General features: G+C 66.3%; 57 protein-coding genes. 19 read left to right on the forward strand and 38 right to left on the reverse strand.

Annotated elements, in window-relative coordinates:
- From Q9Q95_RS19785 to Q9Q95_RS19795, 3 genes are all read left to right on the forward strand, one after another.
- Positions 1-472: flagellin (locus Q9Q95_RS19785; protein ID WP_306098883.1), on the forward strand; the 472-nt coding region annotated here is incomplete at its 5' end.
- A gap of 165 nt (positions 473-637) precedes the next feature.
- Positions 638-1,039, forward strand: coding sequence for a hypothetical protein (locus tag Q9Q95_RS19790; RefSeq protein WP_306098884.1), 402 nt, complete (start codon positions 638-640; stop codon positions 1,037-1,039).
- Between the two features lie 115 nt (positions 1,040-1,154).
- A complete protein-coding gene (locus Q9Q95_RS19795) occupies positions 1,155-1,484 on the forward strand; it encodes a hypothetical protein (RefSeq protein WP_306098885.1) in 330 nt (109 codons plus the stop codon).
- 337 nt (positions 1,485-1,821) lie between these two features.
- On the opposite strand, the gene Q9Q95_RS19800 is transcribed toward Q9Q95_RS19795, so the two are convergent.
- The 8 genes from Q9Q95_RS19800 to Q9Q95_RS19835 form a co-directional block, all read right to left on the reverse strand.
- Entirely contained in the window at positions 1,822-2,475 is a 654-nt protein-coding gene (locus tag Q9Q95_RS19800) for a flagellar hook assembly protein FlgD (RefSeq protein WP_306098886.1), read from the reverse strand.
- Positions 2,476-2,484: 9 nt separating this feature from the next.
- Positions 2,485-4,113 carry a flagellar hook-length control protein FliK gene (locus tag Q9Q95_RS19805; protein WP_306098887.1) on the reverse strand — a complete coding sequence of 543 codons (1,629 nt, stop codon included), beginning with the start codon at positions 4,111-4,113 and terminating at the stop codon, positions 2,485-2,487.
- Positions 4,114-4,181: 68 nt separating this feature from the next.
- Entirely contained in the window at positions 4,182-6,263 is a 2,082-nt protein-coding gene (gene flhA, locus Q9Q95_RS19810) for a flagellar biosynthesis protein FlhA (protein WP_306098888.1), read from the reverse strand.
- Positions 6,264-6,339: 76 nt separating this feature from the next.
- On the reverse strand, positions 6,340-7,674 hold the full coding sequence (locus tag Q9Q95_RS19815; RefSeq protein ID WP_306098889.1) for a sigma-54 dependent transcriptional regulator: 1,335 nt from the start codon (positions 7,672-7,674) through the stop codon (positions 6,340-6,342).
- Positions 7,674-8,024: a flagellar motor switch protein FliN gene (gene fliN, locus Q9Q95_RS19820; protein WP_306098890.1), complete on the reverse strand. Its 351-nt coding sequence runs from the start codon at positions 8,022-8,024 to the stop codon at positions 7,674-7,676. The genes Q9Q95_RS19815 and fliN overlap by 1 nt, the downstream gene beginning before the upstream one ends.
- 10 nt (positions 8,025-8,034) lie before the next feature.
- On the reverse strand, positions 8,035-9,654 hold the full coding sequence (gene fliF, locus Q9Q95_RS19825; RefSeq protein WP_371876816.1) for a flagellar basal-body MS-ring/collar protein FliF: 1,620 nt from the start codon (positions 9,652-9,654) through the stop codon (positions 8,035-8,037).
- A 251-nt stretch (positions 9,655-9,905) separates the two neighbouring features.
- Positions 9,906-10,574: a FliH/SctL family protein gene (locus tag Q9Q95_RS19830; protein ID WP_306098891.1), complete on the reverse strand. Its 669-nt coding sequence runs from the start codon at positions 10,572-10,574 to the stop codon at positions 9,906-9,908.
- Positions 10,575-10,581: 7 nt separating this feature from the next.
- Positions 10,582-11,616, reverse strand: coding sequence for a flagellar motor switch protein FliG (locus Q9Q95_RS19835; RefSeq protein ID WP_306098892.1), 1,035 nt, complete (start codon positions 11,614-11,616; stop codon positions 10,582-10,584).
- Positions 11,617-11,747: 131 nt separating this feature from the next.
- On the opposite strand from Q9Q95_RS19835, the gene Q9Q95_RS19840 reads away from it, so the two are divergent.
- From Q9Q95_RS19840 to Q9Q95_RS19850, 3 genes are all read left to right on the forward strand, one after another.
- On the forward strand, positions 11,748-14,483 hold the full coding sequence (locus tag Q9Q95_RS19840; RefSeq protein WP_371876817.1) for a hypothetical protein: 2,736 nt from the start codon (positions 11,748-11,750) through the stop codon (positions 14,481-14,483).
- Positions 14,484-14,488: 5 nt separating this feature from the next.
- A complete protein-coding gene (locus tag Q9Q95_RS19845) occupies positions 14,489-14,893 on the forward strand; it encodes a flagellar basal body protein (protein ID WP_306098894.1) in 405 nt (134 codons plus the stop codon).
- 259 nt (positions 14,894-15,152) lie between these two features.
- Positions 15,153-15,602: a hypothetical protein gene (locus Q9Q95_RS19850; protein ID WP_306098895.1), complete on the forward strand. Its 450-nt coding sequence runs from the start codon at positions 15,153-15,155 to the stop codon at positions 15,600-15,602.
- A gap of 586 nt (positions 15,603-16,188) precedes the next feature.
- Here Q9Q95_RS19850 and Q9Q95_RS19855 read toward each other — a convergent pair.
- The 4 genes from Q9Q95_RS19855 to Q9Q95_RS19870 all read right to left on the reverse strand — a co-directional run bounded on the left by Q9Q95_RS19855 (position 16,189) and on the right by Q9Q95_RS19870 (position 18,292).
- Complete coding sequence (locus Q9Q95_RS19855; RefSeq protein WP_306098896.1) at positions 16,189-16,371, reverse strand: hypothetical protein; 183 nt, start codon at positions 16,369-16,371, stop codon at positions 16,189-16,191.
- A 111-nt stretch (positions 16,372-16,482) separates the two neighbouring features.
- On the reverse strand, positions 16,483-16,905 hold the full coding sequence (locus tag Q9Q95_RS19860) for a flagellar protein FlgN (RefSeq protein ID WP_306098897.1): 423 nt from the start codon (positions 16,903-16,905) through the stop codon (positions 16,483-16,485).
- Positions 16,905-17,189: a rod-binding protein gene (locus Q9Q95_RS19865; protein WP_306098898.1), complete on the reverse strand. Its 285-nt coding sequence runs from the start codon at positions 17,187-17,189 to the stop codon at positions 16,905-16,907. The genes Q9Q95_RS19860 and Q9Q95_RS19865 overlap by 1 nt, the downstream gene beginning before the upstream one ends.
- Entirely contained in the window at positions 17,189-18,292 is a 1,104-nt protein-coding gene (locus tag Q9Q95_RS19870) for a flagellar basal body P-ring protein FlgI (protein WP_306098899.1), read from the reverse strand. Before Q9Q95_RS19870 ends, Q9Q95_RS19865 begins: the two co-directional genes overlap by 1 nt.
- An 83-nt stretch (positions 18,293-18,375) precedes the next feature.
- Between Q9Q95_RS19870 and Q9Q95_RS19875 the strand changes: the two genes are divergently transcribed.
- A complete protein-coding gene (locus Q9Q95_RS19875; RefSeq protein ID WP_306098900.1) occupies positions 18,376-18,795 on the forward strand; it encodes a flagellar assembly protein FliX in 420 nt (139 codons plus the stop codon).
- Between the two features lie 147 nt (positions 18,796-18,942).
- Here Q9Q95_RS19875 and katG read toward each other — a convergent pair whose 3' ends face one another.
- The 6 genes from katG to flgC form a co-directional block, all read right to left on the reverse strand.
- On the reverse strand, positions 18,943-21,153 hold the full coding sequence (gene katG / locus Q9Q95_RS19880) for a catalase/peroxidase HPI (RefSeq protein ID WP_306098901.1): 2,211 nt from the start codon (positions 21,151-21,153) through the stop codon (positions 18,943-18,945).
- A 261-nt stretch (positions 21,154-21,414) separates the two neighbouring features.
- On the reverse strand, positions 21,415-22,485 hold the full coding sequence (gene flhB / locus Q9Q95_RS19885; RefSeq protein WP_306098902.1) for a flagellar biosynthesis protein FlhB: 1,071 nt from the start codon (positions 22,483-22,485) through the stop codon (positions 21,415-21,417).
- A complete protein-coding gene (fliR, locus tag Q9Q95_RS19890; protein WP_306098903.1) occupies positions 22,485-23,243 on the reverse strand; it encodes a flagellar biosynthetic protein FliR in 759 nt (252 codons plus the stop codon). The genes flhB and fliR overlap by 1 nt, the downstream gene beginning before the upstream one ends.
- Complete coding sequence (locus Q9Q95_RS19895; protein ID WP_306098904.1) at positions 23,240-23,503, reverse strand: flagellar biosynthetic protein FliQ; 264 nt, start codon at positions 23,501-23,503, stop codon at positions 23,240-23,242. Before Q9Q95_RS19895 ends, fliR begins: the two co-directional genes overlap by 4 nt.
- A gap of 3 nt (positions 23,504-23,506) precedes the next feature.
- A complete protein-coding gene (locus Q9Q95_RS19900) occupies positions 23,507-23,821 on the reverse strand; it encodes a flagellar hook-basal body complex protein FliE (protein ID WP_306098905.1) in 315 nt (104 codons plus the stop codon).
- Positions 23,822-23,833: 12 nt separating this feature from the next.
- Positions 23,834-24,241 carry a flagellar basal body rod protein FlgC gene (gene flgC, locus Q9Q95_RS19905; protein ID WP_306098906.1) on the reverse strand — a complete coding sequence of 136 codons (408 nt, stop codon included), beginning with the start codon at positions 24,239-24,241 and terminating at the stop codon, positions 23,834-23,836.
- Between the two features lie 172 nt (positions 24,242-24,413).
- On the opposite strand from flgC, the gene Q9Q95_RS19910 reads away from it, so the two are divergent.
- Genes Q9Q95_RS19910 through fliP form a run of 3 tightly spaced genes read left to right on the forward strand, consistent with a single transcriptional unit; the run spans position 24,414 to position 25,955 of the window.
- On the forward strand, positions 24,414-24,650 hold the full coding sequence (locus tag Q9Q95_RS19910; protein WP_306098907.1) for a FliM/FliN family flagellar motor switch protein: 237 nt from the start codon (positions 24,414-24,416) through the stop codon (positions 24,648-24,650).
- Positions 24,650-25,219, forward strand: coding sequence for a flagellar biosynthetic protein FliO (locus tag Q9Q95_RS19915; RefSeq protein WP_306098908.1), 570 nt, complete (start codon positions 24,650-24,652; stop codon positions 25,217-25,219). The genes Q9Q95_RS19910 and Q9Q95_RS19915 overlap by 1 nt, the downstream gene beginning before the upstream one ends.
- Positions 25,212-25,955, forward strand: a complete 744-nt coding sequence (fliP, locus tag Q9Q95_RS19920) for a flagellar type III secretion system pore protein FliP (RefSeq protein WP_306098909.1) — start codon at positions 25,212-25,214, stop codon at positions 25,953-25,955. Before Q9Q95_RS19915 ends, fliP begins: the two co-directional genes overlap by 8 nt.
- Positions 25,956-26,027: 72 nt before the next feature.
- Here fliP and Q9Q95_RS19925 read toward each other — a convergent pair whose 3' ends face one another.
- The 15 genes from Q9Q95_RS19925 to Q9Q95_RS19995 form a co-directional block, all read right to left on the reverse strand.
- Entirely contained in the window at positions 26,028-26,474 is a 447-nt protein-coding gene (locus Q9Q95_RS19925) for an endonuclease domain-containing protein (RefSeq protein ID WP_306098910.1), read from the reverse strand.
- Between the two features lie 55 nt (positions 26,475-26,529).
- Positions 26,530-27,150, reverse strand: a complete 621-nt coding sequence (locus Q9Q95_RS19930; protein WP_306098911.1) for a PilZ domain-containing protein — start codon at positions 27,148-27,150, stop codon at positions 26,530-26,532.
- A gap of 91 nt (positions 27,151-27,241) precedes the next feature.
- Positions 27,242-27,685, reverse strand: a complete 444-nt coding sequence (locus Q9Q95_RS19935) for a hypothetical protein (protein WP_306098912.1) — start codon at positions 27,683-27,685, stop codon at positions 27,242-27,244.
- Positions 27,686-27,696: 11 nt separating this feature from the next.
- Positions 27,697-28,539, reverse strand: coding sequence for a flagellar motor protein MotB (locus tag Q9Q95_RS19940; RefSeq protein ID WP_306098913.1), 843 nt, complete (start codon positions 28,537-28,539; stop codon positions 27,697-27,699).
- On the reverse strand, positions 28,529-28,888 hold the full coding sequence (locus Q9Q95_RS19945; RefSeq protein WP_306098914.1) for a hypothetical protein: 360 nt from the start codon (positions 28,886-28,888) through the stop codon (positions 28,529-28,531). The genes Q9Q95_RS19940 and Q9Q95_RS19945 overlap by 11 nt, the downstream gene beginning before the upstream one ends.
- On the reverse strand, positions 28,888-29,412 hold the full coding sequence (locus Q9Q95_RS19950; protein ID WP_306098915.1) for a chemotaxis protein CheD: 525 nt from the start codon (positions 29,410-29,412) through the stop codon (positions 28,888-28,890). Before Q9Q95_RS19950 ends, Q9Q95_RS19945 begins: the two co-directional genes overlap by 1 nt.
- A gap of 1 nt (position 29,413) precedes the next feature.
- Complete coding sequence (locus tag Q9Q95_RS19955) at positions 29,414-29,803, reverse strand: response regulator (RefSeq protein WP_306098916.1); 390 nt, start codon at positions 29,801-29,803, stop codon at positions 29,414-29,416.
- On the reverse strand, positions 29,803-30,837 hold the full coding sequence (locus tag Q9Q95_RS19960) for a chemotaxis response regulator protein-glutamate methylesterase (RefSeq protein WP_306098917.1): 1,035 nt from the start codon (positions 30,835-30,837) through the stop codon (positions 29,803-29,805). Before Q9Q95_RS19960 ends, Q9Q95_RS19955 begins: the two co-directional genes overlap by 1 nt.
- Positions 30,834-31,712 (reverse strand): protein-glutamate O-methyltransferase CheR, encoded by an 879-nt coding sequence (locus tag Q9Q95_RS19965; RefSeq protein WP_306098918.1) that lies wholly within the window; start codon positions 31,710-31,712, stop codon positions 30,834-30,836. Before Q9Q95_RS19965 ends, Q9Q95_RS19960 begins: the two co-directional genes overlap by 4 nt.
- Positions 31,709-32,203: a chemotaxis protein CheW gene (locus Q9Q95_RS19970; protein WP_306098919.1), complete on the reverse strand. Its 495-nt coding sequence runs from the start codon at positions 32,201-32,203 to the stop codon at positions 31,709-31,711. Before Q9Q95_RS19970 ends, Q9Q95_RS19965 begins: the two co-directional genes overlap by 4 nt.
- Complete coding sequence (locus Q9Q95_RS19975; RefSeq protein WP_306098920.1) at positions 32,200-34,410, reverse strand: chemotaxis protein CheA; 2,211 nt, start codon at positions 34,408-34,410, stop codon at positions 32,200-32,202. Before Q9Q95_RS19975 ends, Q9Q95_RS19970 begins: the two co-directional genes overlap by 4 nt.
- Positions 34,407-34,772 carry a response regulator gene (locus Q9Q95_RS19980; protein WP_306098921.1) on the reverse strand — a complete coding sequence of 122 codons (366 nt, stop codon included), beginning with the start codon at positions 34,770-34,772 and terminating at the stop codon, positions 34,407-34,409. The genes Q9Q95_RS19975 and Q9Q95_RS19980 overlap by 4 nt, the downstream gene beginning before the upstream one ends.
- Positions 34,769-35,086, reverse strand: coding sequence for an STAS domain-containing protein (locus Q9Q95_RS19985; RefSeq protein WP_306098922.1), 318 nt, complete (start codon positions 35,084-35,086; stop codon positions 34,769-34,771). Before Q9Q95_RS19985 ends, Q9Q95_RS19980 begins: the two co-directional genes overlap by 4 nt.
- Positions 35,061-35,945, reverse strand: coding sequence for a flagellar motor stator protein MotA (motA, locus tag Q9Q95_RS19990; RefSeq protein ID WP_306098923.1), 885 nt, complete (start codon positions 35,943-35,945; stop codon positions 35,061-35,063). Before motA ends, Q9Q95_RS19985 begins: the two co-directional genes overlap by 26 nt.
- 83 nt (positions 35,946-36,028) lie before the next feature.
- On the reverse strand, positions 36,029-38,443 hold the full coding sequence (locus tag Q9Q95_RS19995; RefSeq protein WP_306098924.1) for an HAD family hydrolase: 2,415 nt from the start codon (positions 38,441-38,443) through the stop codon (positions 36,029-36,031).
- A 115-nt stretch (positions 38,444-38,558) separates the two neighbouring features.
- Between Q9Q95_RS19995 and flaF the strand changes: the two genes are divergently transcribed.
- Complete coding sequence (gene flaF, locus Q9Q95_RS20000) at positions 38,559-38,918, forward strand: flagellar biosynthesis regulator FlaF (protein WP_306098925.1); 360 nt, start codon at positions 38,559-38,561, stop codon at positions 38,916-38,918.
- Between the two features lie 237 nt (positions 38,919-39,155).
- Here the strand turns inward: flaF and Q9Q95_RS20005 are convergent, their stop codons facing one another.
- A complete protein-coding gene (locus Q9Q95_RS20005) occupies positions 39,156-40,547 on the reverse strand; it encodes a methyl-accepting chemotaxis protein (protein ID WP_306098926.1) in 1,392 nt (463 codons plus the stop codon).
- Positions 40,548-40,781: 234 nt separating this feature from the next.
- Positions 40,782-42,662 (reverse strand): methyl-accepting chemotaxis protein, encoded by a 1,881-nt coding sequence (locus Q9Q95_RS20010; RefSeq protein WP_306098927.1) that lies wholly within the window; start codon positions 42,660-42,662, stop codon positions 40,782-40,784.
- A 289-nt stretch (positions 42,663-42,951) separates the two neighbouring features.
- On the opposite strand from Q9Q95_RS20010, the gene Q9Q95_RS20015 reads away from it, so the two are divergent.
- Positions 42,952-43,305, forward strand: coding sequence for a hypothetical protein (locus Q9Q95_RS20015; RefSeq protein ID WP_306098928.1), 354 nt, complete (start codon positions 42,952-42,954; stop codon positions 43,303-43,305).
- A 5-nt stretch (positions 43,306-43,310) separates the two neighbouring features.
- Here the strand turns inward: Q9Q95_RS20015 and Q9Q95_RS20020 are convergent, their stop codons facing one another.
- The gene (locus Q9Q95_RS20020; RefSeq protein ID WP_306098929.1) at positions 43,311-43,925 is read right to left on the reverse strand and encodes a response regulator transcription factor; all 615 of its coding nucleotides are present in this window, start codon (positions 43,923-43,925) and stop codon (positions 43,311-43,313) included.
- 1 nt (position 43,926) lies between these two features.
- A complete protein-coding gene (locus Q9Q95_RS20025) occupies positions 43,927-46,590 on the reverse strand; it encodes a PAS domain S-box protein (RefSeq protein ID WP_306098930.1) in 2,664 nt (887 codons plus the stop codon).
- 262 nt (positions 46,591-46,852) lie between these two features.
- On the opposite strand from Q9Q95_RS20025, the gene Q9Q95_RS20030 reads away from it, so the two are divergent.
- The 3 genes from Q9Q95_RS20030 (at position 46,853) to Q9Q95_RS20040 (ending at position 50,034) form a co-directional block, all read left to right on the forward strand.
- Entirely contained in the window at positions 46,853-48,271 is a 1,419-nt protein-coding gene (locus tag Q9Q95_RS20030) for an amidohydrolase (protein WP_371876818.1), read from the forward strand.
- Positions 48,271-49,581, forward strand: a complete 1,311-nt coding sequence (locus Q9Q95_RS20035; protein ID WP_306098989.1) for an amidohydrolase family protein — start codon at positions 48,271-48,273, stop codon at positions 49,579-49,581. Before Q9Q95_RS20030 ends, Q9Q95_RS20035 begins: the two co-directional genes overlap by 1 nt.
- Positions 49,582-49,662: 81 nt before the next feature.
- The gene (locus Q9Q95_RS20040) at positions 49,663-50,034 is read left to right on the forward strand and encodes a hypothetical protein (protein ID WP_306098931.1); all 372 of its coding nucleotides are present in this window, start codon (positions 49,663-49,665) and stop codon (positions 50,032-50,034) included.
- A gap of 76 nt (positions 50,035-50,110) precedes the next feature.
- Here Q9Q95_RS20040 and Q9Q95_RS20045 read toward each other — a convergent pair whose 3' ends face one another.
- Complete coding sequence (locus tag Q9Q95_RS20045; protein ID WP_306098932.1) at positions 50,111-52,558, reverse strand: PhoX family phosphatase; 2,448 nt, start codon at positions 52,556-52,558, stop codon at positions 50,111-50,113.
- Between the two features lie 271 nt (positions 52,559-52,829).
- Here Q9Q95_RS20045 and Q9Q95_RS20050 point away from each other — a divergent pair, with 271 nt between their 5' ends.
- From Q9Q95_RS20050 to Q9Q95_RS20065, 4 genes are all read left to right on the forward strand, one after another.
- Positions 52,830-53,270 (forward strand): hypothetical protein, encoded by a 441-nt coding sequence (locus Q9Q95_RS20050; protein ID WP_306098933.1) that lies wholly within the window; start codon positions 52,830-52,832, stop codon positions 53,268-53,270.
- Positions 53,267-53,725: a hypothetical protein gene (locus Q9Q95_RS20055; RefSeq protein ID WP_306098934.1), complete on the forward strand. Its 459-nt coding sequence runs from the start codon at positions 53,267-53,269 to the stop codon at positions 53,723-53,725. Before Q9Q95_RS20050 ends, Q9Q95_RS20055 begins: the two co-directional genes overlap by 4 nt.
- Positions 53,722-54,138 carry a hypothetical protein gene (locus tag Q9Q95_RS20060; RefSeq protein WP_306098935.1) on the forward strand — a complete coding sequence of 139 codons (417 nt, stop codon included), beginning with the start codon at positions 53,722-53,724 and terminating at the stop codon, positions 54,136-54,138. Before Q9Q95_RS20055 ends, Q9Q95_RS20060 begins: the two co-directional genes overlap by 4 nt.
- Before the next feature lie 238 nt (positions 54,139-54,376).
- Positions 54,377-54,892, forward strand: coding sequence for a hypothetical protein (locus Q9Q95_RS20065; protein ID WP_306098936.1), 516 nt, complete (start codon positions 54,377-54,379; stop codon positions 54,890-54,892).
- Positions 54,893-55,023: the final 131 nt, after the last annotated feature.

Below are 55,023 nucleotides of genomic sequence, written 5' to 3' on the forward strand. Positions count from 1 at the left end.
GTCGGACTTCAACGGCACCAACCTGTTGAAGGCCTCGGGCGGCACCGTGACTGCTCTGCAGTCGCTGAAGGACTCGGACACCAGCTCGGCAACGACCTGGCAGCCCGATTCGCTCAGCGTCGCGAACCAGGGCCTCCAGCTCGGTGGTTCGGTCGTGACGGTTGCGGCCAGCGGCAACATCAGCAGCCAGGCTTCGGCCCAGACGATGATCGACACGCTGACCACGACCCAGGCGAACCTGAAGACCAGCCTGAGCACGCTCGGCGCGGCATCGCGCAAGATCGACGCTCAGTCGACCTTCACCAGCAAGCTCTCCGACACCATCGAGAGCGGCATCGGCAACCTCGTCGACGCCGATCTCGCCAAGGAATCGGCCCGCTTGCAGGCGCTGCAGGTCAAGCAGCAGCTCGGTGTGCAGGCTCTGTCGATCGCCAACCAGGCGCCGCAGACCATCACGTCGCTGTTCCGTTAAGGCTAGCTTTTTCCCTGGAAGCTACCTGACGACAGAGAGAGGCCGGGACGGCAACGTCCCGGCCTCTTTTTCGTGCGCGCCGCTTGCGCCGCACGCAACGAAATCCCTGCAACTCCGCCGCCGCAATGGTTGACCCATCTATAATGATGGCAAGGAGATAGTCGCTTGTTCCCACGTATCCGTGAAATCACCGACGCATTCGGCGGCAAGCTGCGCGTGAGCGTCGAGGAGCATCCCTCGGGCGCACTCGTCGTGCTGGAGCGGCCCGACATGAGCGGCCAGCCGCGCATCCTGCTCGACGGATACGGCACCGACGTGCTCGCGGGCTATATCATGTCGGCGCGGCTCGCGGTGCCGCACGGGCTTCCCGAGGAACATATCGACGGCCTGTTCGGCACCCGCTTCGAACTGGGGCTGGAGCCGCGTGCGGCGCTCGAGCTGAGCCAGCAAGGCAATGCCCGGCTCGAGATTCCCGCGCCCTTCTGGGACCGGCTCTACGCCGAATTGTGTCTCGTTGCGGCACATGCGCGCGAACTCGCGCGTCGCGCCGAGGCACGCGTGCACTAAGAGATCATCGGGATGTCACCGATACCGGTAACTATACGTATCGGGCATCCCCGGACTACGGCCCGGCGCTTTGCTGATGCATTGGGCGGGGCACAGAGAATAAAGGGTCTTACGCATGAACCTTCACGACATCGGCCACGTTTCCGAGACCGCCGGCAAGGCCTTCACGGTGACGCTGACGTTGAACGTGGAGGATGCGCGTGCGCTGTGGAGCGCCGCCGCGGACAAGGCGCTGCAGGCCGGCATGACCCTGTCGGACGTGCTCGACACGATCGGGCCGCGCGAAGATCCCGCGATCGCCGATTGCCTCGCGATGCTGACCGCGCCAAGCGCGATCGCGGGCTGCGTGCTCGATGATTTCGATGTGTCCGCCGCCGCGTCGGCCGAGCCGGTCCAGCTCCCCCGGGGCGCCGGTCGGCCGGTACTGATGTCCGTCGCCGGCTGAGCCTCGGCTCGCCATTCCGATCCAGTTTCGGTTTCAGCGCGTGGGGCGCAAACGGAAGAGCCAGGCGGGTCGCTGACCAGCCTGGCTCTTGTCGTTTCGGGCCACGGAGGAAGGGCGGCCCTCAAAGGGAGAGAAGAGACGAGCGGGTCGCAGAGGGGATCGGAACGCCCACCCGTCTCTCTACATTCATTATAGGCCGGACGAGGGCCGGGAGTCGCCGCGCAAGGCCGGGAGATTCCCGCTAGGTATTTGTGCGGAAGCAATAATTCGTGGGGGCAAAAAGAAAGCGCCGGAGCGAGAGATCGCTCCGGCGCCGAAATTGCCGGGATGCGCCGGCTCAGCCGATGCGCAGCAGATCCGCGGTCGAGACCTTGTGCCCGTTGATGGTGAGCTGGACGACACCGTTCGACAGCTCGACGTCGCTGACCTTGCCGAAGGAATGCGCGGTCGCGGCGACCTTGGTGCCCGAGGCGTCCTTGCCTTCGAGCTCGAGCGTGTAGAGGCCCGGATCGACCTTCTTGCCGTTGCTGGTCGTGCCGTCCCAGGTGAAGGCACCCGCGGCGCCCGTGGCATCGATCGGCAACGTGTCGATGATCTTGCCCTTCTCGTCCTTGATCGTCGCGGTCATCGAGGCGACGTCGCGGCTCGACGACCAGGTCCATTGCGCCGGCGTGGTGGCGCTGAGACCCGAAACGGCCGAATTGGTCTCGACCTGTGCGCCGATCATCGCCGAAGCCTGCATCAGGTTCTGGGTGCCGAACGCCGCGAGCAGCGACTTGAGTGTCGAGGTCTGCTCGATCGACTGCTCGACCTGCGAATATTGCACCAGCTGCTGGGTATATTGCGCGGTGTCCATCGGATCGAGCGGGTCCTGATTTTGCATCTGCGTGGTCAGCAGCTTCAGGAACATGTCGAAATCGGCGTTGAGCTTGGACGATGCCGCGGTGGTCTTCGCGTCGGTCGTCGCATTGGTGGTGTTGACGGTGGTCATGGCGTTTCCTCAGGCGAGAAGGTCGACCTGCCCGTCGCTGCGGATCGGGCGGTAAATGGGTTCGGCGGTGCCGGCATCGTCGTCGGACGAGGCGAACTGGCCGCGGTTCGAGTGCGGATTCTGCTGCTGGGCCTGCTGGCCGCCGCCGTCACCGCCGCGATTCTCGAAACGGAAGCTCTGCGCATCGGTGCGGACGCCGGCCTGATCGAGCGTGCGGGCGAGATCGGGTGTGTCCTGGCGGAGCAGCTCCATCGCCTGCGCGCTTTCGGTGCGCACGGTCGCCTGCAGGCTGCCCTTGTCGTCGAACGCCAGCGTCACTTCGATCCGGCCCAGTTCGATCGGATTGAGGCGGATGCGCAGCGTTTCCTCACCAAGCTCGACCTTTCGCGCGATCTCGACGCCGAGCGAATGGCCGAGATGGCCGGCACGGGCTTCGACCACCGGCTCGGCCGGGGCGGCGGGAGCGGCAGGGGCCGTAACGCGCGCGGTGTCGACTGCGTTCGGATTGTGCGCGTGCTGCGGCAGGATCGGCGCAGCGGCGTTCGTACTCGCGGCGGTCGCGAGAATGGCTTCGGGCTGCGGCTGGCCATCGGGATTTGACTCCGATCCGGCGGACTCGGCCCTGGCCGCGACGGCGCGCGCGAAATCGGCAGTGCCGGTGCCGGGCGCGGATTGCGCCGCATCCTGCGCCGACGCGGGCTGCGCGGCGGCCTTGCCGACCTTCGACCCCACGGATCCGCCGGGCGCATTCGCGGTTTCACGCGGCGCGGACTGCTGCAGCGAAGCCTGCTGCGGTACGGGTTGCTGCGTGACGATCGGCTGCGGCATCGGGTTGATCGCGAGCATTTCGGCCGGGATCGCAGGCGGCGCATCGTTGGACGGCACAGGATCCGTCTTGGCCGCTACGGCTGTGGCGCGCGGACCCTTTTGCGGCTTCGACGGCGCATTCCCCGCGGGCTCTGCAAGTTCTGCGGTCTCAGCCGGCGCGGCGGTCGTCGGCGCGTCGGGCATGGCATCGCCCGCAGGTTGCGGAACCGCGCCGGCCTGTGGCGGAACGGTGGAAGCCGCCGGAGCCGCAGCAACCGCTGCTGCAGTTTCGGGCTTCGCGGCGGGCCGAGCCACGGCGGGAGCGGCGGGGGCGGCGGCTTCGACCGCCGGCACGACCGGAGCTGCGGCAGGCGCGATTTCGGGCTCGATCGCGAGCGGCGGCGCAGCGGGGGTGGGGATTTCGGGCGCTGCCGCCGGAGCGGCATCAACCGCGACCCCGACCGGGAGAGGTTGTTCGTTCGTCGCTATGGGCTTGGCAGCCACCGGCATCGGATCGGTGCCGGGCAGCTTCGCTGCGGTCGCCATCAGCTCGGAGAGCGAGGTCGGCTGCTGGAGACCGGGCAATATGCCCGGTGGCGCCTTGGCGATGGCCGGCGCCGCGAGCTGGGCCTGTTCGAGCAGCGTCCGGGCCAACTTCGGGTCAACATGCGCGGGCAGGGTGGGCGAGGCCTTGAGGGGCATCAATTGCGGTGCGGCGGCGCCTTCGATGGCGATCCCGAGCGCGTCGGCAAAGCCGAGGCCGGTGCCGCCGATTGCCGACGCGGATTGCATCCCCGCGCCAAGCGGAAAGCCGAAGGGGTTGATCTGCATCCGGTCGCCTCTTGCCCGGCCTCAAAGGGCCGCTTTGTCATTATAGGATGATTGTTGCGCGAACGGTCTCAACCGATCGTGCCGAGCGCCCGAATGCGCGCGCGCGCGTGGATCTCGTTCTGCGAGAGCACCACCGTCGCCGGACGCACGCGCTCGATGATCGAGCGGACGAACGGACGGATCGACGGGCTGCAGAGCAAACAGGGGATCTCGCCGTCCTGCGCCAGCCGGTCATAGGTCTCGCGCACCGAGTGGATGAACTTCTGCAGCGACGACGGCGCCATCGCCAGCTGGCGATCGTCGCCCTGGCCGAGGATCGATTCGGCGAACGCCTGGTCCCATTCGGACGAGAGCGTCACCACCGGGATCGCCTCGCCGCGGACCTGCGACGCACTGATCTGGCGCGCGAGACGGCCGCGGACATGCTCGGTCATCTGGGTGAGGTTGGCGGTCAGCGGCGCGGCCTCGGCGATGCCTTCGAGGATCGTCGGGATGTCGCGGATCGAGATGCCCTCCGACAGCAAATTCTGCAGGATGCGCTGGACGCTCGAGATCGAGACCTTCGAGGGGACGATGTCGGCGACGAGCTTCTCGGCATCCTTGTGGACTTCGGTGAGCAGCTTCTGCGTCTCGGTGTACGACAGCAGATCGGCGATGTTGTCCTTGACCAATTCGGTCAGATGGGTGGTGATGATCGTGCCGCAATCGACCACGGTCAGCCCGCGGAAGCCGGCTTCGTCGCGCAGTTCGCGATCGATCCACAGCGCGGGGAGGCCGAACACCGGCTCCTTGGTCACTTCGCCGGGCATGCCGACCGGACCGCCGCCCGGATTGATCAGCAACAGCTTTTCGAGCTTGATCTCGCCGCGCGCCGCTTCGGTCTCCTTGATCGTGATGACATATTCATTGGCCTTGAGGCCCATATTGTCGATGATGCGGACCGAGGGGAGGACGAAGCCGAAATCGGTCGCCATCTGGCGGCGCAGCGCGCGGACCTGATCGTCGAGGCGCGGCTCGCGCTGATCGTCGTTGATCATCGGCAGCAGCGCATAGCCGATCTCGATGCGCACGGCGTCGAGCGCGAGCGTCTGCGAGATGGGCTGCTCGATTACGGCCTCCCGCGCCTGTTCCTGCGCCGCCACGGCACGTTCGAGTGCCGATTTGGCCTGGGCAGTCTTGCTCATCTTCCACGCGGCATAGCCGGCGGCGGCGGCGAAGCAGGCGAAGGGCAGGAAGGGCAGGCCCGGCATCAGCGCCAGCGCGCCCATCAGGAACGCGACCATGCCGAACGCCTTGGGATAGCGGCCGAGCTGTTCGCCCAGCGTGGCGCCGGTCTTGCCCTTGATGCCGCCCTTCGAGACGAGCAGGCCTGCGGCGATCGAGATGATCAGCGCCGGGATCTGGCTGACCAGACCCTCGCCGGCGGTGAGCACGGTATAGGTGTGGAACGCTTCGCCGATCGGCACGCCGTGCGAGACGACGCCGATGGTGAGACCGACGATGATGTTGACCGCGGTGATCAGCAAAGCGGCGATCGCGTCGCCCTTCACGAACTTCGAGGCACCGTCCATCGAGCCGTAGAAGCCGCTCTCGGCCTCGATCTCGGCGCGACGCTCGCGTGCCTGCTCTTCGGTGATCATGCCGGCCGAGAGATCGGCGTCGATCGCCATCTGCTTGCCGGGCATCGCGTCGAGGCTGAAGCGCGCCGCGACTTCGGCGATGCGGCCCGCGCCCTTGGTGATCACCACGAAGTTGATGACGATCAGGATCATGAAGATCGTGAGGCCGATGATGACCTCGCCGCCCATCAGGAACTCGCCGAACGCGCCGATCACCCCGCCGGCGGCGTGCGCGCCTTCATGGCCGTGAGTGAGGATCAGGCGGGTCGAGGCGAGGTTGAGGCCTAGCCGCAGCATCGTCGCTACCAGCAGGATCGTCGGGAAGGCGCTCAGTTCCAGCGGCTTCTCGATGAACAAGGCGGTCATCAGGATCATCACGGCGATCGTGATCGACAGCGCCAGCCCGAGATCGAGCAGCCAGCCCGGAACCGGCAGGATGAGCATGCCGATGATCGCGATGACCGCGCCCGCGAGGGCGAGATCGCGATTCAAGCCGATGCGATTCAGGAGATTGACGACTGCGGGAGGCATTTGACGGACCCTGTAATTGGCGGCAGCTGACGCCCCTCCCTGCGGTCAGAGGAGGGGATCGGTAAATGCCGGGAAGTTACGGCGCGGGAGCGACCGCGATGCCGGCTTCGATGAACGTGCGCAGCTTGTTGCGCATCGTGCGGACCGAGATGCCGAGGATGCCCGACGCCGAGGTCCGGTTGCCGTGGCAGCGGGTCAGCGTTTGCAGGATCAGCTCGCGCTCGACTTCTTCCACCGTGCGGCCGACGAGGCTCTCGATCTGCAGCCCACCGGGCTCGGCGAGCTCGAGGTCCAGCAGACGGGTGCCGTCGGAACGGACGAGGTCGTCTGGTTCGATCTCCGGACCCTGTGCGAGCAGGACGGCGCGGTGGATGCAGTCCTCCAGCTCGCGAATGTTGCCAGGCCACGCGTAACGCGAGAGCAGCACCAGAGTCGCCTCGCTGAACGGGCGAGCGGGAACGCCGTCGGCTTCGGCGAGGCGTTCGGCGAAGTGCAAGGCGAGCTGGGCCAGATCGCCGCCGCGGGCGCGGAGCGGCGGAACCTCGACGCGGACGAGGCCGAGGCGGACGAGCAGATCGGCGCGGAAGCTGCCGGCATGGACCGCGGCTTCGAGATCCATGCCGGTCGAGGCGATCAGCCGTGCGCGGAAGGGCACCACTTCGTCGCCGCCGATGCGGGTGAAGCGCTGTTCCTGGAGCGCCGAGAGCAAGCGCGCCTGGGTGGCGGGGGCGAGGCTGCCGACTTCGCGCAGGAAGATCGTGCCATTGCCGGCCTTTTCGAGCCGACCGATGCGGCGGGCGACTGCGCCCGGGAACGCGCCGGCTTCATGCCCGAACAGTTCGGATTCGAGGACGTCGGCGCCGACGCCGGCGCATTCGACGACGTGGAGCGGGTTGATACGGCCCGATGCCTCGTGAATCGCACGCGCCATGACTTCCTTGCCGCTACCCTTCTCGCCGGTGACGAGAACCGGAGCGGCAGTGGGCGCCACGGCAGTCGCAAGCGAGAATGCGCGGGCGAGGGCAGGGTGATCGCCGATACGGACCGGGGCCTTGCGCTCGATCACCGAGGCGATCGCCGCGGCGATCAGCTCGCGCTGCGGGGGCAGCGGAACATAGTCGCGGGCACCGGCGCGGATCGCCGCCACGGCGCGCTCGGCCGAAGCCTGGATGCCGCAGGCGAGCACTGGGATGGTGAAGCGTTCGGCACGGATGCTCGCCATGAAGCCGGCAATGTCGGCGTCGACGTCGATCATCACCATGTCGCCGCCGCCTTCGCGGAGCAGATCGAGAGCCTGGTCCGGCGTGTCGGCCATCGCCACTGCGGCGCCGGCGTCGCGGGCCAGTTCGGCTGCGCGCCGGAACTCGCCGCCGGGCGCTCCGACCAGAATCATGCGGATGGAGTTCGGCATCAACGGTCCTGACGAACGATTTCGGTGAGCGTCACGCCGAGCGCATTGTCGATCAGCACGACTTCGCCGCGCGCGATCAGGCGATCGTTGACGAAGATGTCGACCGGCTCGCCGACGCGGCGGTCGAGTTCGACCACGGTGCCCGAAGTCAGATGGAGCAACTCGCCGACCGGCATGCGGGCGCGGCCAAGCACGGCCTGGACCTTGACCGGTACGTCATGGACGGCCTCGAGGCCTTCGGAGCCGGCGACGGCATGGTCGCCGGTGGGGAACGGTTCGAAGTCTTCGAACACGGGGCCGCTCGCTTCGTCGGTGTCGGCGGGGATGATGTCGTGGGGTTCGGTAGCCATCATGATTTCCTTACGAGTTCATCCACTGGCGGATCACCGAGGCCGCTTCGGGCGGGCTCGCATGGATCGCATCGCCAATGCGCTTGAGGGCGGAGAGCTTGATGCGCCCGTCGACCTGGGCGAGCGCGATCTCCTGATCGAGCAGCGGCTGGTCGCTGTTCAGTGCCTCGAGCTTCTGCATTGCTTCTTCGTCGCCGTCGGCGGCGCGCTCGGCGAGCGCGAGCATCTCGGGCGACTGGGGGGTGAGCGCGGTCTCGCCGGCAGGGCCTTCGAGCGCAGCCATTGCGGGCTGCGGCATGATTCTGGGCTTGATCATCCGGAGCGCGATCAGGCCGACCACGCCGATGATCACGATCTGCAGCAGGCCCCAGATCCGGTCCATCGGCAGGCTGGAGAGGATGCCGGCTTCCTTGTCGGCGAGGCTGTCGTCGTTGGCGAAGCGCATGCTCTCGACGACCACGCTGTCTCCGCGCTCCGAGTCCATGCCCACCGCGTTCTCGACGAGGCGCTGGATGCGCTGCATCTGCGGCTGGGGCAGGCCTTTCTCGCCGCCATCGACCATCACCGCGACGGTGAGGCGCGTAACCTTGCCGGGACCGCGCAGCGTGACCGTCTTGGTCGAGCTGTTGTCATAGGTGGTGTCTTCGGAATTCTGGTTGCTGCGCGACTGGCGGCCGCTGCCCGGGGCGCCCGGGGCCTGACCCTGCGCTTCGGGAAGCTGATTGCCGACCGTCGCGGTCTGCGGACCGGCGTCCTGTTCGCTGTTCTGCTCGCCATTCTCGACGCTGACCTGACGCGAGATCACCTGCTTGTCGGGATCGAAGACATTGGCTTCCTCGCGGGTCTGATCGCGATCGATCTGCGCGGAAACCTCGGCGCGGACCTTGCCCTGGCCGACGATCGGCTCGAGCAGCGCCTCGACTTCCTCGCGAAGCTTGGCCTCGACTGCCTGCTGGCGCTCGTCGGCGTCGGCGCCGCCGACCGAACCGGCTTCTCCGGCGCGGGCGAGCAGGGCGCCGGTCTGGTCGACCACCGAGACCGCCTCGGGCGAGAGCTCGGGGACCGAAGAGGAGACGAGATAGCGGATCGAGGCGATCTGCTCGGACGAGAGGCGGCCCTTGGTCTTGACGGTCACCGCCGCGGTGGCCTTGCGGCTCTCGGCGGCGAACATCGCGCGCTCGGGCATGACGATGTGGACGCGCGCGGCGCTGACGTTCTGGATGGTCTGGATCGACTTGGAGAGCTCGCCTTCGACGGCGCGATTCTCGTTCATCTTGGCGCGCGAAGCGGAGACGCCGAAGGGCTGCTCCTCGTCGAGCACTTCATAGCCGATCTTGCCGCCGAGCTTCTCGCCGGCCATCGACATGCGCAGCTCGGCGAGCTTGTCTTGCGGCGCCATGATCGAGCTGCCGTCGGCCGAGAGCGTGTACTCGACATTGGCTGCCTTGAGCTTCTCGGTGATCGTCGCCGCGGCGGACGGATCGAGATCGGTGTACAGATAGCCCATCTGGGGATCGGAGCCGCGCGTCGCGACGAAGGCGAGGGCGGCGAGCAGCGCGAGCGCCACTCCTCCCATCAGCATCAGTCGCTTCGGGCCAAGCTGCCCGGCAAAATTCTTGATCGCTTCCAAGACCGCCCCGTGATGTGGCCAGGGGCAGGAGCGCCCCTCTCCTTGCTTTATAGGAGGGTGGCGGGCGGCAGATTGTGCCGGGTGGGAATTTTTTGCCTAGTGGCGCGTGCGGGAGCGCCGGAATCAAATTCCCCTCCCGCTCGCGGGAGGGGTCAGGGGAGGGTGTGTGCTGGCCGCACGCACTTCCTTCGCAATTTCTGACCCTCCCCCGGCCCCTCCCGCAAGCGGGAGCGCAGAGGGAGAGGAATTGGTCAGTTCGCGCCGGCGGGCGAGGGGAGCAACGTCTCGAGTTCTTCGATCACTGCCTGCCGCCGTGCGCTGGCGTCCAGCGCGAGGCCGCCTTGCTCCCAGCCGATCAGCGCGTCGCCGATCGCGACGGTCACGTCGCCGATCACGTTGAGGTTGAGCTTGCGGCGGTCCTTCGACTGGCGCTCGGCGATGCGCGCCTCGATCGCCTCGATCAGATCGGGGTTGACCCGGATCTCGAGCTCGGTGCCACGGGCGACCTGGCTCAGCGCGCGGCCGATCGCGGCGTCGATCGTCTCGGCCGGCGCGGTCTCGATCGCGCGGCCGGCGATCATGTCGGCCGCGGCAAGGGCGATCTCGGCGGCTTCGCCGGTGACGCGCTTCGACACGTCCTCGAAACGATCGTCGAGCGCCTCGATCCCCGCATGAAGCGCGTCGACCGCGCTCAGCAACGCAACGTCGCGTTCGGCGCGGGCCTGGACCAATCCGGCCTCGAAGCCCTCGGCGCGGGCAAGGTTCAATTGCGCGTCCACGTCAGAGCGCAGCAAGGCGAGTTCGGCGCGGAGCGCCGAGATCTCGAGCAGCATGTCGCCGGTCGGGATGGTCGCGCTCTCGCTCGCCGGGGTCGAGAAGATGCGGTCGAAGGCGAAGCGTTCGACGTTCTGAAAGCCCATATTCACCTCAGATGATCATCGCATCGTCGGACTTGGGATCGACGAGCAGGATCTCGCCGCGATCGGCGAGGTTCTTGGCCAGCCGGACGAGCGAGGACTGTGCCTCTTCGCAATCGCGTGCGCGGATCGGGCCCATCGCCGCCATGTCCTCGCGCATCAACTTGGCCGCGCGCTCGGTCATCGCGCCGAAGAACAGCTGCTTGAGCTGATCCGGGGCGCCCTTGAGCGCCAGCGCCATCTCGCGCTTGTCGGCGTTGCGGACGATTACCGCGATCGCTGCCGGCAGCAGGTTGGCTAGATCCTCGAAGGTGAACATGAGCGCGCGGATGCGCTCGGCGCTTTCGGGCGCCTTGTTGTCGAGCGCGGTGAGCATCGCTTCCTCGGTCGAGCGATCGAGCGAGTTGAACAATTCGGCCATCGCCTCGTGCGGGTCGCGCTTCTGCGAGCGCGACAGGTTGGTCATGAACTCGCTCTTCAGCGTCAGCTCGACCTGGTTGATCACGTCCTTCTGGACGGTTTCCATGCGCAGCATGCGCATCACCACGTCGACCGAGAATTCGCGCGGCAGCTCGGCGATCACGCGTGCGGCGTGATCGGGGCGCAGCTTGGACAGGATGACCGCCACGGTCTGCGGATATTCGTGCTTAAGCGCGCCGGCGAGCACGGTCTCGCTGACGTTGGAGAGCTTGTCCCACATTGTGCGGCCCGAAGGACCACGAATGTCCTCCATGATCTCCTTGACCTTGTCGCCGGGCAGGATGTCGCCGAGCAGCCGCTCGGTGGTCTCGTAGCTGCCGTGGAGCGAGGCCATCGAGGCGACTTCGCCGGTGAACTGGATCAGCAGATGCTCGACGACCTGCGAGGGCACGCGGCCCAGACCGGCGATCGTCGAGGAAAGCTCCTTGATCTCGTCGGTGGTGAGCTGCTCCCAGATCGGGCCGCCATGCTGCTTGCCCAGCGCCAGCATCAACGCGGCCGCGCGCTGCGGCCCGCTGTACTTCTTCAGTTCGACCGGCTCGGCAATCGGCGCCATCAAGCTCATTCTGGACCCCTCGCAGAAAATTCGGATGCGGACGCAAGGAAGCGTTCACTCTTCCTATTATAGGAGCATGGGGGAAAGGTTCGGTTCCGATGACGGTTAATTTATCTGGTAGTCTGATGGGGTTGGGCCTGTTGACCGGAGACTCCTCGGTCTTCTCGACGGCCTTCGCTGCGATCCCGTTCGACAGCAAGGCCGTCCGCGTCGCCAAGGCGCAGTTCACTCTCGCGGAGACCACGCCGCCGTGGAAGGAAGCCGCCAGCACCGCCTCCGCCTCGGCCCAGCTCATTTCGATCCTCGCCTCGAAGACCGTCGTCGACAAGACGAGCAGCAGCATCGCGCTGCTGCCCGACGACATCAAGACGAGCTTCACGGCGTACAAGGCGCTGGACAAGCTCCGCGTCCTCGCCGAGGCCGCCACCGTCAAGACCGCGACCAGCGCCCAGCGCGCGCAATATGAAAAGGCCTTCGCCAAGGGGCTGACCGACCTGCAGACCTATCTAACCACCGCGCCGTCGGACAAGGTCAACCTCGCTTTCGGCAAGCCGAGCTCGACCGCGCAATCGAGCGCGCTCGCTGCCACCCACACCTACGAGACCAAGGGCGACGGGCTGGTCAAGCTCCGCTCGGATCCGGTTCCCAACCTCACCGGCCAGGAACAGTTCAGCATCCAGGTCAGCCGTGGCGGGCTCAACGAGACCTTCACCGTCGATCTGTCGCAAGGCACCCAGCCGCCGACGCTCGACTCGCTGGTGTCGCAGTTCAACAGCGCGATCAGCGCGACGCCCGCGCTCAAGACCGACGGCACCCCGGTGACCGATGCCGACGGCAATGCCGTCTCGCGCTGGTCGGCACGCTTCAAGCCGGTCTATGCCGACGGCAAATGGGGACTCAAGCTCGACACGCCCGACGGCATGGAGCAGGTGGCGCTCGACCAGGTCGGCGCCAAGGATTCGCTGGTGGTGGCGACCGGCCAGACCGCGCTCGACGCGCCCACCGCGACCCAGGTCTTCCGCCTCAACGATCCCACCGGCACCAACACGCGCGTCACCATGGGGACGATCGCGGCGCTCGACCGCGACGCGACCACGCAGAACACGTTGGCCGGCAAGACCACCACCGTCACCACCACGTCCACCGACATGGACGGCAAGATCAAGACCAGCACGACCAAGACCAGCAACGTCTACGCCAAGACCGATGCCGCGGCGATGGTCACCGACGCGCAGGGCTATAGCTATGTCGTCGGCACCACCGCGGGCGATCTCGGTGCGAACCAGTCGGACGGCGACGACAATCTGTTCCTCACCAAGATGGACAGCAGCGGCACCGTCGTATGGCAGCGCAGCCTCGGCGCCAGCGGCTCCTCGACCGGCGCCGCGGTGTCGCTCGGAGCCGATGGCAGCATCGTCGTCGCGGGCACCGTCACCGGCAGCTTCAATGGCGTGACCTCGGCCGACGCCAACATGGTCGTCGCCAAATATGCCGCCAATGGCGACGAGAAATTCTCGACCGTGGTGCATTCGACCGGCACCGATGTGACCAAGGCCGTGACGGTCGGCGCCGACGGCTCGGTTTTCGTCGCCGGACGCTCGGCCTCGAACAAGGGCGATGCCTTCGTCGCGCGGATCGACTCGACGGGCAAGATCGCCGACCGGCGGACGATCGACAGCGGCGGCACCGATCAGATCAACGCGCTGGCTGTGGATGGCGACGGCAATCTGCTCGCGGTGATGAGCCAGGACGGCAATGCCTCGGTCCGCAAGCTCAGCGGCGCCGCGCTCGCCACCGATCTCGGCAGCGTGGATCTCGGCACCGCCGACGTCCGCGCGATCGCCATAGCCGCCGACGGTACCATCGCAGTCGGCGGCGCGACCAGCGCGACGCTCACCGGCAGCCAGGTCAATGCGAAGAGCGCGGACCGCGACGGCTTTGTCGCGCGGATCGATGCCGGCCTGTCGGGCGCCAGCGTGACCTATCTGGGTTCCGCTGCCGACGATCAGGTCGACAGCATCGCCTTTCTCGGCAACGATCTCTATGCCGGCGGCCGCACCACCGGCGATCTCGCCGCGCCCCGCCGCGGGCCGACCGACGGCTTCGTCGCGCGGATCGACACCGCCACGGGCGCGATCGAGAACACTACCCAGTTCGGCCAGGCATTGTTGCGCACCGAACCGGTCCGGGTCTCCGGCGATGCCGGCGGCGGCAATTCGATCGCCGCGCTGGGCTTCAGCCGCGGCACGATCAATCCGGCGGTGTCGGAGAAGCTGACCACCCAGACGACGATGCGCGCCGGCGACTTCTTCTCGATCAAGGCTGATAATGGCGCGGTGCGCAAGGTCACCATCGAGGCGGGCGATACGCTCAAGACGATCGCCACCCGGATGCAGGGGATGCTCGGCGCCTCCAAGGGCACGGTCACCGCGACGGTCGTGGACGGCGTCCAGAAGCTGAGCATCACGATGAAGCCCGGACACGAGCTCGAGCTCATTCCCGGCGGCACCGACACCGACGCGCTCGCCAAGCTCGGCATCGAGCCGCAGCGGATCGCGACGCAGGCGGCATTGTCGAGCAGCGCGCCCAAGGTCCGGCCCGGCGGCAATTTCGGCATGGACCTCAGCGACGCGCTGAGCCTGTCGACGCTCGACAACGCCAAGGTCGCGATGAAGAAGATCGAGGAAGCGATCTCGATGACGCAGACCGCCTATCGCTCGCTTTATTGGGACGCCGGCAAGGCCACGATGGTCGACGGCGTCAAGAACACCGCCACCGGCACCCAATCCACCGCGCGCGAGAGCGCGCAGCTCGCAAATTATCAGGCAGCGCTGAACCGATTGAATTCGGGCGCCTCCTCCACTCTGGGATTCTGATCGTCATGAACACTCCCCCGATCCTCGACGGCCTGCGTACCCGGATGCAGAATCTGTCCGAGCGCCAGCGCGTCGTCGCGCAGAACATCGCGAACAGCGAGACGCCGGGCTACAAGGCGCGCGAAGTCTCGGAGCCGAGCTTCGCGGCTCTGGTCGGCGGCAGCGGCATGATCGCCGCACCGCGGGTGCAGCTGACCGACCGGATGAAGAGCCTCGGCGCGATCCAGCCGATCGGCGCCGGGGTGATCCTCGACAAGGACGTCACCGAGACCAAGCCCGACGGCAACAATGTCACGCTCGAAGACCAGTTGCTCAAGATGGGCGCGATCCAGGCCGACTTCCAGGCGATGACCGGCCTGTACCGCAAGCAGATGTCGATGCTGAAGACCGCGGTGGGCGGCCGCGGCTGATAATCGCGCGCGTTCGTCTGCGACTCGCCGAAATAGGATTTGACCCGTCCAATTGCACGGTTTTCACGTAAATCGTGAAATGCCGTTGCGCGTCTGCGCAAGATTATTACCAAAGTACGCGAAGCGATCTCGACGATTCAAAGAGCCGGGACCGAAGATGGCATGGCAAATCCTATTTTGCCATCGGCGCGCGGACGATCGGGACGCGGGCCGCCCAAGGGCGCTTGCGCCGAAAATGATGGCCGCGCATTGATGTCCGATGCTTTTGTCGCTGACGCTCTACGGATTGATTTTCAGCTTTCAGGAGGCGGGACGCCAAACGGTCGTTCCCGTTGTCAATCCGCGCACTCGTGCGCCTGATCCCCCGCCGCCGACAGAATTCCCGACCGAGAAGCAGGTGCGCGACGGCGAGGCGCTAGCGATCGCCATGCCGCCTCGAGCGGAGGACGATTGGCAACTTCAGATGCCGACCATCGAAATAGCCGATTTTCGCTGCGCCCCGTCCGCCGGCGTGTACGTGGTGTGCGCGTACAGGTTCCGGGCCCGGCGCGGGCGTGAGAGCGCCTTCGGACCCTGGATCGCCAGAAAGCGGGTGGCAAGGCCGAGTGAAGGACGGTGGATGCTCATCGATTCCGAAAGGGCTTGCGCCGACGCGAGCGCCGCGCAGCCTCCAGACTATTGCTTCCCCGTGAACGGCATTCCGCGCTGAGTTTCGGGCAGCCCGGGCGCTACCCGGGATTCCCGAGCATGCGTCACTCAAACGGAAGGCCGGCTTGCCGTCTGGCCCATGTTTTGTCAGCTAGCCGACAAGACTTGATGCGCTAGATGCGCCTTTGTCGACTCCCGATATTCAGATAGGGTCGTGCCGAGCGCGTGCGCTTCGTAGATCTGTGGTAGATGTCGTGGGGAGTGGTATATGCGGTTTGCCTTGGCCGTGGCGATGTTCGCAAGCGCTTTACTGTTTGGCCCTCCCGCTGGCGCTTCGGGTGAGGTCCACGCCAGAATCGGCAGAATATTGTCGTATAACGGCCATACGGGCTTACTGATTGTACTGTCGTCGCCGCACCAGAATTTCGACGGCTGCGTGTCAGCCAACTATTATATATTCCCTGACAACGCACCTCGTGCCGCTATTGTACAGTCGATGCTGATATCGGCACAGATGACTGGCAGGGTAGTGGAAGTAGCGGTGGACGGCTGCTACGAAGGTTTCCCCAAAATTGTGCACGTGGCCGTGGTGTCCTAACTCCGGGTTTGCGGTGCAGGACCGCGTCGTCCAACATCCCCCGGCGCGGCTATTCGCTGGCCGGCTGCGGTCCGGGTGCCGCGGCATCGAGGTGCCAGCCGCGATTGTCCTTGATCATCGGCTTGCCGCAGCCTGTGCAATAGCTGCGCACGACGGCCCCGTCGTGCCGGGCGCGATGCCTGTCGCGCTGATGCAGTCCGAACATGCAACGCGTGAGCTGCAAGAGGTTCATACGCAATCTCCGGAACCCGCAAAGGGCTCCGAAGCCGGGTATACACCCTGCGAAGGAATTCGCCTAGCCGCGGCGGTGCGACGCTTCGCCGCACCGCGCCGCCGAGCGCGACTAGAGGCGTGCGTTGACCGAGATCGGGGCAGGGGCATCCATGCCGCCCAGTCCGCCGCACGCACCATAAGTGGTGCTGCGCGTGCCGGTCAGGCGCTGCGCCTCGGCGGCGATCGCCCCCATCATATCGACCGAAAGCTCGATCTGGCGCGACAGGATCTGCTGGTTGATCGCCGAGGCGTCGCGCAGGTTGCGGCTGGCGTCGGAGAGCTGGAGCCGGCTTTCCTCGTCGAGCTTCTCGGCCCAATCGGCATTCTCGCGCTTCAGCCGGGCGAAATCGGCCTCGATGCGGCCGGTGAGGCGGAGCTTCGCCGCGGAAATCTCACCCAGTTCGGGCAGATAGGCCTTGCGGGCGAGCTTTTCGCTTTCCTCTTCCATGAGGGCCGTGAGCGACACCATCGCGTCGATGAGCTGAGCGGTCATTATTGTCCCTGCTGAAGCTTGAGGATCGAATCGAGCACCATCGGGGCGAGGCCGACGCCGCCGCGATTGGCCATCTCGGTGCCGAGTTTCTCGGCGAGCACGCCTTTGAACATCTCTTCGCCGGCGCCGCCATTGACTTCGCCCTTCTCGACGCTCTCGAGCATGATCTTGGTCATCTGACCGAGGAACATGCCCTCGAAATCCTTGGCGGTCTGGGCGTTCTTGACGTCGACCTTGCGGAGCGGGGTGGCCGCCGAGGCGGTTGTGGCGTTGAGTTCGTTCATTACTGGACCTCGATCTCGGCCTGGAGCGCGCCGGCGCTCTTCACTGCCTGAAGGATGGTGATCAGGTCGCGCGGGGACACGCCGAGCGTGTTGAGACCGCTGACCAGCGACTGGAGCGAGGCGCCGTTGACCAGGGCGAGGCTGGCGCCGTTGCCGTCGTCGACCTGCACCTGGGTGCGCGGGACGACGGTGGTCTCGCCGTTCGACAGCGGCGCGGGCTGGGAGACCTGCGGGCGTTCGGAAACGGTGATGGTCAGGCCGCCTTGCGCGATCGCGACGGGGGTGATCCGGACGTCGTTGTTCATCACGACCGTGCCCGAGGCTTCGTTGATGACGATGCGCGCCGGCTGATCGACCTTGACCTCGAGATCGCCGATGCGGGTGACGAGATCGATGACGTTGCCGACGAAATTGGCGGCGGGCTGAACCTGCACCGTGCCGGGATCGAGCACCTGCGCGCTGCCGGGATATTTGGCGTTGATCACCCCGGCGATGCGATCGGCGGTGGCGAAGTCGGGATTCTTGAGGGCGAGCTTGAGGCTCGTCGCCGACTGGAGCGAATAAGGGACTTCGCGCTCGACGATCGCGCCGCCGGCGATGCGGGCAGAGGTGGTCACGCCGCGGCTGACGCTCGCGGCGGCGCCCTGGCCTTTGAAGCCGGACACGGCGACCGGGCCCTGGCCGACGGCGTAGATCTCCCCGTCGAGCGCGCGCAGCGACGAGGCGATCAGCGTGCCGCCCTGGAGGCTGGTAGCGTCGCCGAGCGCGGAGACCTGGACGTCGATCCGCGAGCCTGCGCGCGAGAAAGGCGGCATGGTCGCGGTGATCGAGACCGCCGCGACATTCTGGGTGCGCATATTGGTGCCACGGATGTTGACGCCCATGCGCTCGAGCATCGCCTGCATCGATTCCTCGGTGAACGGCGCGTTGCGCATGCGATCGCCGGTGCCGGCGAGGCCGACGACGAGGCCGTAGCCGACGAGCTGGTTCTCGCGAACATTCTCGACGTCGACAATATCCTTGATCCGTGTCTGCGCCAGTGCCTGCGGGCTGGCGACCAGCGCCAGCAGCGGCAACAGGAGCGAAGCGGCGATCCTCTGCATAAACCCTCTGCGAAAATGGAAAATCCGCGATAATTTTCTTATAGAGGATAGGTGGCCAATGCGGGCCGAGAGGACCTGATTTCGTGCGGATCGACAACCTGACGCCGCTGATGGCACGCAGCCTGCTGGCCGCGCTGCCCAAGGCTGCGCCCGGCTTCGCGGTCGCCGACGCCGAGACCGCCGCCGCACGGCCCACGCCGATGCAGGGCGCGGGGACCAATCAGCCGGTCCCCTCGGTAGCGATGCTGGTGACGCTGGCCGCCGCTGATCCCGCGATCGAGCGACGGCGCAAGGAGGCGAAGGACGCCGAGCGCGGCCTCGACGCGCTCGACCGGCTCCACAAGGAGCTGGCGACGGGCACGCCGAGCGTCGAGCGGCTGCGCGAGATCGTCGAATGGTCGGAGAATTTCGAGGCTTCGGACAATCCGGTGCTTGCCGGGATCCTGTCGGACATCGAACTGCGCGTGCGCGTCGAGCTGGCGAAGGTCGACGTATCGGCGTGATTTCAGCTTATTCCCCTTCCTGAAAGGGAGGGGTTAGGGGTGGGTGCGAGCATAGCGAGCCTCGCTCGCTCACCGCTGGGCGCGCCCCTGCGGGCCGCGCACCCACCCCCGGCCCCTCCCTTTCAGGGAGGGGAGTTTGTCTCCCGCCTAGCCCACCAGATCGAAGCGGTCGGCGTCCATCACCTTGGTCCACGCGCGGACGAAATCGCGCACGAACTTCTCCCCCGCATCGTCCGAGGCATAGACTTCCGCGATCGCGCGGAGCTGCGAGTTCGAGCCGAACACCAGATCGGTGCGCGACGCGGTCCATTTCTCCGCGTCCGACGCGCGGTCGGTGCCGACGAACTCCTCGTCGCTCGCGTCGGATACCTGTTTCCACGCGGTGCCCATGTCGAGGATGTTTACGAAAAAGTCGTTGGTCAACTGGCCGAGCCGATCGGTGAACTGGCCGTGCTTGCCCGCTTTGGCATGGCCGGCGCCGAGCACGCGCAGGCCTCCGACCAGCACCGTCATCTCGGGTGCCGACAGGTTGAGCAATTGCGCGCGATCGACCAGCAATTCCTCGGTCGCCACGTTGAACCGCACGCCGAGGAAATTGCGGAAGCCGTCCGCTTTGGGCTCCAGCGGGGCGAAGCTGTCGACATCGGTCCATTCCTGGGTGGCGTCGCCGCGGCCCGAGGTGAACGGCACGGCCACGTCATGGCCGGCGGCCTTCGCCGCCTGCTCGACGCCGAGATTGCCGCCGAGCACGATCAGATCGGCGATGCTGACGGTGCCGCCGAACCCGGCCTTGATGTCCTCATAGACGGCTAGCACCTTGGCGAGCTCGGCGGGTTCGTTGGCTTCCCAATCCTTTTGCGGGGCGAGGCGGATGCGCGCGCCGTTGGCGCCGCCGCGCTTGTCCGAATTGCGGAAGGTCGAGGCCGAGGCCCAGGCGGTCTTGACCAATTGCTGGACGGTGAGGCCGGAAGCGGCGATCTTGTCCTTGAGCGCGGCGACGTCGCCATCGCTCAGCGGGGTGCCGGCGGGGATCGGATCCTGCCAGATCAAATCCTCCTGCGGCGCCTCGGGGCCGAGATAGCGGGTCTTCGGGCCCATGTCGCGATGGGTGAGCTTGAACCAGGCGCGGGCGAAGGCATCGGCGAAATAGGCCGGATCGGCGCGGAACTTCTCGAGGATCGCGCGATAATCGCCATCGTCCTTGAATGCCTTGTCGGCGGTGGTCATCATCGTCGGGACCTTCTTGCCCGGCGTGTGCGCGGCGGGGGCGAGAGTCTCTTCGGGATTGCCGACCGGCTGCCATTGCTTGGCGCCCGCCGGGCTCTTCACCAGCTCATATTCATGATCGAGCAGCATGTCGAAATAGGTCATGTCCCATTTGGTCGGCGTCGGAGTCCATGCGCCTTCGATGCCGGAGGTGATCGTGTGATCGCCCATGCCGCTCTCGTGGGTCGAGGCCCAGCCGAGGCCCATCTGGGCGATGTCGGCGCCCTCGGGCTCGCGCCCGACTTTCGAGGCGTCGCCCGCGCCATGCGCCTTGCCGAAGGTATGGCCGCCGGCGGTGAGCGCCGCGGTCTCCTCGTCGTTCATCGCCATGTTGGCGAAGGTCCGGCGCAGGTCGCGCGCCGAACCCTTGGTGTCGGGCTTGCCGCCGGGACCCTCGGGATTGACGTAGATCAGGCCCATCTGGATCGCGGCGAGCGGCTCCTCGAGCGCCATGCCGGCCTCGTCGTCGATCCGGGTCTTGTTGTCGGCATGGCCGACCCAATTCTCCTCGGTGCCCCAATAGATGTCGCGCTCGGGCTCGAAAATGTCCTCGCGGCCGCCGGAGAAGCCGAAGGTCGGCCCGCCCATCGATTCGATCGCGACGTTGCCGGTGAGGATGAACAGATCCGCCCAGCTGATCGCCGCGCCGTATTTCTTCTTGATCGGCCAGAGCAGGCGGCGGGCCTTGTCGAGGTTGCCGTTGTCCGGCCACGAATTGAGCGGGGCGAAGCGCTGCGACCCAGAGGAGGAGCCGCCGCGGCCGTCGCCGGTGCGATAGGTGCCGGCCGAGTGCCACGCCATGCGGATGAAGAACGGGCCGTAATGCCCGTAATCGGCCGGCCACCAAGGCTGGCTGTCGGTCATCAGCGCGGTGAGGTCGGCCTTGAGCGCCTGATAATCGATCTGCGCGAACGCCGCGCGATAGTCGAAATCGGGATCGTGCGGATCGGGCGAGGTGCCGTTCTGGGTGAGGATCTCGAGGCTGAGCTGCTCGGGCCACCAATCGCGATTGGTGCGGCCGAGCAAGCGGCGGAGCGCGGCAGGTTCCTTCTGCGGGTCGCTGAGCGGGCTGCCGGTCGTAGGTGCGTCCATGGCTCGAATCCTTCCTGAGAGTTGCAGGAAGGGTAGGGCGGCACGACGAACGGCAAAAACGATTAAAACCGCTCACCGCAAGCGCGAAAATCGATGACGCAGTGCAGCAGACGAGAGAGACCGTATTCCTCCCTCGCGAAGCGGGGGAGGTGGCGCCGAAGGCGACGGAGGGGGCGCCTCCGCAGGCGATGCGCCCGTGGCCACGCCCCCTCCGTCAGCTTCGCTGCCACCTCCCCCGCTACGCGAGGGAGGATAAAGTTACTACCGCCGGGTCTTGGCGATCTTCATGACATAGCTGATCACTTCGGCGACCGCGGCATAATGCTCGACGGGGATCGGGTGATCGATCTCGGCCGAGGCATAGAGCGCGCGGGCTAGGGGGCGGTTCTCGACCATCGGGATATTGTGCTCACCGGCGATCTCGCGGATCTTGAGCGCGACATTGTCGACGCCCTTGGCGACCACCACCGGCGCATTCATCGCGCCGTGATCATATTGCAGTGCGATAGCGTAATGCGTCGGGTTGGTGATCACCACGCTCGCCTTGGGGACATTGGCCATCATCCGGCCCTTGGCGCGCTGCATCTGGAGCTGGCGGATCTTGCCCTTGATCTTGGGGTCGCCCTCGCTCTGCTTATACTCGTCCTTGATCTCCTGCTTGGTCATCCGCATCTTCTTGAGGAAGGCGAAGCGCTGCCAGGCGAAGTCGAACATCGCCAGCGCGCCGACCAGCAGGGCGATCGGGAACAGCATCGCATAGACGATGTCGTTCGCCGCCGCGCCCATCGAGACCAGATCGGCGCCGACCAGCCGGTCGATCGTCGCGGCATGCGGCCAGGCGATCCACGCGCCGATGCCGACGACGAGACACAGCTTGGCGAGCGTCTTGAGGAATTCGATCAAGGATTGCTTGCTGAAGGTTCGCATGAATCCGCTGACCGGATTGAGCTTCGACCATTTGGGCTTGATCCGGCTCGCCGACAGCATTGGCCGGCCTTGCAGGAAGCCGCCGAGCAGGGCGAAGGCGAACAGCGCGCCGAGGATCGGCAACAGCGAACTGGCGATCGCGCCGAACAGGCCGGTGGCGAAATCCTGCGCGCCGGCCGGCTCCATGCGGAAGTCCTCGGCGCTGCCCCACAAGCGGACGAACAGCGATCCCATCAGCTGCATCGTCCAGGTGCCGAGCCCGCCCATCACGACGAGCGCCGCGACGAACATCGCGGCATGCTTCATCTCGGGCGCCATCGGCACTTCGCCGCGTTCGCGGGCGTCCTCGAGCTTCTTGTCTGTCGGGGATTCTGTCTTGTCTTCCTGGTCCGTATCGCCCGACATCACCAGCCTCCCTGCATCGCGTCGCCCATCTGGGTGGCGAAGACGGTGAGCATGGTGCCGGCAGTGGCGGCGAACAGGCTGAGCCCGAGCAGCAGATTGAGCGGCTGGGCGATGAAGAAGACCTGGATCGCCGGCGCGATGCGCGCCGAGAGGCCGAGCGCGACGTTGAACACGATGCCGTAGACGATCAACGGCGCGGCGAGGCTGATGCCGAGCGTCATCGAGCGGCCGACCGCGGCGATGGCGAGCTGGGCGAAGTCCTGCATCGGGGGCAGACCGCCGATCGGGAAGCTCTGATAGCTATGGATGATCGCGCCGAGCCAGAGATGATGGACCTGCATGCCCATGCACACCAGAGCCGCGGCCACGCCGACGAACTTGGAGAGCATCGGCGCCTGGCTCGCCTGCATCGGATCGAAGATCACCGCGGAGGACAGGCCGACCTGCATGCTGACGATCGAGCCTGCCATCGAAATCGCGAAGAACAGGATCTTGACGATCATGCCCATTGCGAGCCCGGTCATCAGTTCGGTGACGATGACCGCGGGAAGCATCGCGCCGCCCTGAAGCGCGACGCGCGCGGGCTCGCCGAGCGCGCCGTAGAGCGCCGCCGACATCGCGAAGGCGATCATCAGCCGGATCCGGCCGGGGATCGAATCCTCGCCGAACACCGGCAGCAGCATCAGCACCGCGCCCACCCGCGCGAACACGATGAAGAAGGCCGAGACCGTCAGTTCGAGATCGGGCGGCAGGATCATCCGGTGATGATCAGATCGCTGATCTTGGACATGAAGCCCGACAATGCCTGCCCCATGGTGGGCAGCATCAGCAGGAACACCACGCCCATCGCGAGCAGCTTGGGAACGAAGGTGAGCGTGGTCTCCTGGATCTGGGTCAGCGCCTGGAGCAGGCCGATGACGGTGCCGACGATCAGCGAGGTCAGCAGCAGCGGGCCCACCACGGTGAGCACGAGCAGCAGCGACGCTTCGACCAGCTGGATGACCTCACTCGGCGTCATCGGTCAGATCTGCATCCGCATGATGTCGGTATAGGCGCTGACGACGCGGTCGCGGACGGCGACCATCGTGTCGAGCGCGGTCTCGGCGGCGCCGATCGCAGTGACGACGTCGATCAGATCGCCCTTGCCGGCAACCTGCATCGCCGAAGCATGCTCGGCGGCGCGCATCTGGCTCGCGGTTCCGGTGACGAGGTCCTCGACCATCGAGCCGAAGCCGCCGGCATCGTCGGTCTTGCCGACCGAGGGCTTGCCGAGGGCGCTGCCGATCCCTGCGACCTTGCCATAGGCAGAGGTCGCATCAAGTGCTCCGATGGACATGAGATTTTTCCCTTACTTGAGAAGATCGATGGTGCGCATCGTCAGGCTCTTGGCGGCCTCGATGGCATTGAGATTGGCTTCGTAGCTGCGCTGCGCTGCCTTCATGTCGGCGCTCTCGACGAGGCCGTTGACGTTGGGCTTGAGCACATAGCCTTCGCCGTCCGCCGCCGGATGACCCGGCTGATAGATGCGGGTGAAGTCCGACTTGTCGTTCTCGATCGACTGGACCTTGACCTCGGTGGCGCCGGTGGCGCGATCGACCTGCGCCTTGAAGCTAGCGATGCGGCGGCGATAGGGATCGCCGCCCGGAGTCTGCGCGACCGAGTCCTGATTGGCCAGATTCTCCGCGATCACGCGCATCCGAAGCGACTGGGCGCGAAGCCCCGAAGCCGAGACGCCGAGCGATGCCTTCAAGTCCATTTGGTCGAGCTCCCCAACAGGCCGGACGGCCGTTTCCTCCATAATAGGCAATTCTTGCCGGGGGTGGGTCCGACACAGGGAAAAAACGTACCTAGGCAAAATTTGCCGGGTCGAGCGCCGGAGCCGGTCAAAGCCTTCCTATAAGAAAAGCAGAATAGCGAAGGCGCATCGAATGTCCGTACTCGACGAAATCATGATCGACATGTCGATCGTCCTCGGCTCGGCCGAGGTTCCGATCCGGCAGATGCTCAAGATGAGCCGCGGGGCGATGATCCCGCTCGATTGCGGCCAGGACGATCCAAGCCTGGTCTATGTGAATGGCGAACTGGTCGCGCGCGGCCGCATCCTCGTCGACGGCGAGAAGATGTCGCTCGAAGTCTCCGAGCTCGTGAAGAAGTCGCGCAACTGATGGACATTCTCTCGATGATGCGCACCTTCGGGGCGTTGGGTCTGGTGCTGGGCATGCTCGCCGGCGCGCTGTGGTTGGTGCGTCGCTACGACATCAAGCTTCCCGGCCGCGTCTCCGGCGGCGGGCGCAAGCGCGTCGAACTGGTCGAGCGCCTCTCGGTCGACGCCAAGCGCTCGATCGCATTGATCCGCCGCGACGGTTGCGAGCATCTCATCCTGATCGGGCCCGAGGGTCATATGACGCTCGAGACCGGCATCACCGCACCCGAGCCGGTCGCCGCATCGACGCCCGCCGAGCCCGCGCCTGCCGCCAATTTCCAGGCCGATCTCGCTGCCTTCACCAACAATTTCGGCAAGCTCGTCGACCTCTCGCGCAACAAGATCGCCGCAGTGCGCGGCGCCAATGACGACGAGAGCGACGACAACGATGGCGATGACGAACCGACCGACATGGTGCCTGCCGGCGCGACGCTGATCGATCTTCCCCAGGCCGCCCGCAAGCGCACCCGCCGTCCGCGCGATACCAAGCGCTGGAACCGCGCCGCGGTGCGCGAGGCGCTCAATGCGTAAACTCCTGATCGCGGCCGTCGCCGCGCTGGTGCTGCTGCCGGTGGCGGCGCATGCGCAGGCGGCCGGCGGCACCACCATCAACCTCGGCGCCACGGGCGGCAATGGCCAGCTTTCGGCCAAGGCGATCCAGATGGTGCTGATGCTGACCGTGCTCAGCCTCGCCCCCGGGCTGCTGATGACGGTGACCAGCTTCACCCGCATGGTGGTGGCCTTGTCGCTGCTGCGCACCGGCATCGGCGCGCCCGGCGTGCCGCCCAATCCGGTGATCATCAGCCTCGCGATGTTCCTGTCGTTCTTCGTGATGGCGCCGACCTTCGAGAAGGCGTGGAACGAAGGCGTCGACCCCTATACCAAGGGCAAGATCACCGAGCAGGTCGCGTTCGAGAAGACCGTCGCGCCGTTCCGCGTGTTCATGCTCAGCCAGGTGCGCGACAGCGACCTCAAGCTGTTCGCCGATCTCGCCAACAAGCCGATCGCGACCCGCGCGGAGACGCCGCTGACCACGCTGGCGCCGGCGTTCATGATCTCCGAGCTGCGCCGCGCGTTCGAGATCGGCTTTCTGCTGCTGCTGCCGTTCCTCGTGATCGACCTTGCGGTGTCGGCAGTGCTGATGGCGATGGGCATGATGATGCTGCCGCCACCGACGATATCCCTGCCGATGAAGATCATCTTCTTCGTGCTGGTCGACGGCTGGGCGCTGGTGGCGGGATCGCTGGTGAAGAGTTTCGCGACGTAGCGAGGATGGCGGTTTGGAGGTGCGAGAGGGCCCCGGTGAAAGCCGGGGCCTTTTTTCGTTGTCGATAGCCGTTCAGCGATAGCGTGGCCGTCTTGCACGCCCCTCCCTGGAAGGGAGGGGATGGGGGTGGGTGCCGCCGAGGCACTCGGCGGCGGTCAACAGAATGTGCCGGATAGCGCCGTCAGGGTTCGCGAGGACCTCTGAATTCCACAGGCGAATGACACGCCATCCCTGGGTCTGAAGATACGCCGTCCGCCGCGCATCGGCCTCTGCCGCCTCGACATGTTGACTGCCGTCGAATTCAACCGCGAGCTTTGCCTTTCTGCACACGAGATCGATGATGAACGGTGCTTCGACGTGCTGCCGCGTGAAAGGCGGGCGGTAGCGTGAGATACGTTGCCAGATCGCCAATTCCGCCGGTGTCGGGTTGTTGCGCAGTTCGCGTGCGCGAGCGGTAAGACTCGGATCGACTCGGCGCAGCGTGCGGCGAGCGTAGAATGGCTTCGCTTCGCTCGCCAACCCACCCCTAGCCCCTCCCTTGCAGGGAGGGAACCACGGGAGGATTGAGGCCTTCTCAACTGTCGAGGTTGCAGTGCTCGAGCCAGGGGCCGAGATCGTTGTAGGCGATCGGCTCGAGGAAGATCAGGCCGGCTTTGTCCTCGGTCGCCCAGCGCGTGGTGCAGCGGCGCGAGGGCAGGCCGGGGACGGTGAGGATGATCTCGGTGTCTTCGCGCGGCGGCCGCGGCAGGCAGATGCGCGCGCCGCTCTGCGAGATGTTCTCGAGCGTCACGTCGATATAGCGGCCGAAACAGCTGATCCGCGCGGCGCACTCCACGTCGAAGCGCGGCGCGCGCGGGGCGGGGCCGCAAAAGCGTTCGAGGCTGGCCTTGGCCTGGGCGAGGATGTGATCGACGTCGATCGGTTGGGCGAACTCGACGCCGGCGCGGCCTTCGCTGCTCCACGCGACGCTGCCCTGCAAGCGGTCGCCGTTGCGCAGCTCGACCGATACCCAGGTGCCGTAGCCGAGCGTGTGATGCGTCTCGAGCATCATCCCGGTCATCGAGATGTTGCGGATGCGGCAGAGATGCTCGGCGGCGCCGCGGCTCATCAGCTTGCCGACCAGGAGGGTGGTGACGGTGCGCGGGGCGCGATCGAGCGCCGGCTCCGCTTCGGGCTGGATCTGGGTCAGGTGCACGGCTGTCCCTCCTGGTCGGTGCAATCCCCTCGCCATTCAGTATAGGCACAGGAAGGGACGGCGCGTGGTGTCCGTAAAGTTACGCTCCGGGTCATGCCGGGTTCGCCTGGGTGACCGCGACCTTCCGCAGCACGCCGGCGCCGAACGCTTCGGGCGCGGCGGTCATGACGACCTTGCGGAAGGTCTCGAGATCGGGAATCAGCCCGTCGGGGCCCGCCGCCATCGGCGTGCGATAGGTGCGCATGTTGATCGCGTGGAGCAGTAGCGGCATCCGTGCGGCGACGAACTCGGCCTTGTCGGCGGGGACCTCGAGCTGGACCTGGAACTGGACATAGCCCGACAGGCGGCCGTCGGCGAAGACCAGAGGCGCGAGGATCTTGCCGGCATCGACGAAGCTCGGCTCGACTTCCGTATGCGAAGCCGCGGCCGCGCCGGCCGGCTTCGGGCCGAGCAGCATCACCGTCGCATAGGCAGCGCCGCCGCCGAGGCCGAGGCCGGCGAGGAGCGTGACGAGCAGGAACAGGATCTTCTTCATGGTTCCCGCCTTCAGAACTTGAAGCTTGAGTCGCTGGGCAGAGCCGAGGCTTCGGCCTTGAGCACCACGGTGATCCGGCGGTTCTCGGCGCGATCGGGCTGGTCGGGATAGACCGGCCTGGTCGCGCCCATCGCAACGACTTCGGCGAAGCGATCCGGGGTCATGCCCGAAGCGATCAGCGCCTGCCGCGCGGCGAGTGCGCGCTCGCCCGAAAGGCGCCAATTGGCGTCGCTCTGCACGCCGCCGGCACCGTCGGTATGGCCTTCGATGGCGATCTGCGTCCCCGAGGTGCCGAGCTTGGCCGCGACCTTGGCGAGCATCGCGCGGGCATAGGGATTGAGCTGGGCGGTATTGGCGCGGAACATCGACTGCCCGTCGGTGTCCATCAGCGTGATGCGCAGTCCGTCGCGGCTCGGATCGATCTGGACGTTCTTCTTGCCCGAATCCTGCGAGGAGGAATCGAGCGCGATCTGCAGCTCGGACGCGAGGACGCGCATCGATGCGTCGGGCACATTCGCGGTGCCGCCGCGCGCCGCGCCGGCGACCGCCGCCTCGCTGGTGGGGGTGCCTTGGGCCCGGCTATTGTCGGTCGAGTTCTTGCGCGAGCGGCCGCCGGCACCTTCGGAGGCGCCTTGCAACGGAGTCACCGGGGCGGTCTCGCCGACCGAGGGCGTGAAATATTGGGCGAGGCCCTTCAGCCGCTCCTTGTCGGGGTTCGAGATCAGCCACAGCAGCATGAAGAACGCCATCATCGCGGTCACGAAGTCGGCATAGGCGACTTTCCACGCGCCGCCGTGGTGACCGGCGGCGACCTTCTTGACCTTCTTGATGATGATCGGGCGATCATTCCGCATCGGTGAAGCCGATCCATTTGCCCGAGAGCGCGTCGCGCAGCCGCTCCTGCACCTCGGCGAGGCGGACGTGACTGACCGCGCTCAGCGAATCCTCGCCGGCGGCGATCCGCTCGAGCAGGTTGGCGCATTCGTCGGTGTGCTGGATCAGATAGTCGAACGACTGCAGCTGCTCGACATGGGCATGGACGAACTGCTCGTCGGCGACGAGCACCTCGGCCAGCCTTTCGAGCATGTCGCGCATCTCGCGCAGCTCGCTCGCCATCACGCTGTGGAGCGCACCCGAATAGGGATCGAAGCCGGGAAGCGGCTCGACCTGGACGGGCTGGGCGGGAACGGGCAGGCACGACATCAGAACAGCTCCAGGTCTCCGCCGACGGGCGGCAGGGCAACGGGGACGGGCGGGCGATCGGGAACATGGTCCGCCACCTTGGTGCAGCGGCTCTTGCCCTCGTGCGGCAGGAACTCGACCTTGCGCGCCGAAGTGCCGCCGACATCGCTATGGGCGATCTCGATGCCTTCGTCGGCCATGAAGCGATGCGCGAACGCCGCGTTCGCGGTCCCGATGCCGCCAAGGCCCGAAACGATGTTGCCGCCGCCATAGACATGCGCGCGCAGCCGGTGGCGCATCGCGCCGCGTGCCATCATCCCGTTGATCAGAAGCTCCATGGCATGGACGCCGTAGCGCTGCATGTCGCCCGCCGAGACGCGGTGGTCCGCGCCCGGTTCGCCGAGCAGGAAGTGGTTCATCCCACCCACCTTGGCGACGGGGTCGTAGAGACATGCGGCGACGCAGCTGCCGAGCAGCGTCGACACGACGACGCCCGGCTCCACCACGATCGCATTCTCGCCCTGAACGATCGAGACCCGGCGCATCCTAGGTCAGCTCGCCGAACACGCGCTCGATCTTTTCCTTCAGCGCCGCGGGCGCGAAGGGCTTGACGACATAGTTGTTGACGCCGAGCGCCGCGGCCTTCTGGACGATCTCCTTGTCGGCCGAACCCGTGAGCATGATGAACACGGTCTTGCCGATCACCGGATCGGTGCGCACGGCCTCGAGGAACTGGAGGCCATCCATCTCGGGCATGTTGAAGTCCGAGATCACCAGATGAACGCGATCGGTCTTGATCGCCGACAGCGCCTCGGGGGCGCTCGCTTTGTCGCGCACGTCCTTGAAGCCCAGATCCTGCAGCGCACGACGGATCATCGCACGCATACTGGTCTGGTCGTCCACGACCATAACCTTGATTGCTGCAGCAGCAGGCATCAGACGCTCCCAACCTTTTCGCGGCATGCCTTGAGGATCGCCTCAGGCATGGCAGACAAACCAACTTCCTTCTCGACCGCGCCGATCTCCACCGCCGCGCGGGGCATGCCCCACACGACGCAAGTGTCGCGGCTTTGGCTCAGCGTGCGGGCACCCGCCCGACGCATCGCCAGCAAACCTTCGGCCCCGTCCTGACCCATACCGGTCAGGATCGCGCCCACCGCCGCGGCGCCAAGCGGCACCACCGAGCGGAACAGTATATCGACCGAGGGCCGATGACCGGTGACGAGATCCCCGGGACGCAGCTTGATGCGCCCGGCGACGCCGCCGGAGAGCTCCATGTGCGTCTCGCCCCCAGGTGCAATATAGACGGTTCCTGGCTGGACCGTCGCACCTTCCGTAGCTTCCACCACGCGAACCCGACATTCGGCGTCGAGACGCTGCGCGAAACTGCGGGTGAAGCTGGCCGGCATGTGCTGGACGATCAGCACCGGCGGGCAATCCGCGGGCAGCGCCGGCAGCAGCGAGAACAATGCCTCGACGCCGCCGGTCGACGACCCGATCGCGATCAGCTTGCCGGTGCCGCCGCCGGCGACGCTGGGCTGCTGGGGCAAGCGGGCCGGCCCGGCGCGGGCAACCGAGCGCGCCGCGGTCTTGACCTTCTCGCAGAGCAGGGTCGCGTCGCGCTCGATATCCTCGGGCGTGCCGCTCGGCTTGGTGACATAGTCGACCGCGCCGAGGCGCAGCGCCTCGATCGTGACTTCGGCGCCGCGCGCGGTCAGCGTCGAGCACATCACCACCGGCATCGGCCGGAGGCGCATGATGCGCTCGAGGAAGGACAGTCCGTCCATCCCCGGCATCTCGACGTCGAGCGTCAGCACGTCGGGGTTGAGCGTCTTGATCATGTCGCGCGCCGAAAAGGGCTCGGGCGCCATGCCGACGACCTCGATCTCGGGATCGGCCGAAAGCATGCGCTTCAGCGTCGCCCGCATCGATGCGCTGTCGTCGACGATAAGGGTGCGTACCGGTCTCATCCCCGGGTCTCCGGCTTCGCGTAAATCGTATGGCCGCACGACTTCATCCGGTTCGCCGCCGGTCCGATCAGGCGCTCCGAATGGCCGATATAGAGATGGCCGCCATGCGCGAGCTGGTTGACGAAACGCTCTTCCAGCTCCTCCTTGGCGGGATCGCCGAAATAGATCATCACGTTGCGGCAGAAGATCACGTCATATTGCGCTTTTAGCGGCCATTTCTCGAACAGGTTCAGAACCCGCGCGGTGACCAGCTGGCGTGCCTCGTCGGCCATCACGAAGCCGCCGGGCGCCGGCCGCATCCAGGCGCTGCGATAGGGCTCGGGCACGCCCGACGCGACATTGTCCGCATAGAAGCCGCGCTGGACCGATTCGACGACGTGCGGCGCGATGTCGGTGGCGAGCAGGCGGACGTCGGCGTTGCGCAGCCAGGTCGCGGACGTACGGTCCGGTCCGAGCAGGCACATCGCGATCGTGTAGACCTCTTCGCCCGACGAGCAGCCCGCCGACCAGATCCGCACCGGGCCCTGCTTGCGCTTGAGCAGCGGCAGGACATGCTCGCGAAAATGATCGAAATGATGCGGCTCGCGAAAGAAGTGCGTGTGGTTGGTGGTCAGCGCCACCACCATCGCATGCCGTTCCTGCGCGTCCGACTGAACCATTGCGACATATTCCGAGAACCGGCTGAGGCCATGCTCACGCAGCCGCCGCGCGAGACGCGACTGGACCAGCGTGGTCTTGGCTTCGCTCAGCTCGATCCGGGCGTCGCTGTGCATGATCGCGGCGATCGCAGCGAAATCGCGGGGCATGAGCTCCGCATTCGCCGCAGCCATCGCGTTGCCGCCGGCGAGCGCCGCGGCGCCCCCGGCGGGGCTCACGCTGCCATATCCAGATGCTTGGTCAGGCTCAGCGCCTCGAGATCGAGCAGCAGCACCATGGTGCCGTTCTCGTCGCGAGTGCCGTCCTTGGCGCGCGTGGTGATGCGCACCAGACCGTCGATCACGCTCGATTCGATCGTCTCGACCTCGGGGGCCGGCTGGATCTCGCTGCGGCTGATCCCGACGATGTCATTGACTTCGTCGACGAGGAAGCCCGCCTGCTTGCCCGCGATGCTGACGACGAGGATGCACGAGCGCGCATGGATCGCGCTCGGCTCCCAGCCCAGCCGCTCGGCGAGGCCGACGACCGGGATGACGTTGCCGCGCAGGTTGCTCACGCCCTTGATGAAGGTCGGAACGTTGGGCAGCGGGGTGGGCTCGTCCCATTCGCGGATCTCGATGAGCGCACCCATGTCGATCCCGAAGGTCTGCTTGCCGAGCGTGAAGGTGACGATCTTGCAGTCGCTCGCGGTTTCAGTCTTGGTGGTCATGCGGCCAGTCCTTTGGGGGTGTAGCGGTTGGCCGAGGCGACGAGCGCCTCGATGTCGAGGATGAGCGCGATCGAGCCGTCACCGAGGATGGTGGCGCCGCCGAGCCCGCGGATCGGGTGGAGATTCTGGTCGAGGCTCTTGATCACCACTTCGCGGCGGTCATCGATCGTATCGACGACGAGACCGACCTTGCCGTGCTCGCTCTCGACGATCACGACCAGCGAGTCCTCGACCTGGCGATCGTCGTTGAGCCCGAAGATCTCGGTGGTGCGCTTCACGGGAACATATTCGCCGCGCATGTCGATCACTTCGCTGTCCGGCGAGGTGCGCTTGACCTGGCCCGGCTCGGGCTGGACGGTCTCGAGCACATGCGCGAGCGGGAGGACGAAGCGCTGGCTGGCGAGCCGGACGATCATGCCGTCGAGGATCGCGAGCGTCAGCGGCAGGATCATGGTGAAGGTCGTGCCTTCGCCGGGAACCGAGTGGATCTCGACGCGGCCGCCGAGCGCCTCGACGTTCGAGCGGACCACGTCCATGCCGACGCCGCGACCCGAGATGTTCGAGATCGTCTCGGCGGTCGAGAAGCCCGGGGCGCAGATCAGCTGATCGATCTCTTCGTTCGACAGAACCGCGTCGGGCGAGATGATGCCCTTCTCGATCGCCTTGGCCTTGACCCGCTCGCGATTGATGCCGCGGCCATTGTCCTGGACGCGGACGAAGATGCGCGCGCCCTTCTGCTCGGCCGAGAGCTTGATCGTGCCGACCGGCGACTTGCCCGCGGCGAGACGCTCCTCGGTGCTTTCGAGACCATGGTCCGCGGCGTTGCGGATCATGTGGGTCAACGGATCGCCGATCTTTTCGATCACGCCCTTGTCGACTTCGGTCGTCTCGCCGACGGTCTCGAGCTCGATCTGCTTGCCGGTCTCGACCGAGAGGTCGCGCAGCATGCGCGGCACGCGGCTGAAGGCCTGTTTGATCGGCTGCGCGCGCAGCGACATGACATTGTCCTGGATCTGGCGCGTCAGACGCGCGAGTTCCGGAAGCTCGACGCGCTGGCGGTCGGCAGGCGACAACCGGTCGGCGAGGATCGAGTTGCGGATCACCAGCTCGCCGACGAGGTTGAGCAGCAGATCGAGCTTCGACAGGTCGACGCGGATCGTCTGCGAAGCCTCGCTGGCCGGCTTGGGGGCAGCCGCTTCGGTTGGGGCCGGGGCGGGAGTCGGCGTCATCGGCGTGGCGGCGAGATCCGCCACCACCTGCTGGACCTGCGCGGTGAGGTCCTCGATCGAGGCAGTGACCGGCACGAACGGGATCAGATCCTCGACCGTGCCCTCGGGCGCCGGAGCGGCCTCGATGACGGGGACGGGGATGAACGCCGGGGCAGGGGCCTCGACTTCGTTGCGGGTGATCTCGATCAGCGAATCCGGCGCGACGAAGTCGAAACAGTCGTTGATGTCGTTCTGCGGAACCTCGCCCGGCATGCTGAGCACCCAGGTGAAATAGGCGTCCTCGGGATCGAGATCGCGCAGCGGCGGCACATCGGACACGTCGACCGATTCGATCGTCGCGCCGAGCGTCTCGAGCTCGCGGATGAGGAGCATCGGCTCGCTGGCATTGGCAAGCGCGGCGCGCGACGGCCGGAACCGGATCGTCCAGCTCGCGCTCGATGCCACCGGCTCTGCAGGCGCGTCGAAATCGTCGAGCGCGAAGGCCACGGGCGTGAAGCCGAACTCGTCCTCGGCCGGTGCGGCAGGCGCTGCTGCGACGGGGGCGGGCGCAGGCGCAGGCGCGGCCGGGGCGGCAGCACCGCCTTCTTCCGCGCCCTTGTCGGCGAGCACCTTTTCGAGCGCGGCGAGCGCGGCGGCGTCGTTCGGACGCGGCGCGAGGCCCTTGGCGGTCTCGACATGGTCGGAGAGCACGTCGAACGAGCTCAGCATCACCTTCACGACGCCGGGAGTCGGCGCGATCTTGCCGGCGCGCACTTCGTCGAGCACGTTCTCGAACTTGTGCGCGAACGCGGTCAGATCGGCATGGCCGAACGCACCGGCGCCGCCCTTGATCGAGTGGACCGCGCGGAACACGCCGGCGATCGTCTCGGCGGAGACGTCGCCGGCCTGCATGGCCGACAGGCCCTGCTCGGCGGTGGTGAGACCCTCAGTGCATTCTTCGAAGAAGATTGCCTGGATTTCGTCGAGTTCGTCGCTCACGGGCACACGCGGCGGATCGCCGCCCCCAGCTTGGTGGCCTCGAACGGCTTGGTGATCCAGCCGGTGGCGCCCGCCGAACGTGCCCGCTGCTTCTTCTCGTCCGAGAATTCGGTCGACAGCACGAGGATCGGCGTGCCGCGGAACTGGCCATCGGCGCGGACCGCCTCGATCAGCTCGAAGCCGTCCATCTTGGGCATGTTGATGTCGGTGATCAGCAGATCGGGCTGGACCTCGTGCATCCGCTCGAGACCGTGCTGGCCGTCATTGGCGCTCTCGATGCGATAGCCCTGCGCGGTCAGCGACGTCTTGAGCAGCATGCGCATGCTCGCCGAGTCATCGACGGTAAGGATCAACTTGCTCACAGAACGTCTCCGGTTTCGAGGCCGATCGCGGCTGCCAGACGGCAGCTGTTCACGCGATTGACAAAGGCTTGGCTGGGATTGGCGATGCGGAAGCCCTGGCCGTTGGCCGCAGCCTCGTTGCGCGCGGCGACGAGGAGCTGCAGCACGGCCTGGCCGACGCTCTCGACCTGCGACGCGTCGACTTCGATCGTATCGTCGAGGTCGGCGGCGAGGACGAAGCGGACGCGCAGGTCTTCCGCGGTGACGGTGGTGCCGTGCGCCGGCAGGCGCAGCGAGCGGTCATCCGCCTCAGGCAGTTGCAGGGTTGAGTCCATTTTTCGCCTCGTCGAGTGCAGTTTCGAGTTGCTGGAAGGTCGGCGCATAGGCCGACGGCGTCATGCGGCGGGCGATCTCGATCGCGACCTGAACCGGCTGGTTCTGGGCGTAGGCGACGATCGCGGTCTTCGCGATGAAGAAGGGCTTCGAGTCGGACTCGATCGTCTCCATCAGCTTCGCGGCGAGCGGGCCCACCACGCAATAAGAGAGGAGCACGCCGAGGAAGGTGCCGACCAGCGCGCCGCCGATCATCGCGCCGAGGATCTCGGTCGGCTGATCGATCGAGCCCATCGTCTTGATGACGCCGAGCACCGCGGCGACGATGCCGATCGCGGGCAGGCCGTCGGCCATGATCTGCAGCGCATGCTGCGGACCGGCCTCTTCGTGGTGATGCTTCTCGATATCGGCGTCCATCGCCGCCTCGAGCTGATGCGGATCCTCGAAATTGACCGTCATCATCCGCAGATAGTCACAGATGAACTCGATCAGATGATGATCCTTGAGCAGCCGCGGATACGGCGTGAAGAGCGAGCTCTCCGCCGGCGTGTCGAGATGCGGTTCGAGCGAAGTGGCGCCGCCCTTCTTGAAGGTCGAGAGGACGCCGAACATCAGGGTCAGCAGGTCCTTATAGTCCTGCGCCTTCCATTTGCCGCCCTTGAAGGCGCGCATGATGCCGCCGCCGGCTTTCTTCACCGTCGCCATCGAATTGGAGACGATGAAGGCGCCGACCGCCGCACCCGCGATCGCCATCATTTCGTGCGGCAACGCGTGGAGGATGATGTCCATCTTCCCGCCAGCCATTACGAAGCTGCCGAAGACGCATCCGAGGATGATGAGGAAACCGACGCCGTTCAGCATGGCTGTGCCGCTTTTCTTTCTCTGGTGTTTCCAGAATTATAGGAAGGATTTGGTGGGCCGCGGTGCCCCGCGGCCCGAATTGTTCAGGCGGCCTGATGATCCTGCCGCGCGGGGCTCGTGAACACGGCTGCGGCCTCGCGTTTGGCGATCGGGCGGAACACCACCGCGAGCACCATTTGCCGATCGCCCTGACGCGGCGGCGGCGGCACCATCATGAACGCGAACTCGTCCGCGCACTTGAAGAGGTGCGGGGCGGCCTGCTCCATGCCTTCGAGCGAAGGCAGCGCCTCGATCTCGCCGGTGTCCGAGATCATCTTGTCGGTCAGGAAGCGATCGACCGGCATGAACGACACGCTGTCGACCTGGACGTAGTCGAACAACTGGCCGAACTGGATGCCGACCGAGAAGCGGCAATCGCCGACCGGGATCGGCGCCATGTAATAGCCGTCATGAGTCGGGGTCGCGGTGACGTTGCCGGTCGAGACTTCGCGACCGTCCGCCACGATCAGCGGCAGCGAGATCGTCTGGTCGATGAAGTCGGCATATTTGAGCCCCAGCCCGAAACGCTTGTGCGCGAGCAGGCTGAGCTTGAGCGCGAGACCCTCGCCCTGCAGCTCGGCGGGCAGATACATGCGGTCGGCGCCGTTCATGTAGAACAGGCCGCGCTGGCGCAGGCCCTTGCGCGCGACTTCGCTGTCGAACAATGCGACGGTGTTGTCGACGCCGAGGTTCACGTCGTGCTCGAACTGGCCGAGCACTGCGAGCTCCTCCGCGAGCGGCATGTACATCAGTCGTCCGAGCACTGCGGCGGCGCCGCGGCGCCACATCGCGGCGTGGTTCGCCGATGCGCTGCGGATGGTGACGTCGGCCTGCGCGCGAACGAAGCGGATCGCGCCCGCCTGGATGCGCTCGCGGATCGCCGACTGGCGCGATTTGATGCTGTTGCCCTTGCGGATCGCCGTGCCGTCGGCGGCATAATCGACCACCGAACCCTGCGCCGCGGTGCACAGCTGTTCGAGCACCGAGACGTTCGAGCACAGGGCTTCGAGCGTGTAGGCGTCGTAGTGATCGTGGCCGATAAAGCCCTTCTTGTCGAAGCCTGCGCGGAACTGTTCGCGAAGCAGCAGATAGCGCCCCGCGACGTGCACGCCGAAGCTGCGGACGAGCAATGCCTCGACTTCGTTCTGGACCGAGCCGTTATAGCCGAGATCGACCAGCATCAGCGTGTCGCCCGGCGCCGGATCGACCGTGCGGCGGACATGCGCCACCAGCCGCTCGGCGAACGCGGTCGACGCCTTGACGATCTGGCGCAGACGCGACGGCGTGCAGATCGCACGGGCGAAGGCGGCGGCGCGGCTCGCGACATCGGTGCGCGGCAGCTTGGCCATGATCGCCTTGATCTCCTGGCCCGGCAGCAGCAACTGTTTGGCGACCACCGCGGGATCGGTCTCCACCTCGGCCTCGAGATAGCGCCGCACCGCCGCTGCATCGAGGAACGACGCCGCCGCGGCAGTGAAACGGCTGATCTCCAGCGCATGGCCCGCCTGGCCGCTGCTCGTCTGGAACACCATTTGCGGCAGATAGCCGTCGCGCATCAGGAAGATGTGGTGGACCTTGCCGCCATGGCGGGCGGCGAGCGCTTCGGCCTCGTCGGCCAGCCAGCGGTCGAAGCCGTGCAACACCGGCCCGAGCGTCGCCAGGCCGAACGCTTCGGCAGGGTCGGTGATCGCCGGCTCCTCGAGCGCGAGCACCGCGCGGTGCGGCTGGTGGGTATGGGCGATTTCATTCGCGATGGGGTGTAGCATCGTGCCGACCGCGGCCTCGAGGCGCAGGCGCTGCTCGGTGCTCTCGGCGAACTGCCTGAGGTGCAGCGTGTGCACGCCGAAAGGCGCGACGCCGCCGACATCGGCGTTCTTGTTGTCGCCGATGTGAAGGATTTCCTGCGGCTTGACCGACAAGGCCTTGAGGACGTGCTCGTACAGTCCCTGGCTCTTCGCCTTGCCGTAGGTGGCCGAGCAGAAGACGCGATCGATCATGTCGGCGACATGCTTGCCCGCCGCGGCGGCGATCAGGCCGCGCAGCTGATCGGGGTTGAGATAGGTGTCGCTGACGATGATGATCTGGAGCCCGCGGCTCTTGGCGACGCGCATCAGCTCGACGGTGGGCCGGAAGGCGAAGCAATGCGCCGCCTCGGCATCGAGCTCGTTCTGGATGCTGCCGGCGCGCGTGTCGGTGCAGCCATTGGGCAGCAGCTCGCCATAGATTTCCTCGATGGTGACCTCGCCGCGCTTCTCGCGCAGGTCTGCGCCCATCCGGGCGCGTTCCTCGGCCCATTGGCGCTGCGTCACCGTGGTCTCGGGGAGCGCGCCGAACAGATCCTTGGGCGCATGGGTATCGCGCCACAAGAGCGTGTCGAAGCAGTCGAGCGAGAGCATCTTGATGCCATCGAACCCATCGAGCGCGCTCGGCAGGGCATGCGGAAGAATGAAGTCGGCCAATGCAGTTTCCCTGGAAAAATGCGCCCCGCATCGGTGGACGCATGATTCTTATAGGAAGAGCGAAGACCAGCTCGGCGAAATCTTCCTAGAATGAGAGGACTGCAAAGGAGCCCGCATGACTCTCACTGCCTACCAGAATGCCCGGAGCCGGGCAGAAACGCCGCGCGCCGCCGAATTCCGGTTGATGAGCCAGATCACCGGCGAGATGATGGACGCCGAGGCTGCCGGCCTCAAGGGAGCGATGCTGATGCAGCCGCTTCACCGCAACCGCGAGATGTGGTCGGCCTTCGCCACCGATTGCGGCGCGACCGGCAACGGCCTGCCCAACGAGCTGCGCGCGCAGATCATCTCGCTCGGACTGTGGGTCGAGCGCTTCACCAGCGACGTCGTCGCCGGGCGCGAGCCGATCGGCGAGCTGATCTCGCTCAACCGCACGATCATGGAGGGTCTGCGCGGCCAGCGTCTCGCGGCCTGAGCAGCAGCGCTTTCCCGAGGCAGAAAAGGGCGCCGCGGTTCGACCGCGGCGCCCTTTTCGTTTGTCGGTCTCGGCTGCGAGCAGGGGGGCGGTGGAGGGTGTCTCCGCGAGGCGCGTTGCGTGCGGTGAGGCTCCTCCGTCGCCTTCGGCGCCACTTCTCCCGCTTCGCGAGGGAGGATCAAAGAAAAGGCGCCGCGGCATGGCCGCGACGCCCTTTGCTGACCCTTGGAGAGATTTCTAGAACGACGCCCAGTCGTCGCTGCCCTGGCTGGCCATCGCGGTTACCGGCAATGCCTTGACGGGCGAGCGGTAGGCTGCGGCCCTGGCCGGTTTCGCGGGTGCGGTCAGGCGGATCGCGGCAGGGCTCGTCCCGGCGCCGATCTCGAACCTGGCCGCCTGTTCGCCCAGCGCGGCGACTTCGCCGCTGAGGTTGCGCGCGGCGGCCGAAGTCTGCTCGACCATCGCGGCATTCTGCTGGGTCGCCTGATCCATCGTGCCGATCGCGACGCTGATCTGGGTGATCGCCGTCGACTGGGCCTGATTGTCGGTGGCGATCTCGCCCAGCAGCGAATGGACTTCGCCGACGTCGCCCGAAATGTCGGCGAGCGCGCCGTCGACCTTCTGGACCATCTCCACCGCCGCGACGATGTCGGTCTGGGTGGCGGTCAGCTGATCGCGGGCGCGGCCGGCTTCTTCCTCGGCACGCATCGCCAGCGCCGAGACGAGGTCGGCGACGACCGCGAATCCGCGGCCCGCCTCGCCGGCACGACCGGCTTCGACTGCCGCGTTCATCGCGAGAACCCGGGTCTGGAAGGCGATCTTGTCGAGGCCTTCGATCACGCTGTCGATCCCCTTGGCCGAGTCGGCGACCCGGGTCATCGCCTGCACGGCTTCGTCGGCGATGGCGCGGCCGCCCGATACCGTGGCGATGGCGCCGTCGGCGCGGCCGACGGTGCGGTTGGCGGCCTCGGCGGTCGCCTTGAGACGCTGGTCCATCTGGGTCACCGCGGCGGCGGTCTGCTGGAGGCTCGCGGCATTGGCTTCGGTGCGGCGCGCGAGGTCCTCGGAAGCCTGGGCGATCTCGCCCGAGCCGGTGTGAATCGTCGAGGCGCTTTCGGTCACCGAACCGATCAACCCGCGCAGCGACGCGAGCGCCGCATTGTAATTCGTGCGGAGCAAGGCATAGCTGCTGGGGAAACCTTCGCCGATCTCGGCGGTGAGATCGCCCTGGCGCAGCCGCTCGAGCTGGCTGCCGAGCCGCTGGACTGCCTCGTCCTGCTCCTCGGCGAGGCGCTGCTGCGCGATCGCGGCGTCGCGGAACGTCAGCATCGCCTTGGTCATGCGGCCGACGCAGTCCTGATAGTCGGTGAACTGGATGGGGGAGGCGAGATCGCCGGCGGCGAGCGCCTCCATGCGCACGACGGTCGACACATAGGGATCGGCGATCGCCTTGCGATAGCGGGTGCACTGGATCGCGGCGCCGCCGATCAGGATCCCCACGATCGGAAGTGCGACAAAAGTCGGCGCGAGCAACGCGACGAGCGTCGACAGCGTCATCACCGCGAGCAGCGTGTTGGACGCGACGAGAAGCTTTTGGCGAATGGGCGCTACCGCCTGAAACCAGTGCATCGAATGTCTCCTTTTGCCGGCATCTTCGACGTTGCGACCCGAAATGCCGTCGCGCCGGCGGGCGGCGCGGATGTCCTAACTATTGTTATAGGACACAGGCCGGAAACATTCGCGCGCGGGAGAATATTTATTACGTAAAAATACCGATGCGCGTCGCGCATGACCGGCGCGAACGGTATGAAAAAGGGCGCCGTGGCAGTGCCGCGGCGCCCTTTCATTCGGCATGCAATGCTTTTAGAACGAAGCCCAGTCGTCGCCGCCGCCCGCCATCGCCGTGACCGGCAGAGCCTGGACCGGGGAGACATAGCCGCCCGACTTCGCCGCGGCCCTGGCGGGCTTGGCCGCCGGGCTGACCCGCGCCGTCATCGGGCGGCTGGTGCCGCCGACGTTGAACTTCGACGCCTGCTCGCTGAGCGCGGCGACTTCGCCGCTCAGATTGCGCGCAGCTGCCGAGGTCTGCTCGACCATCGCGGCATTCTGCTGGGTCGACTGGTCCATCGTGCCGATCGCAACCGAGATCTGGGTGATCGCAGTCGACTGGGCGTGGTTGTCGGTCGCCATCTGGCCGAGCAGCGCATGGACCTCGCCGACGTCGCCGGAGATGTTGGCGAGCGCGTCGTCGACCTTGCTGACCATCTCGACTGCCGCGACGATGTCGGTCTGGGTGGCGGTCAGCTGGTCGCGGGCGCGGGCGGCTTCCTCCTCGGAGCGCATCGCGAGCGCCGAGACGAGGTCGGCGACGACCGCGAAGCCGCGGCCTGCCTCGCCGGCACGACCGGCCTCGACCGCGGCGTTCATCGCGAGAACCCGGGTCTGGAAGGCGATCTTGTCGAGGCCTTCGATGACGCTGTCGATGCCCTTGGCGCCATCGGCGACGCGGCCCATCGCCTGTACGGCTTCGTCGGCGATCGCACGTCCGCCCGAGACCGTGGCGATCGCACCATCGGCGCGCTGAACGGTGCGGCCGGCCGATTCCGCGGTCGCCTTTAGGCGGCCGTCCATCTGGGTGACTGCGGCCGAAGTCTCTTCGAGGCTCGCGGCATTGGCTTCGGTGCGGCGCGCGAGATCTTCCGACGCCTGGGCGATCTCGCCTGAACCGGTGCGGATCGTCGCGGCGCTCTCCATCACGGTGCCGATCAGGCTGCGCAGCTCGGTGACGGCGGCGTTGAAGTTGACCTTCACCGATTCATAGGCCGGCGAGAAGGCTTCGTTGATCTCGCTGGTCAGGTCGCCCTGCGCCAGCTTGGCCAGATTGGCTTCGAGCGTCGAGACCACGCGCTGCTGCTCGGCATCGGCGATCTTCTTGGCCGCGTCGGCCTTTTCCTTGTCGACCGCGGCTTCGCGGAACACGAGGACTGCCTTGGCCATCGCGCCGATCTCGTCGCCGCGGGTCGTGCCGGGGACCTCGGCGGCGTTGTTGCCCTCGGCGAGGGTCTTCATCCGCATCTGGAGGCCGGCGATCGGGTTGGTGATGCCGAGGCGCGACACGATCAGGCCGATGCCGAGCGCGAGCGCGATCGCGATCGCGCTGATGATCAGCATGGTGGTCGAGGTGCTGTTGGCGGTCGCGGTCAACTCGTTCGACAGGGTTTGCGCGTCGGCGATGTCCTCGTTGTTCGCCTTGGTGAGTTCCTGCGAGAGCGTGTCGAGCTTCGCGTCGAGATCGGCGAGGATGACGCGTGCGGCTTCATTCTCGTCGCGCATGCCGTGACCGACCGCGGTCTCGGCCCCTTTGTGGAGTTCGTCGAGCTTGGCGCGATAGCCGTCGATCTCGGAAGCCATCTCCGGGTCCATCTGCTTGATCTCGTCGAACAGCTTGACGGCGCTGCCATAAGAAGTTCGCTCCAGCTCCGCAGAGGCGCGCCCGGCGGACGATCCGCCGGGATAGGCCATCACGCGATAGCTCGCATACAGCATCTGGGTGCCGAGGCGGTTTACCCGCGCGAGCTTGGTGGCGATCGGCATCTTCTTGTCGACCAATTGCTCATAGGCCGCGTCGGCGTTCACGAGCGCGCGCGATCCGTAGAACGAGATGCTGAGCGTGATCAGCCCGAGCATCAGCAACAGGCCCATGATCTTCACTGGAATTTTGATGCGGGCGAGGAGGTCCGCCATGAGATACCCTTTTCTGCCAGACATGCGCCGGCGTTCGCGGGCGCGACATGAATTCAATATCTTATAGCAAGGCCGCCGCAGGATCGGCCGGTGCGGCGGCTATTCCTGCCCTATGGATTTCCCCTTAGTGACGGTGCTTGTCTGGCGTTGTCATGATCCAGGTCCCGCGTTCCTCGCCGTGATCCCGGTGCGGATTTTCTAGGTACAAGACCTGACTGATCCTGTGATGCACGCCGCATTAGCTTTGCACGCCCGCGAGCAAGTCGACGGGCCTGACCGGAGGGCGCCTGTGCCCGGGAGTGATCCGCTTGTCGTGGTGATCGTGCGCGAAGCCGCCGTTCGCAGCACGCTGGTTGCGCGGTTGGCGATGAGCGGCGCCAACATGTGCACCGCCCAGCATTTCGACGAACGTCACCCGGCATCGCTACGCGGCACGGCAGCGATGCTGATCACCGATCGGGCGGCGATCGACGCGCATCCCGATGGCGCTGCCGCGCTGCTCTGCGACCCGCAGTGGAGCAGGATCGTCGTATTGACGCACGACGCCGCGGCGACGAGCGAAGACCCGCGCCTCCTCTACCTCGCTCCCGGCGATGCCGCCGCCTTGACCCGATTGGTGTCGGATTGGCGGGGCGAAGGCTGAGCGGCTCAGCTCTTCGGGAACAGCCCCGCCGCGAAAGCGATGCGCAGCGCTTCCGACAGGCTGCGTACCTCGAGCTTCTCCATCAGATTTGCGCGATAGATCTCGACCGTCCGCGGACTGATGTCGAGTTCATAGGCGATGATCTTGTTCGACCGCCCTTCGATCAGACCCTTGAGAACGTCGGTCTCGCGCGGGCTGAGCTTGGCGATCTTGGTCTCGGCCGCGTTGACCCGCGCCGCTGCCTCATTATCCTCTTCCAGCCGGGAAAAGGCATTGTCGATCAGCTGGAGCAAGGTCTCGGCCTCATAGGGCTTCTCGACGAAATCGAGCGCGCCGGCCTTCATCGCCTGTACGGCGAGCCCGACATTGCCCTGGCCGGTGAGCACGATCGGGACGAAGCGCGGACTGCCGTCCAGCGCGGTCAGCACGTCGAGGCCGGTGGCGCCGGGCATGTGGAAGTCGAGCAGCAGCACGCCCGGATCGAGTTCATTCACATCCTGGAGGAAAGCGTCGCCGGACCGAAAGCCGCGGACGATAAGATCCTGGCGCACCGACAACAGACTATGGAGCGATGCGCGGACGGCATCGTCGTCGTCCACGATGTAGATCGTTCTGCTCATCCTATTCTACACCCTCCTCTACGGCAGGCAGGGTGAAGCGGAAGCTAGCTCCTCCCTCGGGCCGGTTGTCGGCACTCAATGTCCCGCCATGTGCTTCGATGATACGCTTGCTGATCGAAAGTCCAATACCCATTCCGCCTCCGTTACCTTTGGTGGTGGTGAAGCGAGAGAACAGATGCTCCAACACATGAGGGGGAATTCCGGGTCCAGAATCGCGGACCGCTATTTCGATCATCTGCTCGCTCAACTTGTGCGAAGAAATAGTGATGAGGCGTTCCTGTTTGCCGGAAGTTCGCAGCGCTTCCATGGAGTTGCGAAGAAGGTTAACCAGAACTTGCTGTACTTGAATTCGATCAGCGAAAATAAAGGGCGCTTCGACATCAAGTTCATAGTTTACGCGGATGTGAAATTGTCCGGTCCCGACCAGCACGAGATCGACCGCATCGCGGACGGTCCGGTCGACCGATTCGGTCCGCATCTCGACTTCACCGCGCGCCATGAATGCGCGCATCCGACGGATGATCTCGCCGGCGCGCTGGGTCTGTTCCGATCCCATGCGCAGCAGATCGACGACGCGGTCGGTGCCTTCGCCGCGCTCGATGAGCATCCGTGCGGCGGCGAGGAAGTTTGAGGTGGCGCTCAGCGGCTGGTTGAGCTCGTGCGCGAGGTCGGCGGCCAGCTCGCTCATCGCGCTCTGGCGGGAGACATGTGCGATCTCGGCGCTGAGTTCGCTCAACCGTTCCTCGGTGGCGAGCTGTTCCGAAAGATTGCGCACGAAGCAGGTCAGCAGCGTCTGGCCGTCGCTCTGCGCGACGCCGGTGCGGATCTCGATGGGGAATTTGCGTCCGTCCGCCGCTTCGGCGGTACCGCTCAGAACCTCGCCGATGATCCCGTGGCCGGTCTCCAGAAAGCGGTTGAGCGTGGCCATGTGGATCGCCCGTCGCTCCGCCGGCACCAGCATCGTCGCCGGGCGGCCGAGCACGTCGGTCGCGCGATAGCCCCATAACGCTTCGGCGGCCGAGCTGAACTGGAGGATAGTGCTGTTCTGGTCGATCACCACCATCGCGTCGGGCACCGTCTCCAGCACCGAGCGGAGCTGCGCCTCGCGCCGGCGCAGCGCCGCCTCGCGCTCCTCGCGCTCGGTCACGTCGAGGATCACGCCCACCGTGCGCAGCAGATTGCCTTCGGCGTCGTAAAAGGCGCGCGACGAGCCTTCGACCGCGCGAATTCCGCCCTGCGGCTGGAGGAAGCGGTAACGATAGCTGAACTTGTCGGAGCGGTCGCGCACGGTACGCGCGACGGTGTCGAGGATGCGCTGCACGTCCTCGGGCTCGACCTGCGCGCGCCATTTCTCGAAATCGGTGATGGTGCCCGGCACGAGACCGAGGCGTTGCTCGGTTCCCGGCGACCATTCGAGCCTGCCGGTCCGGACGTCCCATTCGAAGATGCCGAGCTCGTGCGCCGAGGCGGCGACCGCCAGCCGTTCCTCGCTCACCTTCAACGCCTCGATCGCGGCGACGCGCTGGGTGATGTCGGTGACCTTGAGGACGAGGACCGGCGGCCGGCCGGGAATCTCGACCTGGTCGATGGTCTCGAGTACCGAAATCTCGCGGTCGTCGCGGCAGATCTCGAGCAGTTCCTGGCCGTCCTCGAAGCGCGCGCCATGGGCGCCCGGATCGAGTCGGCACTGCGAACGAAGCAGCATATATTTGTTCCGTCCGAGGGCTTCGGCCGAAGTCCAGCCATAGAGCTGCTCGCATCCGCGCGACCAATGGGTGATGTCGCCCTCGGCATTGGTCAGCACCACGGTGCTCTGCTCGAGCGCCTCGCTCAGTTCGACCATCGTGGCCTGACCACGCGCCACTCTGATAATCGCCCAATATACGACGAAGCCGACGATCAGGATGTTCGCGAGGGCAACCAGCCCCTCGATTGCAATCGGCGGCAGCGGCACCCGTTGGCCCAGCGCCTGTTCGAGCAGCGAAGGAACGATCGGCAGGATCACCGCGGTCGGCAGCAAGATGCGGATGGAGCGCCAGTCCTCGCCGCGCCGCATGAGCAGGCGCACCCATTCGAGGTTGCTGTGCAGCAGGAACAGGGCAAGCGCCAGGCAGAACGTGGCGAAGGCCGATGGCAGAGACACCGAGAAGAGACGCGTCGCGAGACTTCCCGGCGGCGTGAAGGCGGTCATGATGCCTGCTACGCCGACCAGGCCGAGCGCCAGCACCGCGAATGCCGTGCCGGCTTCGCCCGAGAACCAGTTGCGAACGCGCGCACCATAGCCGGCGGTGGCGAGGATCAAAAAGATGATGCTGGAATTTATTCCCGGACGGCCCGGATTCGTAGCCTCGTGCAGCGAGATCAATTTGCCGAAGAGCAACAAGTCGACACCGAAATCGAGCCCGAGAAACGTCTGCGAAAGTGCGAGCACCGCCAAAGCCGCGGGAACCAGCCACAGCGCCGCGGCCAAATTGTCCCGGCCGTCGATCGATGCGAGAAATCCTAAGGAGAGGCACAAAAACCCGATGGCGGTCAGCGGCCAGATCGGGGTTCCGTCGAGGCCGAACCCTCGCAGCACGGGGATGTCGAAAACCCATCCGGCGAGAGAAAGCAGGCTGCACAAAGCCGCAAGCGCAACAAGGCCTGTCGCGACACTTCTGGACATGTGCGACCGGCTCTCGGCCCGCGCACCGGAACTGTTACTCACTCGCAAAATACCTGCCCCTGTACAGGGTAAAAGCGAAGCGCCCCTGCCTTAACACTGAATAATTCGTTGTGGAAAGCTCCATACGTCCACGATGGCCAGTTATTGTCTGCGTCTAATTTTTCCATGGTATTTCAATCATGAAGCTGGCGCTTGCTAAATTTTCTGTTTGCCACGATCAAGACGCGCGCCGCGTGCGCAACGAACAGGGAAGGAATCGCGCTTGTTTCGACCGGTCTTGATCCTCGCCGGCGCGCTTGCGCTGGCGGGCTGCGCGGAAAGCGCCAGCAGGGCGCAGAGCACCTCTTCCGAGCCGGCAGCCAGGGGCCCCGGCAGAGGCAAGGGATATTCGCACGATCCTTTCCCCTCGACCTATCGCGCCTATCCCGGTGCGCCGACCCTCGTGACCAACGTCACGATCTTCGACGGCGAGGGCGGGCGGATCGACAATGGCGCGGTGCTGTTCCGTGACGGCAAGATCGTCGAGGTGGGGCAAACGTTGACCGCGGAAGCCGGCGTGACGGTGATCGACGGGCGCGGCAAATATCTCACGCCCGGCGTGATCGACATCCACAGCCATCTCGGCGACTATCCCTCGCCGGGCGTCGAGGCGCTGTCGGACGGCAACGAGATGACGTCCCCGGTCACCGCAGAGGTCTGGGCCGAGCACAGCGTGTGGCCACAGGATCCCGGCTTCGCGCGTGCGCTCACCAATGGCGGGGTGACCACGCTGCAGATCCTGCCCGGATCGGCCAATCTGTTCGGCGGGCGATCGGTGACGGTGAAGAACGTCTATGCGCGCACCATGCAGGGGATGAAGTTCCCCGGCGCGCCCTATGGCCTCAAGATGGCGTGCGGCGAGAATCCCAAGCGCGTCTATGGCGGCAAGGGCCGCGCGCCGGCGACGCGGATGGGCAACATCGCCATCGACCGCCAGACCTGGGCCAAGGCAGTCGAATATAAGCGCCGCTGGGACAAGTATGAGGACAAGGGCGGCGAACCGCCGGCCCGCGACATCGCGATGGATACGTTGCGCGGCGTGCTCGAGGGCGAGATCCTCGTCCAGAACCATTGCTACCGCGCCGACGAGATGGCGGTCGTCATGGATATGGCCAGGGAGTTCGGCTACCAGGTGACGGCGTTCCACCACGCGGTCGAGGCGTACAAGATCGCCGACCTGCTCAAGGCCAACAACATCTGCGCCGCGGTCTGGGCCGATTGGTACGGCTTCAAGATGGAAGCCTATGACGCGGTCAACGAGAACCTCGCCATCCTCGAAAAGGAAGGCGCGTGCGCGATGATCCATTCGGACGATCAGAACGGCATCCAGCGGCTCAATCAGGAAGTCGCCAAGGCGCGTGCCTCGGGGCGCAAGGCGGGCTTCGACATCTCCGAGGCGGCGGCGTGGCGCTGGCTGGCGATCAACCCGGCCAGGGCGCTGGGAATCGCCGACAGGACCGGCAGCCTCAAGCCCGGCAAGATGGCCGATGTCGTGCTGTGGAATGGCAACCCGTTCAGCGTCTACACCCGGCCGCAAATGGTGTGGGTCGACGGGGCTTTGCTCTACGACGCCAACAATCCGAAGCTGCGGCCGGTATCCGATTTCGAGCTCGGCCAGCCGGGCGAGGGGGACGTGAAGTGATCAACAAGCTGCTTCTCTCGGCGAGCGCGATGCTCGCCATCGCTGCTCCCGCCGCTGCGCAGACCGTGGTGATCACCAATGCCAGGCTCGTCGTGGGCGACGGCTCCGGTCCGGTCGAAGGCGGCACCGTGGTAGTTCAGGGCGGCCGCGTCGTCGCGGCGGGGACGGGCGTCGTCGCGGTGCCGGCGGGTGCGCGCGTGGTCGATGCCGGCGGGCGCTGGGTGACCCCGGGCATCTTCGCCGGGTTCACCCGGATGGGGATCGTCGAGGTCGACGCGGTTTCGGGCACCAACGACGTGTCGGCGGGAAGCTCGCCGTTCAACGCCGCGCTCGACGTGGCGCCGGCAGTGAATCCTAGGAGCAGTCCGCTGGCGATCAACCGGCTCGAGGGCGTCACGCGCGCCGTGGTCGCGCCCGACAACAGCAACGGTTCGATCTTCGCCGGGCAGGGGGCGATCATCGATCTCGGCGCCGACATGGATTCGGTCACCACGCCGCGGGCCTTCCAGTTCATGGAATATGGCGAGGCGGGCGCACGCGCCGCAGGGGGCAGCCGGCCTGCCGCTTATGCGATGCTCAAGAACGTTCTGTTCGAGGTGCGCGATTATATCCGCAGTCCGGCGGGCTTCGCCGATCGCGGCAAGGATGCGCTGTTGACCCGCGCCGATGCCGAGGCGCTGGTGCCGGTGGTGCAAGGGCGCGTGCCGTTGCTGGTCCATGTCGAGCGCGGATCGGATATCCTGACGGTGCTCGCGCTCAAGAAGGAAGCGCCGGCGCTGCGGCTGGTGCTGGTCGGCGTGACCGAGGGCTGGACCGTTGCGCGCGAAATCGCCGCCGCGGGGGTGCCGGTGATCGCTTCGGCGCTCGCCGATTTGCCCGAGAGCTTCGAGCAGCTCGCCGCGACCCAATCGAATATCGGGCGGATGAAGGCGGCGGGCGTGCTCGTCGGGATCGGCACGATCAACCAGGACGAGGCCCGCCAGGCGCGCTGGGAAAAGCAATATGCCGGCAACCTCGTCGCCTTGGGCAAATTGCCCGGTGCGAGCGGGCTCAGCTGGGGCGAGGCGTTCGCGGCGATCACCTCGCGTCCCGCCGAGGCATTGGGAATGGGCGGCGAATTCGGCTCGTTAAAGCCGGGCCGGCGCGGCGACGTGGTGATTTGGGACGGCGATCCGCTCGAGATCGGCAGCTCGGCGGTCAATGTGTTCATCGACGGCGTCGAGCAACCGATGACCAGCCGCCAGACCCGGCTGCGCGACCGCTATTGGGATCCCAGGGAAGGGCCATTGCCCAAGGCCTATCAGCACTGACGCTGATCGTTGCGGAACCTCGCCGATCGGTGCAGCATTGGCGGCACGTCGCCTCGGCGGCGGCGAATGGGAGAGCTGTAAATGACGAAGCGCATTGTTTTGCCGTCGCTCCTGGCGCTGACGCTGGCCGGATGCGGATCCGCGGGCGACCGCGGCGCTGCCAATGAAGTCGTGGCCAATGCGGAAGCCGAGGCGAACGCCGTCGGCAACGTGGCGGGCGGGGAGAATGCGATCGCGCAAGTGTTCGCATTGTCCGATCGCCAGCGCAACGCGATGTTCATTCGCGCGCTGCTCGATGCCGATATCGAGTGCCAGTCGGTCACATCGTCCGAGCGGCTTCCCGATCAGGACGGCAAGCCGCTGTGGCGCGTCAATTGCTCCGACAAGACCGCGCACATGATCAGCATCACGCCCGACGGCACCGCCAATATCGTCAGCCGTACCGACCGGTAACGAACCCCGGGGATCGCAAAGAAAAGGGGAGGCGCCTCGCGGCGCCTCCCCGGTCGGGCCGAAGGTTCGCCGAACTTCAGAGCGCGATCACGCCGCCGTCATCCTTGGTGATCACTGCGACTGCCGAGCGCGGACGCACGGTGGCGCCGGCGGTGCCGGTCGCCTGGCTTTCGGGCCAGTGACCGCCCGGTGCCGCGACCGTGCCGCCATCGCCCGGATGCTGGATGCCGACGAACAGGGTACGGCCGTCGGGCGTGGTGTCGACGCCGGTGATCTCGCAGTCCACCGGACCGACGAGGAAGCGCTTGAGAGTGGCACCCGGCGCCGCACCGACGCGCGTTGCCTGCGTCGCCGTCGCACCGCCGACCGCAGTGTTGGTGATGGTGCGCGCGCCGCCATCGCCCACCGTTCCCGGCATCGCGGCCAGCATCATGCAGTTGGTGACGTCGGTATAGGCGCCGTCGTCGGTCTGGATCCACAGCAACGGCTTGACCTGGCCCGAGGCATTGCTCGGGCGCCCGAACCACAGACCGTCGGGGCTGGAAAAGTCGTTGTCCGCGGTCAGGCCCGACAGGTTGACGTTCGCCGGATCGAGGTCGACGCCCGCACCAAAGGCATAGATGTCCCAGGTGAAGCCGGTCGCTTCGGTGGTGTTGCCGGTCTCGCGCAGTCGGATGATGTGGCCGTTGGGATTGCCGGTCTGCGCCGCGCCGCCCTTGGGGTCGTTGTAGTGGCGCGGATTGGCGGCGTCGGTCAGGTTGAGCGCGCGGCTGCTGCCGTTGGTGAGCGTCAGATAGACCTCGCCGGTCGCCGGATTCACCGCCGTCCATTCGGGCCGGTCCATCGGCGTCGCACCGACCACATCGGCAGCGAGGCGCGGATGAACCAGCACATCGGCCTGATCGCTGAACGCATAAGCGGGATTGGCGGCGGTGATGCCGTTTTGGCCGAACACCAGCGGGATCCAGTTGCCCGATCCGTCGGCATTGAACTTGGCCACGTAGAGCGTGCCCGCGTCGAGATATTTGTCGCCCATCGCGAGGCGATCGGCAGCGGTGGCATCGGCCGCGACCCAGGCCGTGTTCGAGACGAACTTGTACATATATTCGCGCTGCGAATCGTCGCCCATGTACCAGGCCGGCTTGCGGCCGGCGACGAACAGGCCGGGCCAGGCGCCTTCATGACCGAGACGTCCGAGCGCGGTGCGCTTCCGCGGCGTCGAGGCGGCATTGTACGGGTCGATCTCGACCACCCAGCCGAACTGGTTGGGTTCGTTGCGGAAATCGTCGGTCGCCGAGGCGCCGCTCGCGCGCGCATCCCAGCGGCGGAAGCGGGTATCGGCGGCGTCGGCGGGAACCACGGTCGACCAGCCATAGCTGCCGCCCGCGGTCGGCGAGACGCCGTAACGGGCGAGCGCGGTGGTTTCCTTCGCGGTGCGGACGGCGTCGCCGCTGCGACGGAAATAGCCTGCCCAATTCTCTTCGCAGGTCAGGTTGGTCGCCCAGGGCGTGACGCCATTGGCGCAGTTGTTGACGGTGCCGCGCCCGGCGACGCCGGTCGGCGAGAACAGGGTCTTGAGGAAATCGGTACCCCGCACCGGACCATTGAAGGCCATCGGCGTGTTGGGCGTGATACGGCGGTTGAAGCTGCTCGCCTGCGCCATCGACCAGGCGCGATTGGCACCTTCCGAGACTTCGGTGACGCTCACGCCGTGGCACTCGATCTCCTTGATCGCTTCGGCCTCGGAACGAGGGCTGCCCGTTGCGCCCGTCGGGTGGAGATATTTCTGGGTGATGTTTTCATGGTTCTGCACCAGCAGTCCGCGGGTCGAGCTCGCATCGTCGCGCGCGCCGGCCGAACTCAGCCCGAACCATTGCAGCGCGTCGCCGTGATCGCCGATGCGTTGGGCGAAATTGGTGTCGGTGCCGTCATTCTTGAACGCCGGCACGCCCGCCGCGATCGGATCGCCGAGACGGTTGACCACCTGGACCTTATAGCCCGCGGGCACGCTGACGACGTCGAGCCTGTTCTTGGCGACCGCGGTGAAGCCGAGCTGCGCGGGATTGACGGTGACCGTCGTCGTCGCGGTGGTGACGGTCGAGCCATTCGCGGCGGCGAATTGGAAGGTGAGTACCGTGGCGCTCGCCACGCTGGGCGCGAGGAACGTGGCGGTGTTGCCGACCGCGCCGGTGAGCGTGACGGCGGGGCCGCCGGTCTGCGTCCACGACACCGCTGCGGCGTCGCTCGCAGTACCGGTGAGCGTGACGACCCGCCCGGCGTTGGTCGTCGCCGCGGCGCCGGCACTGACGGTCGGTGCAGGGTTGCTCGCGCTGTCATTGTTCGAATCGCAGGCGGCAAGCACCGATCCGCCGAGCGTAGCCGCGACGATCGCCGAACCGCCGCGCAGCGTCTGGCGCCGCGAGAGGCGGCGTGCGGCGAGTTCGTTCAGCGTGATTTCGCTGCTGTGGTTGGTGTCGGTGTCGCCATCGGTATAGCCGAAGGCATTGGACGTCAGGTCGTTCATGGAAATCCCCCAGGCATGCGGGTCCGTCGCGACCCGGCGCACATCGCCTTTGGAAGGGCTGCTTTACCGGGTGATGGAATTGGGATGGCAGGGCGATGACTCTTCGCGGACCGGTTTGTGACGCTTTGCCCTTGGCCGTCGCAGCGGCTAATCGACGGGCGTCATGCACCCCGGCAGTCCCGATCCCGAAACCTCCGCTCCTGCGCCGAGCCTCGCGCACCGGCTGGCCGCGTTTGCGGCCCGTCCCCGGCCGGCCGGTGCGAAGCCGGGCATGACGCAATGGTCCGACGGCGGCGTCGCTGCGCTCGTTGCGGCGCTGATCGTGGCCGGGCCGTTGCTGACGATCGCCGGGGCAAAGCTGCTGACCGTCCAGCAGCGCGTGGCGGCGAAAAGGATCGAGCGCGATGCAGCCCCGCGCATCGCAGCGGCCAAGGCGGCGACCGAGGCGCGCGGGCAGATCGACGCAGTGCTACGCCGCCCGACCCTGGGATCCACGATCGAGGCGCTGGCTCGCGCGCTTCCTGCCGATGCGACGCTGGTCCGTGCCGGGCGCACCGCGCAAGGAGCGGTCGAGATCGACGTGGCCGCCGCCGACCCGGACAAGCTTCGCGGCGCGCTGCGTCGCGCACCGGCATTCATGCGATTGCGCAACACCGGGCAGCGGCAGGCCGACACGAAGATGATCGTCACCTTTGCGGGGACCACGCCGTGAGAGTACCGCCACTCGCATCGGGAGCGGGAGCGGGGCTGCTCGCGCTTGCCTTGCTCGCGCCGATGACGGGCAAGGCGTTGGGCGACCTCGCCGCCGCCCGTGCCGCCCGCGCGCAACTCGTTCAGGCTGCGGCATTGCCCGAACGACGCGCGCCGATCGTCGCCGACGGTCTGGCGCTCGCCGCGCCCGATCCGGCGGCGGCACGGGCAGCGATGATGGCGCGGCTCCAGCGGCTGGCCAGGGCGGGCGGCGTGCTGGTCGAGGAGACCAACGGCATCGAGGCGCCCGACGGGCTGGCGGCGCTGCGGGTGCGGGTTTCGGGAGCGGAAAAGGCCGTACTCGCGCTCGCGGACGCCTTCGAGCGCGAGCAGCCGCTGATGCGATTTCGCCGCTGGTCGATCGAACCGGTGGCGGACGGCGTCCGGCTAGCCGCCGAAGCGGTGGCGGTGCAATGAGCGCGCGCCGCACCGCGCTCGGTCTTGCCGGCGGATTCGCCGTGCTGATGCCGCTGGCGCTGCTCGTCCCGCGCGGGAACGCGCCGAACCAGCCCGCCGCGATCGCATCGCCTTCGACCCCGCTCGCGGCGCCCGCGGCGCCGCCGCCGCTCGCTGCCGCTTATGAACGGTCGCTGTTCGGCGCGGCCGAGGCGGAGGAAGCGGCGTTGCCCGGCGACGCGCCGGCGCTGGTGGGAGTCGTCGGCCGGCTCGGCGCGGACGCGGTGGCGCTGGTGCGCACTGCCGAGGGTACGACACGGGCCCTGCAAATCGGCGAGAGCGTCGACGGCTGGCAGCTCGCCGGCCTCGCGATCGACGCCGCGTTCTTCACCCGCGGCGCGCAACGCGTCCGGGTGCCGCTGCCGGCGGGTTGAGCAGCCGCCTGGTAGACGGACGGCTAATTCCGGGTGGAGAGCGGCTGGTCCGCTTCCGAGTTTGCGGATCGAGTTGGCGGCCGCGAGGCTCGGCCGTTTGATACAGCCAGCCCTCCGCCAGTACGTGCGTCGACAAATGGGAGGAAGTCCCTCGATTCGACAGCCGAGGCCTTACCTATGCGCTAGGCCGGATCGTCCCTACACCCGTCGCGGCGCAGCGGAATTTGAGGAGAGCGTGATGCGTCATTGGACTTTGTCGGCGGCGATCGGAGCTGCCATCTTGATCTCTGGCTCAGGCTCAGCGAACCCGGCGCAACGTATTGTTTCTGGCAGCTATGTCCGCGACCCGGAACGAAGCGACGCCGCCTTTCAAGCGATCGAGAACGCTATTGCCGGCGTTTCCAACGCCAAACGCCCTCTCGTTCGCATGAGGCTACGCAAGTCCATTGCTACAAGTAGATTTAGAATTTCGAGTTCAGGAAGTCGATTCTCGATCAAGTACGATGACAAAACACCTATTGTCGTTTGGATTGGCGGAGATTCGATCAAGTGGACGCTCGTGGAAAGCCTCGTTTTCGATGTGTCGGCAAAAGCGAATGGTGAAGCCATTTCGCTAACATTCCGCGGAGACGACATCGAGCGGACGACAGTGTATCTTGGCGTTGGGCAACAGTTGGTGGAGGAGACTACCATTATCAGTCCACTGCTCTCTACGCCAATTAGCTATAAGCTCGTCTACAATCGAGCGAACTGACAGGATCTACGAGTCGGACTCTCTGGTGAGAAGCCGTGAACGGCCTTCGTTTCGTAGGTGCGGATGCCGGTCAGATGATCTCTCGGCGTCTGCTTAAGGCGCGCTACGATCGTGAACGAACGGCAACAACT

The organism is Sphingomonas sp. DG1-23, from assembly GCF_030730875.1.
In the GTDB taxonomy this organism is placed as follows: Bacteria; Pseudomonadota; Alphaproteobacteria; order Sphingomonadales; family Sphingomonadaceae; genus Sphingomonas.

Excerpts from the sequence above, each read along its gene's own strand:
- Q9Q95_RS19865 (WP_306098898.1), bottom strand. The coding sequence starts at position 17,189 with ATGAACGAACTCAACGCCACAACCGCCTCGGCGGCCACCCCGCTCCGC.
- Q9Q95_RS19795 (WP_306098885.1), top strand. The coding sequence starts at position 1,155 with ATGAACCTTCACGACATCGGCCACGTTTCCGAGACCGCCGGCAAGGCC.
- Q9Q95_RS20040 (WP_306098931.1), top strand. The coding sequence starts at position 49,663 with ATGACGAAGCGCATTGTTTTGCCGTCGCTCCTGGCGCTGACGCTGGCC.
- Q9Q95_RS19870 (WP_306098899.1), bottom strand. The coding sequence starts at position 18,292 with ATGCAGAGGATCGCCGCTTCGCTCCTGTTGCCGCTGCTGGCGCTGGTC.
- Q9Q95_RS19835 (WP_306098892.1), bottom strand. The coding sequence starts at position 11,616 with ATGAGCTTGATGGCGCCGATTGCCGAGCCGGTCGAACTGAAGAAGTAC.
- Q9Q95_RS19945 (WP_306098914.1), bottom strand. The coding sequence starts at position 28,888 with ATGTCGTGCCTGCCCGTTCCCGCCCAGCCCGTCCAGGTCGAGCCGCTT.
- Q9Q95_RS19970 (WP_306098919.1), bottom strand. The coding sequence starts at position 32,203 with ATGACCACCAAGACTGAAACCGCGAGCGACTGCAAGATCGTCACCTTC.
- fliP (WP_306098909.1), top strand. The coding sequence starts at position 25,212 with ATGCGTAAACTCCTGATCGCGGCCGTCGCCGCGCTGGTGCTGCTGCCG.
- flhA (WP_306098888.1), bottom strand. The coding sequence starts at position 6,263 with ATGCCTCCCGCAGTCGTCAATCTCCTGAATCGCATCGGCTTGAATCGC.
- Q9Q95_RS19845 (WP_306098894.1), top strand. The coding sequence starts at position 14,489 with ATGAACACTCCCCCGATCCTCGACGGCCTGCGTACCCGGATGCAGAAT.
- Q9Q95_RS19950 (WP_306098915.1), bottom strand. The coding sequence starts at position 29,412 with ATGCGCCGGGTCTCGATCGTTCAGGGCGAGAATGCGATCGTGGTGGAG.
- Q9Q95_RS19935 (WP_306098912.1), bottom strand. The coding sequence starts at position 27,685 with ATGAAGAAGATCCTGTTCCTGCTCGTCACGCTCCTCGCCGGCCTCGGC.
- Q9Q95_RS20050 (WP_306098933.1), top strand. The coding sequence starts at position 52,830 with ATGACGCAATGGTCCGACGGCGGCGTCGCTGCGCTCGTTGCGGCGCTG.
- Q9Q95_RS20010 (WP_306098927.1), bottom strand. The coding sequence starts at position 42,662 with ATGGCGGACCTCCTCGCCCGCATCAAAATTCCAGTGAAGATCATGGGC.
- Q9Q95_RS19900 (WP_306098905.1), bottom strand. The coding sequence starts at position 23,821 with ATGTCCATCGGAGCACTTGATGCGACCTCTGCCTATGGCAAGGTCGCA.
- Q9Q95_RS19830 (WP_306098891.1), bottom strand. The coding sequence starts at position 10,574 with ATGGGCTTTCAGAACGTCGAACGCTTCGCCTTCGACCGCATCTTCTCG.
- Q9Q95_RS20060 (WP_306098935.1), top strand. The coding sequence starts at position 53,722 with ATGAGCGCGCGCCGCACCGCGCTCGGTCTTGCCGGCGGATTCGCCGTG.
- Q9Q95_RS20025 (WP_306098930.1), bottom strand. The coding sequence starts at position 46,590 with ATGTCCAGAAGTGTCGCGACAGGCCTTGTTGCGCTTGCGGCTTTGTGC.
- Q9Q95_RS19910 (WP_306098907.1), top strand. The coding sequence starts at position 24,414 with ATGTCCGTACTCGACGAAATCATGATCGACATGTCGATCGTCCTCGGC.
- motA (WP_306098923.1), bottom strand. The coding sequence starts at position 35,945 with ATGCTGAACGGCGTCGGTTTCCTCATCATCCTCGGATGCGTCTTCGGC.
- Q9Q95_RS20065 (WP_306098936.1), top strand. The coding sequence starts at position 54,377 with ATGCGTCATTGGACTTTGTCGGCGGCGATCGGAGCTGCCATCTTGATC.
- Q9Q95_RS19850 (WP_306098895.1), top strand. The coding sequence starts at position 15,153 with ATGCTTTTGTCGCTGACGCTCTACGGATTGATTTTCAGCTTTCAGGAG.
- Q9Q95_RS19855 (WP_306098896.1), bottom strand. The coding sequence starts at position 16,371 with ATGAACCTCTTGCAGCTCACGCGTTGCATGTTCGGACTGCATCAGCGC.
- Q9Q95_RS19860 (WP_306098897.1), bottom strand. The coding sequence starts at position 16,905 with ATGACCGCTCAGCTCATCGACGCGATGGTGTCGCTCACGGCCCTCATG.
- Q9Q95_RS19800 (WP_306098886.1), bottom strand. The coding sequence starts at position 2,475 with ATGACCACCGTCAACACCACCAATGCGACGACCGACGCGAAGACCACC.
- flhB (WP_306098902.1), bottom strand. The coding sequence starts at position 22,485 with ATGTCGGGCGATACGGACCAGGAAGACAAGACAGAATCCCCGACAGAC.
- Q9Q95_RS19805 (WP_306098887.1), bottom strand. The coding sequence starts at position 4,113 with ATGCAGATCAACCCCTTCGGCTTTCCGCTTGGCGCGGGGATGCAATCC.
- fliR (WP_306098903.1), bottom strand. The coding sequence starts at position 23,243 with ATGATCCTGCCGCCCGATCTCGAACTGACGGTCTCGGCCTTCTTCATC.
- Q9Q95_RS19955 (WP_306098916.1), bottom strand. The coding sequence starts at position 29,803 with ATGCCTGCTGCTGCAGCAATCAAGGTTATGGTCGTGGACGACCAGACC.
- Q9Q95_RS19915 (WP_306098908.1), top strand. The coding sequence starts at position 24,650 with ATGGACATTCTCTCGATGATGCGCACCTTCGGGGCGTTGGGTCTGGTG.
- Q9Q95_RS19960 (WP_306098917.1), bottom strand. The coding sequence starts at position 30,837 with ATGAGACCGGTACGCACCCTTATCGTCGACGACAGCGCATCGATGCGG.
- Q9Q95_RS20005 (WP_306098926.1), bottom strand. The coding sequence starts at position 40,547 with ATGCACTGGTTTCAGGCGGTAGCGCCCATTCGCCAAAAGCTTCTCGTC.
- flgC (WP_306098906.1), bottom strand. The coding sequence starts at position 24,241 with ATGGACTTGAAGGCATCGCTCGGCGTCTCGGCTTCGGGGCTTCGCGCC.
- Q9Q95_RS20045 (WP_306098932.1), bottom strand. The coding sequence starts at position 52,558 with ATGAACGACCTGACGTCCAATGCCTTCGGCTATACCGATGGCGACACC.
- Q9Q95_RS19940 (WP_306098913.1), bottom strand. The coding sequence starts at position 28,539 with ATGCGGAATGATCGCCCGATCATCATCAAGAAGGTCAAGAAGGTCGCC.
- Q9Q95_RS19815 (WP_306098889.1), bottom strand. The coding sequence starts at position 7,674 with ATGCCGAACTCCATCCGCATGATTCTGGTCGGAGCGCCCGGCGGCGAG.
- Q9Q95_RS19895 (WP_306098904.1), bottom strand. The coding sequence starts at position 23,503 with ATGACGCCGAGTGAGGTCATCCAGCTGGTCGAAGCGTCGCTGCTGCTC.
- Q9Q95_RS19985 (WP_306098922.1), bottom strand. The coding sequence starts at position 35,086 with ATGGACTCAACCCTGCAACTGCCTGAGGCGGATGACCGCTCGCTGCGC.
- fliN (WP_306098890.1), bottom strand. The coding sequence starts at position 8,024 with ATGGCTACCGAACCCCACGACATCATCCCCGCCGACACCGACGAAGCG.
- katG (WP_306098901.1), bottom strand. The coding sequence starts at position 21,153 with ATGGACGCACCTACGACCGGCAGCCCGCTCAGCGACCCGCAGAAGGAA.
- Q9Q95_RS20020 (WP_306098929.1), bottom strand. The coding sequence starts at position 43,925 with ATGAGCAGAACGATCTACATCGTGGACGACGACGATGCCGTCCGCGCA.
- flaF (WP_306098925.1), top strand. The coding sequence starts at position 38,559 with ATGACTCTCACTGCCTACCAGAATGCCCGGAGCCGGGCAGAAACGCCG.